The sequence below is a fragment of the Microcoleus vaginatus HSN003 genome (assembly GCF_022701255.1).
Taxonomy (GTDB): Bacteria; Cyanobacteriota; Cyanobacteriia; order Cyanobacteriales; family Microcoleaceae; genus Microcoleus; species Microcoleus vaginatus_B.
Genome location: NZ_CP031705.1, coordinates 346,029 through 403,699 on the forward strand (window position 1 = coordinate 346,029; position 57,671 = coordinate 403,699).

Sequence of the window (57,671 nt, forward strand, 5' to 3'; positions counted from 1 at the left end):
GATTTCCGCCTACCGCGAAGCATTGAAATACCGCACCCGAGAATTAGTACCCGCAGCAGCAGCCGCCACCTACAATAATCTCGGTACCGCTTATTGGCATTTGGCGAACCAGTTTCAGCAGAAACAGGCGCGGACGGAATCATTGCAGCAGGCGATTACCGCCTACGAAACCGCCCTGGATATCGCCGGAGAGCTCGATCGAACCCAACTCACCTTTGACGCCTTGGCCGCCCGCAACAATCTCGGACTAGCCCACTATCAACTAGCCACCGACCCCGATTTCGCCACTAATAAAGTCGCCCAGACAAGCCATCTAGAAGCAGCACTGCACCACCAGTTGCAAGTGTGTGCCGAATGGGGACAATATCTCAATGACAAAGGGTTAACATATGGGGATAAACTCAACTTGCAAGCCGCGGCAAACTCCCAAGCTGCTGATTCCCGGCAAACAGCATTGAGCTATATTGTCAAAACGATTAGAGCTTTCTATAGTGAATGTGGGCTGCCAGGCCAAAATTTAGCCTTATCCAAAGTTCCTGGAGATTTATTGCCTGAAATTTTGCGTAGGTTATAAATAGGGCTATAACTATTAAAAGCTCAATTTTTTCGAGATTTGTATCCAGTTTTCTATTATTATGGCTGAATATTCTTGCCTAATTCTTCAAGCAAACTTGTGGTCATGGCCCCTGTAAAAATCCTTGTGGTTGATGACGACCCGGCAATCCGAAATTTAATTCACCGTTTTTTGAGCCAGCAAGGTTATCAAGTTGAGTCTGGCGAGGACGGTCAGACTGGTCTGGAATTATTTGAGCAACTCAATCCTGACTTAGTAGTTCTAGATGTAAATTTACCTGATACAACTGGCTACAAACTGTGTCAAGAAATGCAAAGACGCACCGGCGTGTTTGTGTTGATGCTGACTGCCCGAACCGATGAAGCTGACAAAATGAAAGGGTTTGCCGAAGGTGCTGACGACTACATTACTAAACCTTTTAGTCTTGTAGAGATTGGAGCTCGCGTTGCAGCAATTTTGAAGCGCAAACGCATTGTTACTCCCGCCGAACAACAAACTCTTACTTTTGGAGAGCTACTAATAGATCCGGTTCGCCGCGAGGTAATTCTCGGCACTCAGATAGTTGCTTTGACTGCTTTAGAATTCGACCTGCTGTACTGTTTGGCAAGCAAACCCGGTCGCGTGTGGAGGCGATCAGAATTGCTGCATGAAGTGTGGGACTACGAGTATGTAGGAGCCGATCGCGTGGTGGATGTCCATATCGGTCAAATTCGCCGCAAAATTGAACCAGATGCCACTCAAATTTCGATGATTCAAACCGTCAGGGGGGTGGGTTACAAGTTTGAACCCACAACCTAGTAACATTCGGCATTGGGCAGCGGATATGAAGGCAGAAGGCTGTAGGTGCGGGTTCACCAATATCTCGGATTAACATACTCGATATTTGTAAACCCGCCCTCCCCACACAATAATTCAGATCGATCGAGTATCTGATTGTTTGTTCTGCAAATACTCGCCCACTTCTCGTGCACGCTCAAAACCCCTTCGCACGCAATCTCCCAAAGCCACTCCGCCAACGTAGTTGCTGCACAAATACACCCCAGGCAAAGATTTTAAGCCCTCATCGATTTGTTGCAGGCGATCGAAATGCCCCAAATTGTACTGAGGAATCGCCCGCTTCCACACATTCACCGCTAAAACTTTTGGCTGTGGCACATCTGGTTTCAGCAAAATCCGAGACAAATCTCGGTGCACCTCGCGAACGATTTGTTCTGAGTCGAGATTGCCAATTTCCGAATCAGTAGCCCCGCCGATGTAACTGCTGAGAGTTTGCCACCCCGCAGGCGCGCGATCGGCAAATAAACTCGATGTCCAAATCGTCCCCAGAGTGCGAATTCCCTGCCCCCTCGGAATTAAATTTCCAAAACCTACTAATTTATCCTTGACATCAGACTGCGGATATGCTAATACAACGCAGGCAACCGTAGGATAAGTAAAAGCTTGTAAAGCACTGCTAACTTCCGGTTGCAGAGGCTGCAACAACTCGGCTGTAATGTAAGCCGGCGTTGTCAAAACCACGGTGCGCGCCTCAACTTCCTGCTGTCCGTCGGGCGTCGAGAATACAGCAATGTAAGTTTCGCGTTCTGTACGCTGAAGGCGAGTCAAGTGCCAGTTGACTTTCACTCGATCGCCCAATTGAGCAGCGATCGCCTCCGGCAGAGCGTTCAACCCCTGTTTGAACGAACCCAACTCCCCCGGTCTAGTAGACGGAACATTCGGGTCTGCGGGCAATTTCTTCGGTCTTTTCCTAGCAGAAAGCAGCGCCCCCGCCACCAGGCCGCCACCCACATCAGCCATCTTTGTTACCCGCCCAAAAGCCGCCGCCGCGCTAAGTTGTTGCGGATCGCCGGCATAAACCCCAGAAACAAAAGGTTCCACCAACCGCTGCATCACTTCCGTACCGAGATGACGGCGGAAAAATTGAGAAACAGTTTCCTCGTCACCCTGCTGCGAAAGTCCAGAACCGATTGCCGGCGCGACAAACCCCAAAGCCCCGAACAACGCCCGCAGTTTCCCCGGAAAACTCAGCAACTGAGACTGAATCATCGCCGGTGGACTCATCGGCACCGGTTGCAGCTTATTTTGCCAATAAACAAAACGAGGCAATTTGCGATCGGCAAAAATCAACTCCTGCTTCAATCCCACATCCACAGCCAACTTCATCAATTCTGGCGTAGGCGAAAAACTGTTCGGGCCCTCCTCCCAGAGAAACCCTTCCCCTGTCACAGTGGTGATGTTCCCGCCCACACGTCCCTGACTCTCAGCGACTAAAATCTTCAGCGAGGATGGACTCGTTGCTTCCTTGTGAAGTGCGTGCGCCAAACTCAAACCGCTAATACCGGCACCCACAATCAAGGTATCTAATAGTTCCATATTACATAGAAAAATATCGCAATCTTTATGTTACATGGCTTTGCACGGCTTGCGTTCTTTGCTGGGCGTACTGCCAAACCGCTTTCAGATTACCAAATTGGGAATTGGGAATTGGGAATCGGTAAGCTTTCGGGCACTTATTAAGCATTTTTCTCGAATGTTGTGGATTAACCTCTCTCTGCCCACCTCCCCGTCTCCCCGTCTCTCGATTTCGCTTTTGTATCCGATGTGTCTGGTTTAAAAAAAGAGCATCTGCTGTAATTAAGCTCTATTCCCCAAAATACTCTTTCTTTAAAATTTTTGTATTATAGGGAACAGCGCCAAAAATTGCACCGGGAAACGCAACCGTAAAGTGTGCAAAAAAATTTGAGTGGGTTAAACTAACTTTAGGAAAATTTTAGAGCTTAACTTGCAAGTCCGCATACCCCTTTGAACAGATGGGGTTTCATGCCCTAATCAAAAGACATAGTTGACCAGCTATCGTCTTAACTGATTAGGTTATCAAAAATATGGGTGTAGCTCAAGCTGCTATGCGATCGCGGGTGAAATATTTGAAACGGTAATTGTGCCGTTGAAAGTAGATCATAAAATTACCAAGTGTCCAAGTAGCCCCCTGTAGCAATAATCAATATTCAAGGTGGTGAAAACTGCCTGATGAGTGTTTCCTCGATCAGTCTACTCACATCTTGCACCATTCTCAAGAACAGGCAAGATGCCTGTTCCACAAAGAGTTAATTTCTTGTGGGTTGGGCATCCTGCCCGCCCATAAAAGCTTATTGAAAAGGGTGCAACATATGAATCTAAAGACACGAGGTTTCCGTAATCCTAAGCTTTTCTCATGAAAAAATACCCATGCAGGAAGTTATCAACTCGTTTCAGTCTTTTTTCTCTAACTCTGTTGATGCTTTCCTAGAGTGCGATCGACAGCAAAATTATTTATCGATCAATCCTATTGCTGCTGGTTGGATGGGATTGGAGCCTGCTGAAATACTCAACAAAAATAATCAGGAATTATTGAAATTATATCCTAATAATCCTGCGGTAAAAAATATAATTTCGCAGATTGATTCTTGCCTGCAACAAGTATTTATAACCGGGGAAAAACGGCTGGCAATTCATGAGGTGACGGCGCCAGACGGCGGGATTAAAATTTACGAAACTGCTTATACGCCAGCGGTGGATGCTTCTAGCAACCAGATGCGGGTTTTGGGCGTCGGTAGAGATATCACCAGGCACTACCGCTGGCAGCAGCAGAAAGCTCAACAGTTACGCCGATCGAACCATTTACTGTGGTTGAATGCAGCTAACAGTCCGCTGGCAATGGTAGGCTGGGATGAAGATTTTCGGATCATTCAGTGGTCGAAACGTGCTGAGGAAATCTTTGGCTGGACATCCGATGATATGATGGGCAAGCAGTTCGGCGATTTGGCTTTGGTTTGCGAGGAAGATAGAGAGGCTATAAGCGCGATCGAACTGGAACTAGCCACCGGCAATGGCAATACTTCAATTAACCGCAACTATACTAAAAGCGGACAGGTGATTTGGTGTCGCTGGTTCAACTCGATTATTCGCAGTGGCGACACTTTTACCGTGCTTTCTTTGGTGGAAGATATCACCGATCGCAAACGGTTGGAAGCAGAAAAAGCCCAAGCTTCTCGCCTCACAGCAATGGTAGCCGATGTGGGTATTGCCCTCACCAAACACCCTCAAGATATCCTGCTTCCCTGCTGCGAGGCAATGGTGCGAAATCTCGATGTCGCTTCGGCTGAAATTTGGACTTTCAACTCTCAACATAATCTGTGGGAATTGCAAGCAGCCTCGGAAATATACAGTCGCACAGAGGATCGGGCTAGCTTTATTGAAAGTAAGGTTAACTCGATCGCCCAACAGCAAAAACCGGAATTTGACTGCGGATTTGAACTGAATAATTTTGGACTCCCAGAGGAAGAATCCGCGAAAGCAACAGCGGCACAGATTTCCGAAGTAGCAATTATCAACAGCCGTCAAAAGCCGACAAATTGCCCAATCCCCAAGCAAATTCTAACTTTCGCCGGCTACCCTTTGATAGTCGAAGAACGGCTGGTGGGAGTCATGGTAATTATCAGCCGCCAGCCCCTGACAGCACCCTTTCAGGAAACTTTAGCATCGGTTGCCGATGTCATTGCTTTAGGCATCGAACGCAAGCGTGCAGAAGCTGAATTAAAATCAGCTAGAGGTTTCTTCAATTCCGTAGTAGAAAATCTGCCGGTGGGAGTTTTTGCTAAAGATGCTTCTTCGCTGAAATTTGTGCTGTGGAATAAAGCGGGAGAAACGATCGCAGGTGTTACCTCTCAAGAGGCGATCGGCAAAAATGACTACGATATTTACCCCAAAGAACAAGCTGATGTTTTTACTGCTCAAGACAGGGAAATATTGACCGGGGATCATAACCAATCTACTGTTAAAGACATAGCCGAAGAGCCGATCCAAACTCGCCACAAAGGTATGAGAATACTGCACACGCGCAAAGTGCCAATTCTCGACTCGGCAGGCCGTCCTCAGTACGTTTTGGGGATTACTGAAGATATTACCGAACGCAGGCAGGTAGACGAAAGCGTGCGCCTCTACGACCAAATTGTCGAGAATATGCAAATTGGTTTGTATGTCTACCATTTAGAAAATATAGACGATGACAGCACTCTCAGGGCGATCGCCTCAAATCCCGCGGCTACCCTATTTACCGGATTAGAAATGGCTGATGTTTTGGGAATGACAATCGACGAGATTTTTCCCCACCTGCGATCGAAAAACATTCCCCAAGCATTTGCTTCGGTAATTCGCACCCAGAAAGCCGTAGAACTTGAAGATATTGACTGCGATGAAGGCGGCAGAATAACTCGCGCTTTTTCTATTAAAGCTTTTCCATTACCCAACAACTGCATCGGTGTTGCTTTTGAAAATATTACGGCTCGCAAGTGTCTAGAACTAGAACTGCAGGCGTCGTTGGAAAAAACCGAACGTTCCGAACAACTCCTGCGTACGGTGATAGACAAAACCAGCGACTGGATTTTTGCCAAAGACAAAAATTTTCGCTGTATGTTGGCAAACAAGAGTTTCGCTCAGGCGATCGGCAAAACAGTCGAAGAAATAATTGGCAAATCCGATTTAGAGTTAGGATTTTCAGAATATCTCGTGTTTGGGGATTCCGCCCAAAATATCCGAGGCTTCCGCACAGACGACTCTGCTGTACTTGCCGGCGAAATCATCCACAACCCCTGCGCTCCGGCAACTATTGCTGACGGTTCAGTACATATTTTTGATACCCAAAAACTTCCCCTGCGCGACGCTGAAGGTAATGTATTTGCGGTGCTAGCTTTCGCTCACGATATTACCGAACGACATGAATCGGAAGCAGCTTTGCGTAGAAGTGAATCAAGATTTAGGTCTTTGGTTGCTAATATTCCCGGAGTGGTTTATCGCTGGCGGTGCGATTTTTCGACAAGTTTTATTAGCGAGGCCGTTTACTTATTAACCGGCTACCCTGCTGCGGATTTTATTTCGCCTGTGGACAGGAGAGGCCGGACTTTTGCTAGCATTATTTACCCCCAAGATTTGGCAAACGTAGAAGCAACTATTCGGCAAGGCATAGAAAACAAAGAGTCTTATAACTTGGAATACCGCTTGCTAGCAGCAGACGGCACGGTTAAATGGGTGTGGGATAAAGGTTCTCCTGTGTTTGACGCAGAGGGAAACGTTTGCTATTTGGACGGGGTGATTTTTGATATTAGCGATCGCTACTGCGCCCAAGAAGCATTGCGCCAAAAAACTTCTGAGTTGGAAGCTGTTTTTCTGGCATTGCCCGATTTGTATTTCCGAATCAATGCTGACGGCATTATTTTGGATTGCTTGTCAGGAAATTCATCGGATTTGTACCTGAGTCCCGAGTATTTTGTCGGCAAACGAATGACCGATATCTTGCCGACAAACGCCGCCCGCCAATTCGAGATGGCAATACTTGAAGTTTCCGAAAACCGAACTCCAATTAATATCGAGTATTCGCTACCCATGCCGACAGGAGAAGAAACTTATGAAGCGAGATTGCTGCCTTTTAACTCGGATCAAGCGATCGCTATCGCCCGCAATATTACCAAGCGCAAAGAAGCCGAAGCTCAATTAAAACATAAAAATCGCCAGCTAGAGCAAACATTGAAACAATTAGGCAGGACTCAAGCTCAACTAATTCAAGCGGAAAAAATGTCGGGTTTGGGACAGCTAGTGGCGGGAATTGCTCACGAAATCAATAATCCTGTTAGTTTTATTTACGGTAATATCACTTACGCTAGTGAGTATGCAAAAAACTTGCTGGAACTGTGCAGTTTGTACCAAGCACACTACCCGGAACCTGTTGCTGTTATCCAAAATTTGGCAGAAGAAATAGAGCTAGAATTCATGAAAAAGGATTTCCCGCACCTGCTGAATTCCATTGAAACCGGAGCCGAGCGAATTCGCCAAATAGTTCTCTCTTTGCGTAATTTTTCCCGCCTGGAAGAATCCGATCTTAAACGTGTTAATATTCACGAAGGAATAGACAGCGCTCTGTTGATTTTGCAACACAAGATCAAAGAAAATGGCAGAAATCGTCAGATTCAAATAGTTAAAGAATATGGAAAATTACCGCCGATACAGTGCTACGTGGGACAGTTAAATCAAGTGTTTATGAATATTTTAAATAATGCTATTGATGCTTTAGCAGATGTCAGGCATAGGAAGTTGGAAGTGTCTAGTTATTCGGAAGATGAACGGCAAGATGTTGCTAGTTTACCTTTAAGTGGCGACGCATTGCCTTGGATTCGGATTCGCACGGAGGTGTTGGAAAACAATCGGGTGGCGATCGTAATTTCAGATAACGGATATGGCATGGCAGAGTCTGTTAAATGTCGGGTATTTGACCCGTTTTTTACTACTAAACCAGTAGGCAAAGGTACAGGTTTGGGACTGTCTATCTCCTATCAGATTGTGGTGGAAAGACACGGAGGGACGCTGCAGTGCATTTCCGCGCCGGGAGAGGGAACTGAATTTGCGATCGAGATTCCAATTCGGCAGAGGTAATGGGTAATGGGTAGTTGTACGATAAAAATGATAACCTAATTAAAGATACTAAAAGTGAGGAAGATCAACATGGTATACAAAGGCATAAATACTTCTAGCGCAGTTACCAAACCGATTAATGATGATGATGAGGATGATGATGATGATGATTCCTACCTTGACTATTTTTATGATGATCCGGGGGCTCCGCCAGGAACTCTCGACTTAGAACCCGATGCGCTGCCTCCGGAGATTGTATTAATTGACTATTGCGACACAGCAGCTACTCGCTCCAACTTGGCAAATCCTCAAGAAGCTTCTGCCTATTTAGATACAGCATCTGTTTCTTGGGTTGATATGTTGGGATTAGGAAACAAAGAAACTTGGCGCCACCTGGGCAAAGTATTTAATTTGCATCTTATGGCTCAAGAAGATGTGGTTAATGTACCACAGCGCCCTAAAGTGGTAGATTACGAAGATCACATTTTAATCATTGCCTGGATGGTGATACTTAAGCCGAATTCAGATAAGTTTCATAAAGAACAAGTTAGTTTAATTTTGGGTAAACATTACCTGTTAACAGTTCAGGAAGAACCGGACTATGATTGCTTTGGCCCCGTGCGCGATCGCATTCGTAAAGGACAAGGAAATATTCGGAAACACGGAGCCGATTATCTGGCTTATACTCTGTTGGATTCGATTATAGATGGATTCTTCCCAGTATTAGAAGTCTACGGGGAGCGCATAGAAGAACTAGAGGATGAAGTGGTGGAGAACCCCACCCGCAGAACCCTGGAAAAAATTTATAAAATCCGGCGAGAACTGCTGACGCTGCGCCGCGCAATTTGGCCGCAGCGGGATGCAATTAATGTTTTGATTAGAGATAGCAGTGATTTGATTAGTCCAGAGGTGCGAATTTACCTGCGCGACTGTTACGATCACACGGTGCAGGTGATGGATATGGTGGAAACCTATCGAGAGTTGTCTTCGGGTTTGATGGATGTTTACTTGTCTTCAGTTGGTAATAAAATGAATGAAATTATGAAACTGCTGACAGTGATTTCTACTATCTTTATTCCTCTAACTTTTGTGGCGGGAGTATACGGGATGAATTTCGATACAGAGAAATCGCCCTGGAATATGCCGGAACTGAACTGGTATTTTGGCTATCCGCTTTGTTGGGCAGTTATGCTAGCGATCGCCTCGGCTTTAGTTTACTTCTTCTGGCGACGTGGCTGGTTTGATAATTTTTCTACTGTGGTGAAAGATGACTCAGTAAAGTAACCGGATTTAAGACTTGAGGTTTGAGATTTTGGATTTAGAATTGAAGAATTCAAAATCCTGTGAGGTAAAAAGGTTTCCTGACCCTAGTTGAAGCCGTTTCATAAACCCTTGCCTCATAATTACCAAATTTTTCCGCCTCCCGATTCATCCGTGAGTGAATTTAAGGGGATTTGCATGGCAATTTAATTGTTGGGCGGGCTTTCGTGGCCACCGCACAAGAGTTTGAATAAACACAACTTTCCAAATTAAGTGCGCCACAACTTAAAATCGTAAATCTAAAATCCCAAAGTGATTGACGAACGATCGCGTACAATAAATCTGGGGAAAAAGTAGGCGCAGGCGGTTGCGGATTAGCGAAAGCTTGTCTGAGGAAAGTCCGGGCTCCCGAAAAACCAAACTTGCTGGGTAACGCCCAGTGCGAGCGATCGTGAGGATAGTGCCACAGAAAGATACCGCCCCCCAATTTGAGATTTGAGATTTGAGATTTGTGATTGCATCAAAAATCGAACATCAAAAATCGCCAAGCGTGAGGGGGTAAGGGTGCAAAGGTGCGGTAAGAGCGCACCAGCAGCATCGAGAGGTGCTGGCTCGGTAAACCCCAGTTGGGAGCAAGGTCGGAGGGACTATGGTTGGTTTTTTACCAGTTCCGTTTTTTGGTACCGCTTGAGGCGTCTGGTAACAGGCGTCCCAGATAGATAACTGCCCTCGAAAACTGCTTGCAGTGGAGAGAACAGAACCCGGCTTATGTCCGACTTTTTCCCCACCCAAATTTGGGTAAGGTGCTTATGGGCAGACTTGTCAAGGTGTAGTTAAGGTGTTTGCGTTATCGTAAACGTTGAGCTTTATTTTTGATATGTGATTTATTGCTAATAATCTCTCAAAGAAAGAAGATTTATCGATCGCCCGCAGCAGAGATTTCCCGCGTTTGAGGCACTTCTTCACCACCTTGACAGAGCGGACTATAAGCACCAGGAGGAGTATTTAGTTTTTTAAGGAAAAGCTTTTTGGCGAGATGAATCTGATACCATTTTCAAAAAATAATGCAACTTTAGACAAGCTCCAAGCCCGGATAATCATCCGTCATTCGCAATTATAAAATCTAAAATCTAAAATCTAAAATCTAAAATGGTATGATTTATCCGGGTCGCCAAAAGCAACTTGAAACATTAATTCAAAAATTGGGACTGACGAAGGATGCTTCGCTAAAATGGCATCTCCTCGATTTAGCTTTGACTCATGCGAGTGCCTCAGCTAAGGCAAATTACGAGCAGCTAGAGTTTGTCGGCGATGCAGTTGTGCGGCTGGCTGCGTCGGAATTGTTGTTTGAGATTTATCCTGACTGTACAGTGGGGGAATTTGCTGCTATTCGATCGATCTTGGTGAGCGATCGCATTCTTGCTAAAATCGCTGAAAGTTACGGGTTCGATCGCTATTTAATTGTTTCCAGCAGCGCCGCCTCGGACAAAACAGGCGCTGAGCCCCGACTGGCCGATGCTTTGGAAGCGGTACTGGCTGCGCTTTATTTGAGTACCCAGAGCTTAGAATTAATTCGCCCTTGGCTAGATTCTCACTTTCAACGCTTAGCGACAGAAATCCGCAGCGATCCGGCCCGCCAAAACTACAAAGCTGCTCTCCAAGAGTTGACTCAAGGCAAATACAAAACTTTGCCCAAATATAGCGTGCAAGAAACCGGGACAGTGCAGGGCGGAGAGGATCGTTTTACCGCAGAAGTTCTCATTCAGGGAGAGTTGGTAGCAGAGGGAAAAGGTCGATCGATCAAAGCGGCCGAACAAGCCGCGGCTCAGGTAGCTTTCAATAAATTAGTTGGTAGTCAGTAGTTAGTTGACTGTTGACTGTTGACTGTTGACTGTTGGCTGTTGACTGTTGACTGTTGACTGTTGACTGGTGTTATCAGTTATTGGTTATTTGTTAGCTGCTACCAATAAACAATAACCAATAACTACTGCCAAGAGTCAACAGTGATTTTTTTGAGTGAAAACATAGATAATAATAACAAAATATGCTATAATTTATGTGCTATTTTTGTTATTATTATCAATGAAAATCGGAATAGCTGTATTGGGTGCAGGTCGCTGGGGAGTTAACTTAATTCGCAACTTTCTCGAACATCCTAATAGCCAAGTTTTAGCGGTGGTAGACCCGAATCGAGATTCATTGGCGGCCGTTCAAAAACAGTTTAATCTCGATGCCTCGGTGATTCTAGCTACCGATTGGTCTCAAGTCCAAGCCTTGCCGGGATTGGAAGCTGTGGCGATCGCTACTCCAGCTTCCACACACTACACCCTCGCAGCAGCAGCGCTGAAACAAGGCTACCACGTCTTAGCAGAAAAACCCCTCGCCCTCAACCTCACTGAAGCTATAGAACTCTGTCAATTAGCCGAAAAACAGCAGCGGCAACTCTTCGTTGACCACACTTATCTGTTTCATCCAGCAGTCGATCGAGGCCAAAGAATTATTCAACAGCATCAACTGGGAAAATTGCGCTACGGTTACGCCCAGCGTACGCATTTTGAACCGGTGCGCCATGACGTTGATGCCCTTTGGGACTTGGCAGTTCACGATCTCGTTATTTTCAATACTTGGTTAAAACAAACGCCAATTGAAGTAAGGGCGATCGGCACTGTTTTTCCGAAGGAAGAAGGAAGAGGGAAGAAGGAAGAAGGAAGAAGGAAGAAGGAAGAAGGAAGAGGGAAGAAGGAAGAAGGAATAAATAAAGACGCAGCAGAAATTGAAAATCAATTGCCTCCTTCACTGCTGACTACTAATCCGGCCGAAAAACTAGCAGATTTAGTTTGGGTAACGCTTACCTATCCCGACGGATTTCAAGCATTTATTCACCTGTGCTGGCTAAATCCCGACAAACAACGGCGCTTAACAGTTGTTGGCAGTTTGGGAACCTTGATTTTTGACGAAATGTCGCCCGAAACTCCCCTGATTGTGCAGCGCGGCAATCCAGATTGGGGAGGCAAACAGAATAACTCTTTTGAAAGTGCGATAGCGTCGCAGCCAACCAGCATCAGACACCGCGAAGTGTTGAGTTTAGAACAAGTAGAACCGCTGAGGAGAGTGTGCGATCGCTTCCTCACCTGCGTGCAAACAAATACCCCCTGTCTTACCTCTTCGGGCGCGGCCTCCGTCGAATTAATCCGCATTCTCAGCACTTTGAGCAAATCCCTCGAACTCGGCGGACAGCCCCTAATACCATTTTAGATTTTAGATTTTAGATTTTAGATAGGGAAAATCACTCCTCAACTTTTGTAATTTCCCTTTTCCGTTACTAAGTCCGGGCTGGGAAAATAAAAACTTGATTGCTGATTGACAGGCAAAGAAATCATCACCGTAGTACCTTGATTCACGCCCGCGCTGTGCAGAGTAATGCTTCCGATCATAGATTCCATTATCCTTCGCGAGATAGCCAAGCCCAAACCGTTACCGCCAAACCTGCGAGTTGTAGAACCATCAGCCATCACAAAAGGTTGAAACAATTTCTGCTGGTGCTCGGGATCAATACCAATTCCCGTATCTTTAATTTTCACCACCACCCAATCGCTTTGACCGCTGATGCCAGTCGTACTTTCTCCACTGCCGTTAAAACTACCAGAATTAGTCCTCGACTCTAGCCCCACAGATATATTAATGCTGCCGGACTCTGTAAACTTAACGGCATTGCTCAAAACATTTAAAAACACCTGTTTTAGCTTCTCCGGATCGGCATGAACAATAATCGGATCATGAGGAGCTGGCAAACTTAACTTCAAGCCTTTTTCCTCGATTTGAGTCGTTTGCAAATCAATCGCGTCTTCAAGTACCTGAGTAATATCAACTACTTCTAACATCATCGAGAACGTGCCGGATTCTATTTTAGCAATGTCCAAAATATCATTAATAATATTGAGCAATTGCATTGACGAGTCGTGGGCCCGCTGTAAAAATTCCATTTCTTCATCTCGGTCATCGCAGTAGCCGTCCCGCACAATTTGAATAAAACCAATAATCCCGTTAAGCGGCGTTCTCAATTCGTGAGAAATATTGCCCAAAAATTCATTTTTTAATTGATTGGCAACTTGCGCTTCTTTGGTTGCAACTTCCAATTCTCTGGCCCAGGATCTGAGGCGATGCACCATGCTGTTGAGTGCTTCTGATAGTTGATTGAATTCCCTAATTTGGAAATCTTGCGGCACTGTCTGCGACGCTTCCGTATCTACTTTCATCGCGTAGTCTCTCAGTTTTTCCACAGGACGCGCCAAGTCGCGAGACAGATATAAAGTCGCGATGATACTAGCAGCAATCAAACCTACAATTAAATTAAATAAAACTTGCTGAATTTCTTCCAAACCTGACAGAGCGTAATCTAAACGAGAGACAGCTAAAATAATCCACTTGCTGTTCTCCTGTGTAGTTGAAGGACTCGGGATAGCGGCGTATCCTGCTAGCAACTCTACACCATTTCTTTCAAAGGAAAATAGGTGGAGAAAAGCTGTTCCGCCGGCGATCGCCCTTCTGACAATACTTTTTAGTCGATCGGCATCTGCCTCTTGGGCTATATTGCCACCCACGCGGTTGATATTCGGGTGCGCCAAAATCGTCCCATCTTGGTCGATCGCCACCGTATAGCCGGCTAAAGAACCCTTGGGAGCGCTGGTTTGCACAGGCAAGGCCGACTGCAGACTCAAAGCATAACTCAACTGCAGGGTATTGCCCCGACGAATGTAAACAGGGGCGCTCAACACCAAACTCGCTTGGCTATCGGAGCCTTGTTTACCCGCATCGGGAAAATCCTCAGCCCCCAAAGTCAGTTTCTGGTCGTTTGCGGTTCCCTGTCGCTGCTTAGGTAAGGACAGACTGATGTAAACGCTCTTGTCGTCCAGCAGCGTTTGCTGCTGCTGTACGGGCGGCCAAAATTTTGCCGGCAACGACTGAATCGGCTGCTGCCCGCAAGTGCTTGCAATTACTTGATTTGTCTTTAAATTAGTCAATTGCAAGCAATCAACCTGCGTTGGCAACCGCTGCCCTAATTGGGCGATAAACTTTTGATAATCCTTCGGGTTTACCGACTGCAACATCGAGCTTTCCGAAGCGCCGATCAGATTGGACTTCAGCGATTTCGCCCACTGTTCAATAGTTTCTGCTTTTCTGACTGCACTTTCTGTCAAGTTTTGACGAGCAGTTTCCAGAAGAGTCGAGCGTGCCTTGCGATAGGTAACATACTCCCCCACCAGTAGAACAGGTACGCTGAGCAACAAAATCCGCGACAGTAAAATACGGCGAAAGGAGGATTGACCTAACTTAACCATAGGAAATATCTACATTAAGGTGCAACACCCAACAGCGACCATTAAAGCGAAATAAACCAGACCGAAAGCGTGAATCTGTCTAGGGGGCTCTGCTGACTGGACAACACAGCTTCAGAACAACATTTAAACACAATTATAGAAGCCACTGTAGTAATCTCGATTCTAAGTGTGTTGACCCAAAGATGCTCAGCAATTTGTTGGCAAATGCCTGTGATTTCGGTCACACTTCCCTTCTCAATTCTCGGCTCGACTGGCACCCGATCGCCCCAGGGCACATTTTTCAGGCTGGAAAAAGCGTCGGGTGGACATACCCCCAGTTGCTTGAAGCTAAAATCCCGTGGATGCACTCGCCCCAAATTAACAGGCAAAAAGTTCGGTTTCCGGCTAGTGTACAGAGAAAATTCTTGCTTGATCGGAATTTTTCTTTCCGAATGCCTTCGAGATCAGCCAGAGATGGGCGATGCAAGATTTTGCACCCTGTGAAAGATTTCTTTTGCCATCGGGTTGATTCGGTGACAATAATTCACCGGTCAAACAAAAAGAATGAGATGATCGAGCTGCCGATCGACTCTGACAACCCTAATGTGGGGAACCTTGGTCCAAACAGTGCACCCACACTCCCTCAATTCGCGGTCTCGGCAATAATCTCCATAGCTTAATCGAGGAAAAAAACTTTAGCCTTTATACGTATTATTACACAAACAACCGTCCGAGGTATCATCACGCTTATTTGATATCTCCCCTTTGAGAAAGGCTAGCGACACTTTAGGAGATCAGCAAGACACAACTCCGAGTTTTGGAGCTCGGCTGCGGCCATAGCAGCCTCAGTCACGTCATCGCAGAGCACGGCTGCGAACTTATCGGCGTTGACACTTCTGCACCAGGAATAGCCCTCTCCCGTCAAACTTTCCCCGATTGTCAGTTAATCCAAGCAGATACTTACGACCTGCCAGATATCGATATGCTGCACTCATTTTATCTTGTCTTAGCTCTTGAAGTAATCGAACAATTGCTTGCTCTTCAAAAACTAGCAAAAACTGCACAAAAAAGCCTCAATTCTGGAGAAATACTAATAAAACTCTTGCAAAAATCCTTTTCATCAATTGAGTGGACGGGCAAGATGCCCATCTCACAAGAGTTATTTTTTCTTGTGGGATGGGCATCTTGCCCGTCCTAATTATTTTTGCAAGAGGTCTAATTATTTACACACCCTCTCACGGTTATTTGAAAACACTGGTTTTAGCTATTGATTGCAACCTAGATAAACATTTCACCGTACTTTGGGATAAGGGTAATATTATTTTTTCAGTAGAGACGCTGACCATTTTATTAACACCTGAAGGATACACCGACATTAAATTTAAGTTTGCTGGTAGTCGTTCCTATCTTTGGAAATCCATGTTACGCTCTAATCTTTTCTCGGTATAAGTGGAAAAAATATGAGTTTTGACTTGTAATATTTCAGCCAATTAAGTTTTCGGAATATACCACCAGCCCTCATTAAAAGTAAAAGATAAGTTTTATGGTGAAATAGTGAAACAAGTAAAATGACTGTTGGCGTTTGGATATTAGGCGATCAACTTTGGCAGAACCAAGCTGCTATCAACCGCACAGATGATAAATCTTCGCTACTGAGATTTCCTAGCGCGCCACCGCGACAAACTTCAGTCGATCGCTCCCATGAGCTTTCTCTTAGCCAATCTCGACAAAATGCCGCCGGCAGAATTGGCAACCATCCGGCAAAAAGCGGCAGAGTGGCACTTAGGAAGTCATTAGTCATTAGTCAGTAGTCAGCAGTCAGTAGTCATTAGTCATTTGTTATTTGCTACCCATGCCCCATGCCCCATGCCCCATGCCCCATGCCCTTTGCAATTCTTATTTTTTCCCTGACTTTTCCCTACACATTCCACAGCGTTTCCACAGGCAAGTCTGAGGTTTTCCACAGATGCGACACAGTTTTCCACAGAAATTAACGGCACGGTAGCATCTTGCTGCGGAATTGGGGATTTCCTTAACTTGCTGCCTAATTCCTCATAAACTCCCCAAAACATAAAGATATGTAACAAAAAATGCCCTGAAAAGCTGATTTTTTGGTAAACCTTTTTTTTATATAAAGCACTTTGTAATATTTCGCAACATTGACAAACCCACCCCCTCATAGCGCACAATGATGCGACCGACCTAAAAAAAAGCGCTCTGATTTCGGCTGTGCCTGTACCTGTATCCGGCCGAAGGGGGGGTTCTGTTTTGAATTTATTAGCGAGACTAAAAAAAATGATCAACCCAACAGTCAGTATTTTTGCTGAAATTCCGGAAACGCTGCACGATTCTCTCAAAACTTACCTAGAAACCCATCCCGAATGGGATCTAGACCGAGTATTTTGCGCGGCCCTGTCGCTGTTTTTGTTGCAGAATGCCGATAGCGGTACGCCTGAAGCTTCGCGCAGTTATCGCCAAGCTGCGAGAGTTTATCTCGAAACTCTGTTTCAATCTCCTCAAGACTTGCACAGCAACAATGTAACTCCCTCGTCTTAAAGGATAAGGGGAGAGGGGGAGACGCGGTTTCTGGGAAGGATTTTAGTTGACCGAGAGGGCGTGCACTGCATAGGTGTCAACTTAAGCTTAAAATCCCTGAAAACTATGGCTCATAGCTTAATGCCGAGCCCCATCGCATCTCCCTTAAGAATGGGGACTTTGATAGCTTCAATTCCCCCCGGACTATCAGGGGACGCCGGGGAGAGAAGCTGCCTTAATCGTCAAACAGTAGACGGGTAGTGCATAAGATGCGGTTGTTTACATCTATGGTGCTTATGGCGCACTCTACAGAGTACAAACTAATGGCTGAAGACTACATCATGCCCATGCCGCCCATGCCGCCCATGCCGCCCATGCCGCCCATGCCACCCATGCCGCCCATGCCGCCCATGCCGCCCATGCCGCCCATGTCGCCCATGTCGCCGCCGGCTTTTTTCTTCTCGGGTTTTTCGACAATCACAGCTTCAGTGGTCAAAACCATACCAGCGATGGAACCGGCATTTTGCAAAGCCGATCGCACCACCTTAGCCGGGTCAATAATCCCGGCGGCAATCATATCTTCGTACACGTCGGTGAGTGCGTTGTAGCCAATGTTGAACTCGCTCGCCCGCACTCGCTCGATGACGATCGAACCTTCAACACCGGCATTATCAGCGATTTGACGCAATGGTGCTTCCAAAGCTTTCTTCACCAAGTCAGCGCCTACTTGTTCTTCGGCGTCTAAAGTATGTGCGATCGCATCTATTTTTGTAATCAGGTGAATTAGCGTCGTGCCACCTCCGGCAACGATACCTTCTTCCACAGCAGCTTTCGTAGCGTTCAAAGCGTCTTCAATACGCAGTTTACGGTCTTTGAGCTCGGTTTCGGTAGCTGCGCCGACTTTAATTACAGCGATGCCGCCGGCGAGTTTGGCGATGCGTTCGGTTAGCTTTTCCGTGTCGTAGTCGGAATCCGTCGCTTCTAGCTGCTTGCGGATTTGCTCGATCCGTTTTAGCACGTCAGCTTTGTGTTCTTCGCCAGCAACAATGATCGTGTTTTCTTTGTCGATCGTAATTTTGCGGGCGGTACCGAGCATTTCTAGGGTTGCGGTATCGATGCTGAGTCCGACTTCTTCGGAGATCAGTTGACCGCCGGTGAGCACGGCGATATCTTGAAGCATAGCTTTGCGCCGCTCCCCAAAACCAGGAGATTTCGTTGCTGCGATGTTCAATACGCCGCGGGCTTTGTTGACTACTAGAGTTGCCAAAGCTTCGCCTTCAATATCTTCGGCGATAATTAGCAGCGGTTGACCGGTGCGGGCGATTTTTTCGAGAACTGGAATTAGTTCTTGAATCGAGCTAATTTTTTTGTCGGTAATCAGGATGCGAGCGTTTTCGTACTCAACTTCCATGCGATCGCCGTTAGTGACGAAATACGGAGAAAGATATCCGCGATCGTACTGCATCCCTTCGACAACTTCCAATTCTGTTGTCAGAGATTTCGACTCTTCAACAGTAATTACGCCGTCTTTGGTGACTTTTTCCATTGCTTGGGCAATCATGGCGCCGACTTCTTCGTCGTTACCGGCGGAGACAGTAGCGACTTGAGCAATTGCAGCCCCTTCGACGGGTTTCGCCAATTTCTCGATTTCCAGCACCAAGTGGGCGATCGTTTTTTCAATACCCCGGCGCAGCGCGACTGGGTTCGCGCCTGCGGCTACATTCTTCAAACCTTCGCGAATCAGGGATTGAGCTAGAACCGTTGCGGTTGTTGTGCCGTCGCCTGCGATATCTTTAGTTTTGGAGGCGACTTCTTGAATTAAGCGAGCGCCGGCATTTTCCAGGGGGTCTTCGAGTTCGATCTCCCTAGCAACGGTGATACCGTCGTTAACGATTTGGGGAGCGCCGTATTTCTTTTCCAATAGGACGTTCCGGCCTTTCGGGCCCAAGGTGATGCGGACAGCATCGGCGAGTTGATTGACGCCGCGTTCTAGTGCCCGCCGAGATTTGTCGCTAAATGCAACTATTTTGGTCATGTTTGTCTCCAATCGCTTACATTAGCAAATTTAGCACTCTCTGAGGCTGAGTGCTAAGTTGATCGATTTTTGATTGTAGCGCGCCTCAACACTGGGGGGATTGCGGGGGCGGATTGGGATTTGGGCGAGCTCGTTCCGGGTGGCTAAGGACAGGGCATTGCCGTGTCCCCACAGATCTCGTGTTCCCACAGATATAATGTGGTTTGTTACATATCGATATAATCAGGTTTTAGTTAATACCAAAACCTAATTTTGATGGCACGTTATCCCAAAGCAGAATTTTTATTAAAAATTCCTTAACCTGTGTTTTCGGTCATCTACCTTTCGATAGAGCTTCTCTTATTTTTTCAAACTTCTACCTTCTATCGCAACCGCCAAGACTATTAAGACGTTCTTAATTGCTGAAACATGAGCTGAAGATTGCGCCTTCCTTCTTCCTTCTTCCTTCTTCCTTCTTCCTTCTTCCTTCTTCCTTCTTCCTTTCCTCAATCAATCTCAAATTACGCACTAACAAATGGCTCGTTATTCTCGACTGCAAAAACTCGGCTCTTATATGCGCCCGCACTGGAAGCCAACATTCTGGGGCATTTTTTCGCTGTTAATTGTCAATGCTGTGGGCGTTTACATTCCCCTGCTGATTCGGAATTCAGTGGACACTCTCCAAGTTGCGACTAAATTTGACGAAGTTTTCAACTTCGTGGCACTAATTCTGATCCTCGCCTCAATTATGTGGGTAATTCGGATGGTGTCGCGGATTCTGCTGTTTGGCGTGGGGCGTCAAGTAGAATTTGACCTCAAACAGCAAATATTTAATCATTTATTAACATTAGAACCGTCTTATTTTGCCGCCAATACGGTAGGAGATTTAATTAACCGCGCTACTTCCGATTTGGACAATATTCGGCGCTTGGTGGGGTTTGCAGTGCTGAGTTTGGCGAATACGGCATTTGCCTATGCTTTGACTTTGCCGGTGATGTTGGGGATTAATGTAAGGCTGACGTTGTGTGCGATCGCAGTTTATCCTTTAATGCTGGTTTTGGTGCAGTTATTTAGCGACAAACTTCGCATCCAACAGTTAGCGGTGCAAGAGGAATTGTCGGCGATGAGCGATTTGATTCAGGAAGATATGAGCGGGATGTCGGTAATTAAAATCTACGCTCAAGAAGAAAACGAACGCCGAGCTTTTCGCAATTCCAATGCGAAGTTGCTATCAGCAAATTTGGAATTAGCAAAAACTAGAAACTTTATTTTCCCCCTGCTGGGCGGTTTGGCAAGCATCAGTTTGTTGGTGCTACTTTCTGCTGGTGGCGGGGCAATTGCTAATGGTCAAATTAGCATTGGCGATTTTGTGGCGTTGCTGATTTATGTCGAGCGTTTGGTATTTCCGACGGCGCTGTTGGGTTTCACAATTACTGCTTACCAGCGAGGAGAAGTGAGTGTCGATCGCATCGAATCAATTCTGACTGTGGAACCGCAAATTAAGGATGCTGCCGATGCAGTTGAACTGCCAACTCCCGTCAAAGGCGAAATTGTGGCTCGCGATCTAAATTTTACTTATCCGGGTGCTAAGACACCCGCGCTTAAAAATGTTTATTTTACTATAAAACCGGGCGAAACTGTCGCAATTGTCGGGGCGATCGGCTCAGGAAAATCAACTTTAGCTAATGCGCTGCCACGCTTGCTAGATATCGATCCGGGTCAGTTATTTGTAGACGGACAGGATATTACTGAGGTAAAATTGACGGAATTGCGCGGGGCGATCGCCTACGTTCCGCAAGAAAGTTTTCTGTTCGGCACTACCATCAAGAATAACATCCGCTACGGAAACCCTTTAGCGGAACAGCCGGAGATTGAAGCCGCGGCAAAACAAGCGCAAATTCACGCCGAAATCCTCAACTTTCCGCAGCAGTACAAAACAGTTGTCGGCGAGCGCGGCATTACTTTATCCGGCGGACAGCGGCAGCGGACTGCACTTGCTCGCGCTTTGTTAGTTGACGCCCCGGTGTTAATTTTGGATGACGCTCTTTCCAGCGTTGACAATCAAACTGCTACCGACATTTTGCGAAACTTGGCCACGGGAACCGATCGCAAAACAGTAATTTTTATCTCGCATCAAATGTCAGCGGCGGCTAGTGCCGATCGCATTTTTGTGATGGAGAGAGGAGAAATAGTTCAGAGTGGCACTCACCTTGAATTGGTAGGGGAAAAAGGGCTTTATAAGTATTTATGGAACCAGCAAAAATTAGAGGAATTGCTGCATTGAAAAGTGACAAATACTTGGAGTCATCTATAGTTAGACCCTAGATAAGTAGGTTGGTGCAAATAAACTGGTCACGAGGAGGGCGGGTTTTGTCAGAATAAACTGGCTGCTAGCATAGGCCCCGGCTAAACCCGCCCAATCCATGTAATTTTTATTTGTAACCAGCTACTTAACTCGGAAAGTTACGGTTAAAATTTATCTCACTAGCTGCATCCCTAATCATAGGATTTGGGTTATAAAAAAGCAACCAAATTTTTTGCAAACCGATTTTAATTAGCTACATTACTGAAGGGAATTTCTTCTTGTTCTTGAAATAATTTAATCGATTGCAGACTATCTGAAGCAGCATCCCAAAGAATGAATTGGAAGCAGTCAGGAATATCGCGAATTGTTAGGGATTTTGAATTAGCCAGCAGGTGAATATTAGCATTGTGACAAGCCCGAAGATTATAGTTAGGTATACGCTCAGAGAGATGATGAATATTGTGGTAAGCAATATCAGCCGAAAACCAATTGAGAATAGTTGGTAATTTTAGGTAACTACTGCCTTCAATTGCGCCAAGAATATAGTCCCAACCCTCAGCTTTATGAGCGTAGGAACCGTCAAAATTATGCTGAACAAAGAAAATACAGATAAATATCGCTGCAGAACAGGTCATGACAATTGAGTAAACACTCCAGAAAAAGCCAAATCCCAGTAAGTTGCTCAGATAAATCCAGCTACCAACCACACAAATATTGTTGAAGAGTAAATCCCAAAACTCAGCCGTCGTATACCAATGTTTGGATTTATAAGAACCAATGATTGCAGATAAACCCATGCCAAAATCTTGAGTGAGACAAGCAAAAATATGTCGGATAAAACCAGTAATTCCCAATAGCAGCGCGAGTCTTGGCTTAATAATTAGATAGAAAAAACCACCGGGAAAAAGCATCAATGGGTGTCTGAGTAACTGATAGATTTTTTGACTAAATGGACTTAGGGCCGCAAATTGTTCGGTGGATATCAACGCCGAAGGGCCTCGGTACATATCCCAATTACCATTATGTTTGTGGTGATAAGCGTGTCCCCTCGACCAGGGGTACTGAGGAATCGCATTGATGATACCTAGCAGAAAACCCATAATGCGATTGACTTTTTTGGAACTAAAAAGAGAATAGTGCCCGCAATCGTGCATCAAAGAGAAACAACGTCCTGAAAAAAGTGTCATCAACACCATTATCGGCGGGAGCAGGAATACAGAAATGGCAGCCGCTTTAAATGCTAAAAACCATAAGAATATATAAGGAACCACTGTATTGAGTATTTGGCAAGTAGCTGTCAAATTGTTGCTCTTCATATAAGGAGCTAGCACAAAATCTGACTTTTTGATCACGTTTTTCATTCAGTATATCTATGGTGTGCGGATAAGTGCTTAGCTTACCATCAGGAGAGGTCGGCTATTTTTGGCATTGTTTTATTGCAGGTAATTGGGTAACTGGCGGTTGAAAATTGACCCATACTTTACAAAAGTGCGGATAATATTTAGTTCAGTAGCTCCTCCTTTTGGTGGTTGCGCCAAGCTGAAATTTATCCCAGATTTGACGTACTTAATCATAACAAACTGCCGTACTAATTGCTAATCATTGTAGCAAATTAATTTCTAATTTATCCTTACGTGTTAGGAGAAGAATAATTTATTTGGTGGGATTTTCTGTTGCCATGATTTGAAGAAAATTTGAGATAGCGGATGGCTCTCTTGACTGTCGTTGCCGATCATCTTTGGTAGACAATTAATTCAGTTAGGAATGGTAAGTGATGCAGAACAGTATCAACCTGCCACTTCACAGGTGTATTGATAGGCACATTGACAGGACAAATCACCAGGCATCAACCAGGCGTGAAAAATCCATTTCAAGGAGTGTATCCAATGGTCAGCATATTTTGGTGAATGAACAGATTCTGTCAATACCCAAAGCTACCTGGCCGCTTGTTATCTTCAACTCGCATTGGTTTATTGCTGCCCCCCTGTAGCAGACTTTACCATATTTTTCAGCGCGGGAACAGTCTGCAATAAAGCATCTGTCTCTAATTTCCCACTCAAAAATGCTTTCAAGGCTTTCTTTATTTCCCGGTTGTTACCAATCCGAGGATATTCCCATGCCTCAGCGAGAATCGTCATAACTCAACTTTGTTTGCAGAAAAAACTGTGAAGCGTGTCAGCAGCCGAGCAAATTGCTGCACCCGAAGGCATTAATATGATTGTTGGTTGCACACGATCGACCTTCGGTGATGTATGCCGCTATTTTTGCTTGCATCGTCTGTGGCACACTTTACTGTACCGGGTTCTACCCCAACTCGATCGCAGGTTCAAAATTTTGGCGACTGGCGAAAACTTTTTATTGGCGGGCTATAGGGGCGAGGGACAAACGGCCCATCTCGGAAACCAAAGCTGACACAACATCCAGAACCGCAGAGGATTTTGGCTCAACTCCTTGAGAAGAGAATTTGAGGAGCGATCGCAATTGGCTGCGTTTTTTGTGCTCGGAGATAGCTCGGATTTGCTACAATCTAATCGCACACGCGACTAGAAATGGGTTATGACCGAACTATTAGATGAGACGCTTTCTATTGAAATGGCCGCTCGCATCAAAAGCAACCGTAAAAACTGCTTTGACAACGCCTGTAAAGCAGCGTTAGCCACCGAGGGCGCGATTTATGTTCAAGGCTTTTTAGCCGTGCCGGGAGTGCCATATAAACCCCTCGAATATAGCTGGATTGAACTCGACGAGCGAATTGTTGACCCAACCTTTCCCCATCTCGGTTTCATCGCTCAAGACATTCATTACTTCCCAGTCCAGCGCTTCAGCGTCAAGAAACTCAAAGCAATCCTAGAAGAATCAAAAGAAGATTATCCTGAAGACGACCCGCTGCCGATTTATGGCAATCAACCTTATGAATATTACGGCGATTTGATGTTAGGCGGTAGCGATTACCAAGATGCTTACGATTTGGCTGCCGCTAAATGCAGGGAATTAAACCAACCCAAAAAACAGGATGCGAACTAATTCAAGACTTACCAAAAAATGGTTTGGCGCGCCTATTATAGCAGTAAGGTACGCTGCACCTCACGTATAGAGGTTTAAGTAAGTGCTGAAGCTCCAAACCTCGAATAATGAAAAGCAGCCAATAACGGATCAGAGTTCTGATTCCCAATCAAATCAGCCAACAATTTAGCCGTCACCGGAGCCAACAAAATGCCATTGCGGTAATGCCCCGTCGCCCATGTCAAATTCTCCCAAGCACTAGCACCTAAAATCGGCAACTCATCAGGAGTAGCCGGCCGAAATCCCCACCAAAACTCCAGAATTGGATAGTTTTTTAATTCGGGATATAACTTAATGGCTCCTGCTAGCAAACTTTGGATTCCCGCAGGCGTATTTCCCGGTCTAAAATCCACATTTTCGCTAGTTGCGCCAATAATAATTCTGCCATCTTGACGTGGCACAATATAAATGCCAGTCCCGAATAGAACGGTTTGTAGGGGCTGGATAACTCCACAATCTTCTGGTACACATACTGACAGCATTTGTCCCTTTCTTGGAAAAACAGGAATATCCAATAATTTCTCAGACCAAGGGCCCGCAGCCAAAACATAACGGTCAGCTTGTAATTTTCCTGCCGTTGTTTCCACTCCAAAAACTCGGTTTTTAGGCCGAATAATTTCTTCTGCCCTGCCTTGAATAATATCAATTTTTAATTCTTTGCTTGCCAATTGAAGCGTCCGAAATAAAGCGCGGTTGTCTACTTGAGCGTCGTCAGGATACCACCAACCGCCAATTACTTCTTGACCTAATCCAAACTGGTGCTGGCGAACAGTATCTCTGTCCAACCATTGATAATTAAGGGTTGACAAAAGTGGCTTTTCTTGAGGCTCATTTTGACAAACTGGTGCGAGAATTCCCGATCGCCAATATCCCGTTTTTAATCCGGTAATATCTTCTAGCCGTTCCACCCAGGCAGGATACAGTGCGCGGCTTTGCAAGCACAAATCCAGCATCGGACTGGGGGGAATTCGTTCGGCTTGCGGGGCAAGCATTCCAGCGGCAGCCCGGGCGGTCGGTTGTTTAGAATCGGCGGTGAGAACTGCGACAGATGCCCCTCGCAGTTTCAGTTCTACTGCTAGCGAAAGGCCAATTATTCCGCCGCCAATAATCAGAATATCTTTAGATGAATTCATTAACTTTTATATGGACTTTCTGGCTTTTTTGACCTCTCGGCTTTCTTTAGGGTAAGGTGCGCTAAGCACACCTTACAGTTAGAATTATTATGCAAGTCTTACAGATTATCTGGCAAGGCGATCGTCCTATCTGCCTTTTTTAACAAAAAATCTATGCTTGGGGGTTCCAGACAGTTTCAGAACCTTGACCCCAGAAACCGTCATATTTTGTCACCTTAATATCGCCTAAAACCTTGGTTTGGCAGGACAAACGGCGATTGGAGGCGGAAGAATGGGGAGGAACCGAAAGTCTGGCTTTTTCGCGCCACTGGGACTCGGAAACTTCGCCCTCGACGGTAACGGCGCAAGTGCCGCAAGTGCCGAGACCGTGGCAGTTGATGACTTTGGCGTTGCCGTTGTAGACATCGATGCCGTTTTTGAGCAAAACTTCACGGAGATTCGCTCCGCGATCGCACTCAAATGTTTTTCCTTGCGCTTGTACCTTGACCACAGCAATTTACCCCAGTTAGATTTATGTTAATTTTCCTATATATTATCGCATTAAATTCAAATAAATTCATCTAATATGGTAAGTGATATATTACCAATTTCTCGATCGCAATTTCCCATGACAAATCGGCTCTGGATCTACGATACCACGCTGCGAGACGGTGCTCAGTGTGAGGGACTCTCCTTATCTCTCGAAGACAAACTGCGAATTGCTCGACAGTTAGACAGTTTAGGAATTCCCTTTATTGAAGGCGGCTGGCCGGGGGCGAATCCTAAAGACGTACAATTTTTTTGGCGTCTCAAAGAACAGCCCCTAACTCAAGCAGAAGTTGTAGCTTTTTGTTCGACTAGGCGACCGGGAACTACGGCAGCTAATGATGAAATGTTGCAGGCTATTTTGTCCGCCGGTACTCGCTGGGTAACACTGTTTGGCAAGTCGTGGGATTTGCACGTTATTGAAAGTTTGAAGACGACGCTAGAAGAAAATCTAGCGATGATTCGAGATACAATTGAATATTTGCGGAGTCAGGGAAGGCGCGTTATTTACGATGCAGAACACTGGTTTGACGGCTACAAACACAATCCAGATTATGCTATTAAAACTTTAGAAGTTGCCGCCGATGCCGGTGCAGAATGGCTAGTGCTTTGCGATACTAACGGGGGTACTTTACCTCACGAAGTCACTCAGGTTGTTTGCGATGTTTTAAAAGCTTTAGGAACCAATCGCGAAAAATCTATACAATTAGGAATTCACACTCACAACGACTCGGGAGTGGCGGTTGCTAATGCTTTGGCTGCTGTGCGGGAAGGGGTGACGATGGTACAGGGAACTATTAACGGTTACGGCGAACGCTGCGGCAATGCCAATTTATGTTCATTGATTCCTAATTTTCAGCTAAAGTTGGGTCATAATTGCATTGAAGACGAGCAATTAGTTAGATTAACTCAAGTAAGTCGCTCGATTAGTGAAATTGTCAATCTTGCTCCCGACGATCATGCTCCTTTTGTCGGTCTTTCGGCTTTTGCTCACAAAGGCGGAATCCACGTATCGGCTGTTGAGAAAAATCCGTTAACTTACGAACATTTGGAACCGGAAAAAATTGGCAACAGGCGGCGAATTGTGATTTCGGATCAAGCTGGTTTGAGCAATGTTTTGGCGAAGGCTCGCACTTTTGGCATGGATCTCGATCGCAAAAATCCTGCTTGTCGCCAAATTTTGGAAAAATTGAAAGATTTGGAAAGTCAGGGATATCAATTTGAGGGTGCTGAGGCGTCTTTTGAATTGTTAATGCGGGAAGCCTTGGAACAACGGCCGCCGTGGTTTGAAATTAAGGGATTTCAAGTCCACTGCGATAAGGTTGGCGAAGATTGTACGGCTTTGGCCACGGTCAAATTGTCAGTAAACGGTACAAATATTTTGGAAGCTGCCGAAGGAAACGGCCCGGTTTCGGCTTTGGATGCGGCTTTGCGGAAAGCTTTGGTGAATTTTTATCCGGCGATCGCCCATTTTTACCTGACAGATTACAAGGTGCGGATTCTGGACTCCGGCTCGGGAACTTCTGCTAAAACTCGCGTGTTGGTTGAGTTTAGTAACGGTCAAGACCGCTGGACGACTGTGGGGGTTTCTGGTAATATTTTGGATGCTTCTTATCAGGCGGTTGTTGAAGGTTTGGAGTATGGTTTGGTGTTGGGAGATAGGGAGGCGATCGTTTTAACTGTGTCGAGTTATTAGGTTGAGGGCAAAGAGAAGTTGCCTGAATAAGCTGTCGCGCATTTAAATTGCATATTCGAGGCGGGCGGGACACCCCACAAGAGTTTTATTGTTTTTTGACATACAATTTAAATGCCGCAACAGCTTATCGATGTTTAAATAGATACCAGGCGATTTCATATCGTTTCCGGTTGGACGAGCGACATGATATAGAGGACACGCAGTAGTGAAGATAAAACGATTAAATTCTGGCAGTTCGACGGAACGCTGCTGAAAACTATAACAGGGCATGGGGCGGGAGTTTGGGATATCTCCGCAAGTCCAGACGGTCAGCTACTCGCTTCTGCCAGCGACGATAAAACTGTGAAGCTGTGGAAGCCAGACGGCACTTTGCTGAAAACGTTCAAAGGACATCGCGCTAGGGTTTACGATGTGGACTTTACCCCCGACGGCAAGAGGCGCGTTTCCGTCAGTGGAGATGGTACAGCTCGGTTGTGGAGCTTGGACGGTAAATTTTCCAAGACTTTGAAAGGTCATGGCAGTGGGGTTTGGGAAGTGGCTATCAGTCCAGACGATCGCACTTTGGCAACTGCCAGCAGGGATGACACGATTAAACTCTGGACGATCGATGGCACTTTGCTCAAAACCCTCAAGGGAAACACTAGAGGCTTGATGGCAGTTGATTTTTTCAGTCGTGACGGTCAAATACTGGTGGCGGGAGGCTCAACTGGCGCACTCAAACTTTGGAAAACCGACGGGACAGAAATAACGACGCTAACCGGACATGAAGGAAACGTTTGGGGGGCGGTGTTTAGTCCCGATGGTAAACAGATTGCCTCTGTTGGAGACGATCGCACAATCATTTTATGGGATCTAGAGCGTATTCTCAAACTTGATGAACTGGCTTATGCGTGCGATCGCCTCCGAGATTACCTGCGAACAAATGCCGATGTGAAGGAGGAAGATAGACATTTGTGCGATCGTCTTAAAACGGATTAATATCAAGTCCGCTTTATTAGGAATAATAGATTAATATGTGTGGGCTAGAGCATCTGAGGATTAGAAGATATTTATCATTCTTGGCTACTTTTTATTAAAAAATGCTATAATAAATCCGGCTTAACTACTCCCTTTATCTCTCAGTCTGCAGAGGCGCACTTCGTTTGTTTAGTAGCGGTTTCAACCGCCGAAGGATACGCAGAATGATCGAGGGTATAGCCAAACCGGATTTAATTATAATAACTACAGAGTAATGAAATCGCTAGCGGTGAGAATACCGGGGGTAATACCGTTAAGCTTAGCTAACAATTGATTGGTGTCCGTCACAGTAATCAAAGTCTGATTGTTGCTGGAAGTAATACTGAGTTGATTAAAACTCAAACCAGAATTCAACCCAATTAAATCCTCTCCCTTACGGAAATCATTAATGATCTCGCTACCCGAACTTTGATTTAGGAAAAACAGATCATTTCCCGAACCACCAGTCAAAGTATCCTCCCCAACATCGCCGGAAAGGAAATCGTCCCCAGCACCGCCGCTGAGAATATCATTACCTTTGCCGCCGTAGAGGGTATCGTTACCGATGTCGCCACAGAGCACATCGTTTTCATTGCCTCCCAACAGCAAGTCGTTGCCATCACCGCCATCGAGACTGTCGTTTTCTTTGCCGCCGTACAGGGTGTCATTTCCCAAGTCACCAAAAATTAGGTCGGCACCTTCATTGCCAAAGGCAATATCGTTGCCGTTTCCAGCATTAATGGTGTCATTTCCTAAGTTGCCTAAAATGTAGTCGTCGCCATCTTCACCCAGCAAGATATCGTCATCTTTACCGCCGAAAATGCTGTCGTTGCCAACGCCGCCGGCAACTGTATCATTGCCGAGATCTCCCCTCAACAAGTCGTCGCCCTCACCACCAACAACAGTGTCATTATCCTTGCCAGCGTAGATGGTATCGTTGCCAGCGTCGCCAGAGATGAAATCGCTGCCTTCATTGCCGAAGATTGAGTCGTTATCTGCGCCGCCGTCAATGTTGTCATTGTCGGCCATGCCGTAGAGAGTATCGTTGCCGGCGAGTCCGTTAATTGACTCGTTGATGCCGCCACCCATGATGAAGTCGGTAGTGTCGCCGCCGTTGATAGTTTGTTGGACGGGGTTGGGGGTGATGGCGCCAGGGTCGAGTTGCGGGGCGTTGAGGCTATCGAGTAGGCAATCATCTGCAGGCGGAGTTGGCGTGGGCGTGGGTGTCGGTTCGGGTGTGGGCGTGGGAGTTGGTTCCGGTGTCGGAGTCGGAGTCGGTTCCGGTGTGGGAGTCGGAGTTGGTTCCGGTGTGGGAGTCGGAGTTGGTTCCGGTGTCGGAGTAGGAGTCGGCGCGGGCGTCGGAGTAGGAGTCGGCGTCGGAGTCGGTGTCGGAGTCTCAGTAGGAATCGGCGTCGGAGTTGGAGTCGGCGTGACTGTAGCGTTCAATTCATAAGCGCCAATATCAACGATCGCACTTCCGTTATTATCGCCATCTTGAGGGCGACTCACACCGCGCTGATCAGCAGCCGGCGCGCCCGCACCAGTACCAGTATCAATTGCCGGACTTCCTGTTAGCAGCGGCAGCACGAAAGCGCCGTTAATATTTTCCAAAGGGCCGAGTAAGGGGTCTGCGATCGTCACATTTGCCGTAACATTACTATCATTAGGATCTCCGGTCGTCAGTTTAGCGGGAAATTGAATATTGTTTCCCCCATCGATTAGCTCCCGTCCCGTGTGCTGCCTAGTTTTAAAAGAGTTACTTGCGGTATTCCTATCAAAAATCGAATTCTTGACAGTAATTGGCGATTTCACCGGATCGTTAAAAGTAGCAATACCTCCCGAAAATTCAGCGGTATTCTTAGCAAAAGTCGAATTGACGATGTTAGTCGAAAAGGAATCTCTGTTAGCGACAAGCATTCCTCCGCCCTGCTTAGCAGCGCTGTTGCCGGAAAATGTACTGTTGACAACGCTGATATTTCCATTCCCTCCTGACCACAAACCGCCCCCATTATCTTCAGCTTGGTTATTAGCAAAAGTGGAGTTTGTTACCGTAAGATCCACATTTCCGTGACGAATTGCGCCTCCTGAACCTCCAACTCCTGCTAAATCCTTAACAGCTTTATTGTTAATAAAAGTGCTATTTTCCAAAACTATCTTATCTTCAAGATAGCCAAATAAAAACCCTGCTCCTCCTTCTCTGGCTCCGATATTGCCATCAAAAACGCTGTTGCGAATAGCAATAGTTCCGGCAACGGGGCCGGGGGTTGCATTGGGCCCAGAAGCATTAGCACCATCGACGTAAACTGCCCCGCCAACGCCTTTATCTGTCACGTTGCCGGTGAATTTAGAGTTTTCGATTGTCATGCTGCCCAACAGGTTATTAACAGCTCCGCCGTAGCTGCCTTTGTTGTTGGTAAATTCGCTATCTCTGATAGTCAGAACACCGCCGCTTTTAGTGGCGATCGCGCCGCCACCACGTTCGGTATTATCCGCTAGCGAACCGTCATTGCCGCTAAACTTGCTGTTAATTACAGTCGTCGTGCTGCGAAAACCCGTGTAAATGCCGCCACCAAAACCGGCCACATTATTATTGACTTGGCTATTTTCTAAAGTTAAAGTGCTGCTACCTCCTGTTTGAATGCCACCACCGGCGCTAATTGCCTCATTATTCGGATCGGTTCCAGAAACTTTGCCGTTGGCAATAATCAGGTTTTTTAGAGTAACATTTGTTGCACCTTCTGTGCGGATTACCCGCGAAGTATTGTTGCCACTGATGGTTAAATTTGCTGCACCAACGGCATCAATTGTCAAGTTTTTGTTGATGACAAGTTGACCGGAAGTGAGAGTAATTGTTTGGCTGGCAAGAGTCGAGGCAAATTGAATGGTATCGCCGGCTGCTGCGGAGGCGATCGCATCTCTCAATGAACCCGGCCCGCTATCATTACTGTTAGTAACGGTAATAGTTGCTAAAGCCCCTTGATAATCCGCCATTGCGTCTGGAGTCAAGGCTAGCGGTGCTTCAATATCACCCTTGGCAAACTCCAAATTCCAGTTACCACCGCGGCCAGTGCGATCGCTAGATGCCGCAATATCAGCCCCGGTTAACTCGCCTAGGCGATCGACAAAATCGCTTCCCGAACCCGCAGCCACATCGCAACCATAAAGCACCATATCTGCTTTGTCGCTTAGCGCATTTCGCCAATCTTGCAACTGGCTTTCATATTGCGGCAAATTATCCGAATTCAGCGTTGCAGAACCTAACTGCAAACTGCCAGAATTGCCGTGAGAAAAAATGTGAACTTGGTCTACAGTTTCCCCCGCAGCAGAAATTGTTTGCAGTTTCGCAGTAATTTGCTCGACTCCGTTACCATTTTTATCTAAAATGATGATCTCTGCACCGGGAAGCACGCCACCGGCAAGAGTTTGATAGTCATCTAAGTCGGGATCAATGAAGACAATAGATTTAGAACCAGCATTGCGGAGAACAGATTGTGAATCCATGTTGGTGGCAAAAGTTGAACTCATTTGGCATACCCATGAGAATGTTTACTATTTGCTGGTAGATTCACCTTGAAAGCAGAAGGCTAGAGATGCAGAAGGCAGCAGGCAGAATTAAAACCTCGGTGAGCCATCGGGGAATTTAAAATTTATTTAGGTAAAAAATTAATTTTATCCCTAAGTTCAATCCCCGAAGTGTCTCCATAATCAGCTTTAGCTGTGTGAGAATTGCGAGCTTTTTAGCAATTAACGGCAGAGGATGTAATGTAAATAGTCCGTGACTGGGAACCTACCTCTATGTTTAGGTTGGCAATGCCCACCATTAGCGATAGAAATAGTGCATCAAACCATTTGGCCGCCTGGGTCAGATCAAATTCATAAAAGATTTTCTGGGCTGCCAAAATTATGACAATTGCTCTAGCTAGTACCTGATACATTCACCTTAGATAAAACCAGGAAAATCGCCTAAAGATTTGATTAATTTAACTTTTTTTGTGGCTCGAAAAAAGTTCCCCAAAATCAGAAATTTAGTGACTAAAAAAGCTGGCTTTCTTCCAGCGGTGCTTATGGCTAGCCAGCTCAGGAGTGCACTAGACGGATGTGCCTCATTCTAGGTGTGGGCGATCGGCAATAAACAAGATTTATTACCGATCGCGCTTGAAAACAATCAGATCGAGCGATCCTCTTCGTTAGCGTAGCCCCCGTAGGTGCGGGCTGCGCTAACGTCATCCACAAATTTCAGGAGTTTGAGAGCTTTCTTCACCACTTCTAAGCAGGCTGGCTGCTTAGAGTGCACCCTACCCCAGGCAGTTAGATTGTTACCTGAGTGAAATCGCTAGCGGTGAGAATACCGGGGGTAATACCGTTAAGCTTAGCTAACAATTGATTGGTGTCCGTCACAGTAATCAAAGTTTGATTGTTGCTGGAAGTAATACTGAGTTGATTAAAATTCAAACCAGAATTCAACCCAATTAAATCCTCTCCCTTACGGAAATCATTAATGATCTCGCTACCCACACTTTGATTTAGGAAAAACAAATCATTTCCCGAACCACCAGTCAAAGTATCCTCCCCAACATCCCCGGAAAGGAAATCGTCCCCAGCACCGCCGCTGAGAATATCATTACCTTTGCCACCGTAGAGGGTATCATTACCGATGTCGCCACAGAGCACATCGTTTTCATTGCCGCCCAACAGCAAGTCGTTGCCATCACCGCCATCAAGACTGTCGTTTTCTTTGCCGCCGTACAGCGTGTCATTTCCCAAATCGCCAAAAATTAGGTCTGCACCTTCATTGCCAAAGGCAATATCGTTGCCGTTTCCGGCATTAATTGTGTCATTTCCTAAGTTGCCTAAAATGTAGTCGTTGCCATCTTCACCCAGCAAGATATCGTCATCTTTACCGCCGAAAATGCTGTCGTTGCCAACGCCGCCGGCAACTGTATCATTGCCGAGATCTCCTCTCAACAAGTCGTCGCCCTCACCACCAACAACAGTGTCATTATCCTTGCCAGCGTAGATGGTATCGTTGCCAGCGCCGCCAAAGATGAAATCGCTGCCTGCATTGCCGAAGATTGAGTCGTTATCTGCGCCGCCGTCAATGTTGTCATTGCCGCCCATGCCGTAGAGAGTATCGTTGCCGGCTTGTCCGTTAATTGACTCGTTGATGACACCGCCCATCATGAAATCGGTACCTTCGCCGCCGTTGATAGTTTGTTGGGCGGGGTTGGGGGTGATGGCGTCAGGGTCGAGTTGCGGGGCGTTGAGGCTATCGAGTAGGCAATCATCTGCAGGCGGAATTGGAGTCGGAGTCGGTTCCGGTGTAGGCGGAGTCGGTTCCGGTGTAGGCGGAGTCGGTTCCGGTGTGGGAGTTGGAGTCGGTTCCGGTGTCGGAGTTGGAGTCGGCGCGGGCGTCGGAGTCGGAGTTGGTTCCGGTGTCGGAGTTGGAGTGGGTTCCGGTGTGGGTGTCGGAGTCTCAGTAGGAATCGGCGCGGGAGTTGGAGTCGGCGCTGGCGTCGGCGGAGTAGGAGTCGGCGCCGGAGTCGGTTCCGGTGTAGGCGGAGTCGGTTCCGGTATCGGAGTCGGCGCCGGAGTCGGTTCCGGTGTCGGAGTCGGTTCCGGTTCCGGTGTCGGAGTCGGAGTTGGTTCCGGTGTCGGAGTCGGTTCCGGTTCCGGTGTCGGAGTCGGAGTTGGTTCCGGTGTCGGAGTTGGTTCCGGTTCCGGTGTCGGAGTTGGTTCCGGTTCCGGTGTCGGAGTTGGTTCCGGTTCCGGTGTCGGAGTTGGTTCCGGTTCCGGTGTCGGAGTTGGTTCCGGTTCCGGTGTCGGAGTCGGTTCCGGTTCCGGTGTCGGAGTCGGTTCCGGTTCCGGTGTCGGAGTTGGTTCCGGTTCCGGTGTCGGAGTTGGTTCCGGTTCCGGTGTCGGAGTTGGAGTCGGTTCCGGTGTCGGAGTTGGAGTCGGTTCCGGTGTCGGAGTCGGAGTCGGTTCCGGTGTCGGAGTTGGAGTCGGTTCCGGAGTCGGAGTCGGCACCGGGACGACACCCCCTCCAAATTCAAAAGAGCCGCTGTCCACGATCGCACCTGCAATGCTGTCGCCATCTTGAGGGCGAGCCACGCCGCGCTGATCAGTAGCGGGTGCACCGGTGGCAATCCCTGTATCAATTGCCGGACTTCCTGTCAGCAGTGGCCTGACTAAAGCGCCGTTGAGGTTTTGCAAAGGGCCGAGTTTCGGGTCTGCGATCGTCACACTTGTCGTCACCTTGGTATCGGTGTTAATCAGCGGCCACTGAAAATTCCCTCCTTGATCGCTATATTGGGCGGTGGCGTGTTGCTGAATGCCCCAAGGGTTTCCTCCGTTAGCCGCTGTATTGTTGGAAAGAATCGTGTTTTTGAGGGTGACATTATTGGCATCGGCGAAGATACCTCCACCAACCCAGCCTGCAGAATTATCGGCGATCGTCGTGTTGAGAATGGTTGTGGGTGCACCAAGAGTCATTGCACCGCCGAGTTTGTTGAAATCACCAGCAGCAAACGCCGTGGAGTTGCCAGAAAACGTACTGTTAGTAATCGTAGTAGGGGCATTTCGCATCCACAGCCCGCCACCTTGATTGCCGGCTTTGTTGCCCGCAAAGGTGGTGTTGGTAATGGTCAATCCCTGGTTGGTGCTGTCGCTCAAAATCGTTACCCCACCACCGTTTCCAGGATTTCCACCGTTGGGTAGCGCCAGAATTTCGTTATTTTGGAAGGTGCTCTTTTCCAAAATAACCTTGTCTTGGCTGCCGGTGAACAGATAAGCTGCGCCTCCTTCACCTCGACCTTTATTGTCTTGAAATACGCTATTGGTAATCTTAATTGTGCCGGAAGCTTCGCTCGGATTGCTGGCTCTGTCTGTGTAAACTGCGCCGCCAAAACCCCTTAAAAACGGATTATCTTGGCCTGTTGCGTAAACGGCTGCAGTGGTATCGTTGCCGATGAATCGGGAGTTGTCAATTGTCAGCTTACCTTGAAGGCTGTTAATTGCCCCGCCGTTAATTCCTTTGTTGTTGGTGAAGTCGCTGTTGGTGACTGTAAAAGTTTTGAAACTCAAAAAGCCGATCGCACCTGCACCGCGTTCATCGTTAGCGGAGGTGGCCACGTTGCCGTTGAATTTACTGTTGGTAACAGTCAGGGTATTGTTGAAATTACCAAAAATTGCGCCACCACCTTTATCGGCGACGTTGTTGTTGAACTGAACGTTTTCTACTGTGAGGTTTACTTCGTCGGTTGTGCCGATTGCGCCACCTCGATCGGTAGTTTTGCCGTTAGTAATAATCAGGTTTTTGACAACCAAATCGGTAGCAGTTGCAACGTTGGCATTGACAAAAAAGGCGCGGGATGCGTTGTTACCACTGATAGTTAAACCCGCTGCGGCGGCGCCGTCAATCGTGATGTTTTTGCCAACGGGAATATCGAGTTGACCGCTGGTGAGAGTAATGGTTTGGTTGGCTAAACCTGGAGCGAAGGTAATGATATCGCCGGCAACAGCGCTGGCGATCGCAGCCCTTAATGAACCCGGCCCGCTATCGCTATTGTTGGCTACTACGATCGTAGCTAAATCACCTTGGTAACTTGCCATAGCCTCTGGCTGCAAGGCTAAGGGAGAATCAATTTTGCCCTTAGCAAATTCCAAATTCCAGTCGCCGCCACGGCCAGTTGTGTTGGTGGATGCCGCAACGTCAGCCCCGGTTAATTGACTGAATCGATCAACGAAATTAGCACCTGTACCGCCTGCTACATCGCAGCCGTACAGCATGATGTCTGCTTGTGGAGCTAGTGAAGTTTGCCACTTTTGCAACTGGCTTTTGTATTGCTCTATGTTATCTGAACCCAGAGCAGTATTGCCAAGCTGTAGGCTGCCAGAACTGCCGTGAGAAATAATGTGAACCGAGTCTAGCGCCCCCTTAGTAGAGGCGTATTTTTCCATCTCGGAGGTGATTTGTTCGATGCCGTTTTTGGTGCGATCGAGTATTACTACCTGCTGTCCCGGCAGCACTCCCGCTGTAATTGACTCGTAATCTTCCACGCGGGAGTCAATGAAGACTAAGCCGCGCATTGGCCGTTTTTCAAAAGAAGATTTTGAGTTAATTTGAGCGAACGTAGAACTCATATTGAAGACTCCATTAAGGGCATTATTAGTAGATACACCCCGGATTAATCTCATCAGGCTTATTTGATTACATCTTAACACCAAACTCAAAAAATGTACACTTTTATAAAAATTTTTGTTTGATTTATTTTGATCCCAATTTACGTTGTGGGGACCTTCTATAAGGGATTTTTTGGCTAATACCGCTGGGAAGCAATAGCAAAATTTATCGGAATGTTCAAATAAATTCCGGTGTTACATCCAAATTTTTTTAACCTTATGTGGCTAACGATAGCCTCCTTTTAGGTCTTAGAAAATCGGGCAGTAATTTTCCAGTCAATCAATTTTATTAATTATATTTATGAGTTTTTATATGAGTGTAATATTTCACTTATATGCACAAGGTAGTAGGGATTATCTACCTTTATTTCATCCCCTCTCAAACTGAATTATGTACATTTGGAATAATTATATATGCTTTGAAATTGCTAGATATTCGCTCCACCCAAATACTGCTGCTAAGGGGTTTTGGTCGCCTTTACTAACAGTAAAAAGTCTGATATTAAATAGAGGTTAATGGCTGGGGAGCAATTTGTTTGTAGGCGGGGGCGGACACGGTGAGGGCTGCTCTCGTCCCTAAAAACGGGATTAAAATTATTCAGGGGGATTGGATAGGATTGCAGATTGAGTCCGATCAAATCGTTGATTGCGATCGCGCCTGCGTCCCTAATTACAATGGCATTGGGCCCAGTCGCCTTCGGTACGTTCTACACCCTCCATTAAATAACTCTCCTTAATTAGCAAACAGTCGATCGCGCCCAGCGCCGTTGCTGAGTGTATCACTATCTCGATCGGCATAACACCACCGAAGCCCGCGTTTTTTACTCAGGCAACTGTACCCTTTTTGCAATTGACTTTTGTATGGTTCCAGATAATCTGAAGTGAGGATAACAGAGCCTAATTGCAGTTGGCGAGAGCTTTCGCCACAACTTGTGAAAACTTTGTCAATCTCTCTAAGGATAGAGGCATATTTTTGAAGTGCCGAGGTAATTTTCTCGATGCAGTCAGATTCCCCAGCCAAAATTTCGGAAACACAATATTCACCGTCATTAATGCTGGAGTCATTGAATACAAATCTTTTGGATGGGGGATTTGCGTATTCTGGGGCGGGAGTCGTTTCCCTTAAAGAAGTGAACATATTCCGTCCTCCAAAAGTGAGTTGAGCGCTAGATAAACCCCTGGACTCAGACCGCCAAAAGCTGCTAGCTACCTTGTTTATTCCGCTGATTCTTATTTAACCTATCTATCAGTTTCTCCTATTTTTGCCACGCTGCCATCCGCGATCGCACGGAATTTATATTCTGCGTGTTTTCCCTTACTTCCGGCAAACGCGAAATTACCGAGCGATCCGCTATCCTCTCCGTGATACCACTTTCACGAAAGAATCCAACCGTAAGCCCGTGCTTGAAACCTCGATAGTCTTGAGTCATTCCCCCATCTAAAATCTAAAATCTAAAAGGGTATGACACTTTGTAAATTGGCCTCCCAACTGCACCCCTCAAGATTCTGTGGAAGATGGGGGTTTTTTCCCTGCATTGCGAATATTAATAATCTTGTTGAGCGCCTCAAACCAAAAAGCAGCCCCCATAGAAATAGCTACGCCGCTCAATATCCAACCAAACAATTTTGTAATCAAAGCCGGCCACAATAAATTCCCCTGCTTATCTCGTTCTAAGCTGTTCTGTTCGCTCCATCCAAAAGGCAGAGCTACCTGATCCAAAGCTCGATCGACATCCTGTTGAACTTTTGACAAACTGGTTAAATTATTTGATTTAGTCTTAGCATTGTTTGTCACCAACTGCTGAGCGTACAAATTAACAGTCGATCGCAACATCGAATCCTTCGACAACCGATTAATAATATGAATGCTATCAGCATTAGCAGCCACAGCGATCGCAGTTCCGATCAAAATCGCTACCCCTCTGGCATTCCGCTTGTAAACGCCAGAAGCACGCTCCATCGATTGGTCAAACCAAATTTCAATTTCTTTCTGAAACCGCTGCAACTGCTCTTGAGTATCTCCGCCGCCTTTTTCAGCGCGCTGCGCTAAAATATAAAGGCTACGTTTCAAAGATTCTGGCATACTGTCCAAGGTTTCTTGAATTTGTTGATAAATCGGACTCTCCTCTTTTATATCCATAATTTCTGCTACCGTATATTGACTTTTTTTAACAGTATTTAACAGATTGCTGAAACTCGGTTGCAGTTGCCCTAGCAGCGCCACCCGCTCAATTTTGCTGTCAAGACGAGCCTTGACAAATGCCATATGCCTCTGAAATTCTCTCCCTGCTAGCTCGGCTTCTGGTAGATAAACCTGAGAATCCTTAATATAAAATCCTAGCTTTTCCGACATCCGATCCAAGCTGTTGTTCAAACTTGCTAAATTGTTTTGATAATCTTCAACAACTCGATTGAACTCCGCAGTCAGCCATCTAAATTCTTGCTCAATAATCGGTTTAGTAGCCTCCGGCAAATTCAAATTAGCTCCAATTTGTTTAATTTGTGCTAATTGTAAATCTTTAAATCTTTCCAATCGGGTTTTAGAGATAGAGCTGATCAAAGTAGAAACCTTTAAAGTATCCAAAAGGCTAGCCGAAAAACTCTCTGCTGGAATATAAGAAGGCCCACTGGATTTATTGCCGAAAACATTTTTAGTACCGGTAACTCCGTGGTACAAATCCCCCATGCGGTGCGTAACAGAGCGGAATCCCTCTGATAAAAGCCCTTTGGCTCCCTGATTCAAATCCTTGATCATGGGATTGGCGTAAATCGAATGAGCCAAATGTGCAACTCGCCTAAATTGCAGGGGATCTTTCGCGCCTTCGCTGCCTCCAGAAATTAGCACTTCGATCGACTTCTTTAAATGTTCCGCCCGCCACTGCCAAACAGTAGCAATCAGTTCCTGAATTTCCGAAGCTAGCAAGCTTAAAGTCAGGTAGATAAAGACTAAGCCAATGATAATATCTATAATTACAGGCAAGTTCATGGTATTTTCCTAGTCGCAAATAACTGTTGTCTAAGTTTACCTTCTGTTTGGGACGCTCAAAACTCTCTTAACTTATGTCAGAAATCTTTCCATTCCTAAGCCGCAAACCGAAAAATCGCTGGAATGACAGCTTTACAGACAAAGTGTGGATGCTGGCTTTTCTGTTGGCTGCAGTGCTGATTTTCGGGCTGAATCTGGGCGGCGTGGCTTTGCGGGATTGGGATGAAGGCATTGCAGCGCAGGTAAGCCGCGAAATTTGGCGAGGCAACTTAAATTGGCTGTATCCGACGATCGACTCAATGCCTTATTTCAACAAACCGCCGCTGCTACACTGGCTAATCGGGCTGTGTTTTGCAGCAGGCGGTGTCAGCGAATTGACGGCGAGGTTGGTACCGGCGATGCTGACAGCCACTTCAGTGCCCTTGCTTTACCTCATTGGCAGGGAGTTGTTTCCGCAGCGTTTGACATCCATTTTTTCTGCCCTCGTTTATCTGACGCTGTTACCGGTGGTGCGGCATGGACGTTTGGCGATGTTGGATGGGGCAGTTTTGTGTTTTTTGCTGGGGGCGATGTGGTGTTTGCTACGATCGCGCCGCGACTTGCGCTACGCTTTGGGGGCGGGGATTGGGTTCGGACTCATTTGCCTCACTAAAGGCGTGATGTTGGGGCTGCTGCTGGCTGCTGTTGGCTGTATTTTTTTGGCTTGGGATACCCCGCGACTCCTTACTTCTGCGTATCTTTGGGGCGGATTCGCGATCGGAACATTGCCAGTAGCGGCTTGGTATTTTGCCCAATGGCTGCACTACGGCCAATATTTCATCCACGCTAATTTAGTTAACGAATCTTTCCGACGCATTTCGGAACCTGTGAGCAGTCACAAAGGCCCGCCCTGGTATTATATTTTAGAAATTTTAAAATTAGCTTGGCCGTGGCAGTTATTTTGGCTACAAGGGCTGCGTTTGAGTTGGGAAAATCGCAATTTTCCAGGGCCAAAATTAGTATTGGTTTGGACGGGAGTATATCTGCTGGCTATTTCTGTGATGAAGACTAAATTGCCGTGGTATGTTTTGCCAATTTATCCAGCTTTTGCTCTTGCCGTTGGCAGTTATCTCGCTGAAGTTTGGGAGCAACTGTGGCTGCCGCCAGAACCGATCAAAGAGGAAGCAGAAGAACATTTTGATGCTATTTCTTTGTTGCCTCATCCCGCGATTTTGGCAGTGCTGGCTGTAGTTGCTGTCGTCGGTTGCGTGTACTTCAGTGGCTTAGTGCAAATTGGGAAATACATTGTGCCGATCGAGCGAGATTTGCAGTTAATGCTCATGGTTGTAGGTTTGACAATGACAATGGCGGCCGTGTTGCTGCACCGCAAAGACCGGCAGTTTATATTAGTTTTAATTTGGGGAACTTACCTGACGCTGTTGGTATTGGTGGCTTCTGATAACTGGGTTTGGGAATTGGCCGAGGATTATCCGGTTAAGCCGATCGCCGAAATTGTCCGCACAGGAACTCCGGCCGGTCAACAAGTGTTTACTTCTCACCGCTTGGGTCGTCCATCGCTGAATTTTTATAGTCAACGCCAAGTTATTGTCGCCGACGCGCCGACGCTCAAACAGAAATGGCAAACTCTTCCTCAACCTTATTTTCTGTTAGAAAAACCCGTTTTAAAACATTTAGGTTTGCAGAATGCTGAGGTTGTCAAAACAGCCGACGATTGGGTTGTGGTAACTAAAAAGTAAGTTAATAGTTAACAGTCCCCTCCTTGGGGTGGGTGAGATAAATGCGTGAAATGAAATTCGTCTGAAAGCGCTAACCCAAGCGTATTGCTGTCTTTTCTGCCTTGGAGGTGATTCCCCTCACCTTGATTGGCTTTGAGGTGTTGCAAACGCTGAAGCTTTCAAGGGAGGCGGAAGGTTTCTATCGCTGGCCCCTACGGTTCTTTATTGCTACCTGCGTTTGGAATTTGGTGGGGGCAGGGGTGTTTGGTTTCCTGATACAACCCGCCCAGTATTCTCTATTACTCCCAAGGCTTGAATACAACCGCTATTCACGCGCATGGAGCGTTGTTTGGGGTGTATGGGTCACTGGCGTTAGCATTAATGTTGTTTGCCCTGCGCGAATTTACGCCGGAATCGGTATGGAATGAGAAGATGCTGAAGTTCTCGTTCTGGTTGTTGAATATTGGCTTGGTGGTGATGCTGCTATTTGGGCCGATTCCGAATGGTTTTTACCAGCTTACCCAGTCGATCGATTACGGAACTTGGTATGCACGGGGTGAAACGGTGATGGGTTCGCAATGGATGCACTGGACGGTTTGGACAAGGGTTCCTAGGGATGTGATCTTTTCTATTGGAGCGTTGGCAATGTTTATCTTGGTGGTGCGAGCGATTATTGCGATTTTCCGCACTCCCAGTCTACCAAGTCAGGAGAAACCTTATCCCATTGAAGGCTAAAGCGGGTTTTTTAGCTTCAGGATTGTGGTCAAATTTTTGATTTTCTTGAGAATCCTCGAAATTCTATTTCGGGGATTCTTCTTTCACGGAGCCGACTTTAATGTGTAGGTTTTCTCGCCCCACATTCGATTCATAGGGAAATTGAATGCGATCGCAGAGCCATCAAACAAACAATTTTGTGGGATTAAAAGATTTCTGTCAATGGGTAAATCCTAGCTTTGTTGATAGCCTGAACTAATAAGTCTTATAAGAAATTCTGTATCTAAATATACAGTTTTTGTATAAATCATGACATTTATCAAGTTATCCTGACATTTAAGAGCTAGATTCCACACCTTACCTACAAAATTTGTAAGCTCCAGAGTTGAGAAGGTACTCCAAGCTTTTACCAGGCTAGGGACTTTGGTTGTTGGCGTTGGGACTCCAGCTAAGTTCTCAGATTTTAGTCCTCCGTGAAATGTGATATGAGTTGAAATCTCCCAAATCCATGCCGAAACTCAAAGAATCTTTTAATCACCTCCATACCGAACCAGCCGATCCCGCGATTCGCCTAAAGCAGCATAAAGATTTGTTTTCCTGGCTTTCGATCGCTGCGGGGCTAATTTTTCTACAGGGGTACATGATTGCTCCCCTGATTCCACGTTTGGCTGAAGTTTTTAATGTTCCGGTTCAGGAAATCGGCTTTATCGTTCCAGCCTATATGCTGTCCTATGCACTGATGGCATTATTCTTCGGCCTCCTGTCCGATCGCTTTGGTCGATGGTCTATTATTCGCATCTCGCTTGCTCTTTTTGTCATTTTCACGGCTTTAACTGCCACTGCTCAAAATGCTTCGCAGATGGCAACCTGGCGGCTATTAACCGGGATTGGAGCAAGTGGTGTGATTCCCCTTACCTTCGCCTTAATTGGCGATTTATTCCCGTTTGATCAGCGAGGTGCCAAGCTAGGATTGGTGTTTGCAGCAATGGAAGGGGGAATGGCAGCAGGCTCTGCGGGGGGAGCGATTCTTGAGCCATTTGTAGGTTGGCGATCGCTCTTTATAGGTACTGCTGTCCTTGCTGCTGTTGTGCTTTGGCGGCTTCATCCTTACGGCTCTTTATTTGATACACCAAAAGTCACCAAATTACCGCCTATTCGCCAAATCTTTAGGGGATACAGCCAGATATTAGCCACCTTTCGGGGAAAGCGCACATATACTTATGTTCTGTGGAATGGTATCTACCACTCTGGGGTATATACATGGCTAGGGTTGTATTTATCGCAACGGTACAACATGGATGCCTTGAGCATTGGGTTAAACATTCTTGGGTACGGCATTCCCGGTTTATTGCTGAGTTCTTTCATTGGTCAAGCTGTTGATCGGTGGGGACGGCGTTGGCTCGTTCCAGCAGGGTTGGTAATGGCTGCTCTGGCTGGGATTGGAATGATTTTTGAGATTCCGCCAATGGGAACGACGATCGCAGTTCTTTTTTTGTCTTTAGGGTATGACCTGACTCAACCGTTGTTTGTCGGAATTGTGACCGATCTCGGAGATGACAACAATTTGGGGCAAACGATGGGACTGAAGGTATTTACTCTCTTTACTGGATTTGGTGTAGGCAGTATCATATTTGGCGAGCTACTGCGCTTTGGATTTGGACATTCTCTTGCGATCTTTGGTGGTATTCAGTTGATAGCTGGTTTGATCGCAGTCCCCATATTCTGGCAGGAAGTCCCCTCTCGATTACGGGGTTAGCGATTGTTGCCCAACCCAATGTTGCCTACATCAATACTGCTCAAATCATTGCGCTTACTGCTGGTGACAGTTGGGGTGCGGAATGTGGGATCTAACAGCTAACAATCAACAGACTGCATTTCTATTTTCAACGCCGCTTCAACTCTTTGATACTCGGCCTCAACCTGTTCTAAAAGCGCGCAGGCCGGATCAGGTAAAGGCTGGTTAGCATTCGTTCCGATGCGGCCCATGATTTCGAGTTCCTCGCACAGCTCAAACAAGCGAAAAGCACCGAGAGTACCGCTAATCGACTTTAAAGAGTGAGCCGATCGCCGCAAAGCCAGCGGATCAGCGTTGCACAGAGCCATAGAGATGCCTCGCAGCAGTTCGGGAGCTGTTTCGAGGTAAATCTCGATCGCCTCGTCCAAAGCTTCCACTTCTCGCAGTCCCTCTATAATCTTGCCACTCAGGGAATCGTGGCTCTGTGACAAAGCCCGATCGAGATTTGATGCACCCCAATCGACGACTGCCGGCGAATTGGGAATTGTCTGTTGTGGATTTCCTGCAACAGCCACATTCGATCGCCCCTCCCATTCACTCGTTCCTTCGATCTGTTCCGCCGGGGCATCCAAACAAACAATCGGCTGCAGACGATCGAATGCGGAGTTCGATGGAGATTTACACGCGAGCAAAGCTCGCACCAACTGGTCAATGGCGATCGGCTTGCTCAAATAGTCGTCCATCCCCGCAGCCATACACTCTTCGCGATCGCCCTGCATCGCATTTGCCGTCATCGCCACAATCCAAGGTCTCGTCGATTTTCGATTTTCGATTTTCGATTTTCGCTTGTTAGATTCCTCATCACTCAATTTTCGATTTTCGATTTTCGATTTTCGATGATTAGATTGCTCATCAGTTGCGGAAACTTCTGATTCTCCGGTGTGATTTTCTAAAGTTAAATCTGCTGAAAATTGCTCGCGGATGCGGCGGGTAGTTTCTAGTCCGTCCATTTCCGGCATTTGCACATCCATCAGCACCACATCGTAAGGCTGGCGGCGCAAAGCTTCGAGCACTTCGATACCGTTTCCCGCCACATCCGCGCGATACCCCATCCGCTGTAAAATTTGCAAAGCCACCTTCTGATTCACCAAATGATCGTCAGCCAACAGAATCCGCAGGGGTAACTTCTCGGCCAGCGCGGGTATGCTTTGCAAGAAAGGCCCGCTAGTGCGCTGCCCTTTAAATTCAGTTGTCTGTTCTCCAAAAATATTGATTAAAACATTGTAAAGCTGAGATTGTTTGATGGGTTTATTCAAAAAAGCAGCAAAATCCATCTCCATAGCAGGGGGATTAATTTCTTGCCTGCCGATCGAAGTTAGCATCACTAACGGCAACTTTTCGCAATCAGGGTACCGGCGAATTTGCGCCGCTAAAGCTAACCCGTCCATTTCCGGCATTTGCATATCCAAAACTGCCAAGTCAAACATCTCTTTAGCAGCCAGCCAATCTAAAGCCAAACGAGCCGAAGCTGAAGCCGTAGCCACCATTCCCCAAGACTGAGCTTGGAGAGTCAAAATTCTGCGGTTGGTAGCATTGTCATCGACAATTAAGACTCGCTTGCCAGCTAATTCAGGTTGAGAATTGCTCAAGTTAACTGGTAAGGAATTCTTGCAGCCAGAAACGATCGTACTGAAATAAAAAGTAGAGCCAACGGATTTCATATTTTGGCCGATCGGCTTGTTGCTGAGTACAGGTTTGCCATAGCTATATTTTTCGGCAATTTCGCAAGATTCTCCCCATCCCAAATCAAAAATTGCCGATGATCTAAACTCTGCTGGAGGATTGCCCGCCACACTACCCATACTTTCTACCCACATCCGGCCGCCCATCATTTCGGCCAAACGCTTGCTAATTGCCAAACCCAATCCGGTACCGCCGTACTGCCTGCTCGTTGAAGAATCAACCTGGCTGAAAGATTTAAATAGCCGATCCATGCGATCGCTCGGAATGCCGATACCGGTATCTTTGACAGCAAAATGTATTTCGTATGCTGGGTTAATTGCTACCGGTTCGCCAGCAATTAATGGCGGTTCTTTAGCGTTAGCCGCCGGCACTGAAATCTTTTTGGCAGTCACCGAAACCACCACTTCTCCAGCGTCGGTAAATTTAACAGCATTACTGAGCAAGTTGATTAAAATTTGCCTCAAACGGGTACTGTCGCCGATCGCCGTTGCGGGTACTGTACGATCGATCAAGTAACCCACTTCGAGTTGTTTTTCTGCCACCTTGGCGGCTACCAAGTCTAGAGATTCCTCAATACAAGTGCGGATGTCAAACGGATGTTCCTCCAAGTCCAATTTGCCCGACTCTATTTTCGAGAAATCTAGAATATCGTTGATCAGCGTCAGCAAGGCATCGCCACTGCTGCGGATAGTTTCTACAAAATCGCGCTGTTCGCGAGTTAAGGGGGTATCTAGCAGCAAACCAGTCATGCCGATGACTCCATTCATCGGAGTGCGAATTTCGTGGCTCATGGTGGCTAAAAATTCGCTTTTGGCTCTAGTAGCCGCCAGTGCTTGATCGCGAGCTTTTGCCAAATCTACGTCTGTTTGCTGACGTTCGAGTTCGCTTCCCACCCACTGAGCCATCAGTTTCACCAACTCTCTGTCTACAACTCGGAACGGTTCTGTCACAGGAGTCGGAGAAAAGAAGCACAGGGTGCCGTAAACTTCGCCTCCCACCGTGACGGGAATGCCCATGTAAGCTTCGATGGGGAAGGCTCGATCGTCAATGTTGAAGGAAAAACCCGAAAATCTCACCGACTCAAAGTAAATCGGTTCTTTTGCCATTGCCGTAGCGACGCAGAAAGTTTTTTCCAGATCATAGATTTGGTCTTTGACGATCGACCCGTCGGGACACTCAACAGCCATGATTTGATAGTTGTCGCCTTGAATGCAGGACAAAATTCCCACGGACAGGCCTAAATGCCGACATCCCATCGCCAGCAGTTCTTGGAGGCGCAAATCAAAGGTAGAGAGGTGGTTGAGCGGGTCTGTACGGGGAGCCGAAGTCACTTGGTACAAAGCTTTGATTGCAGCTTCGCTTTCTCGCAGTTCTTGTTCTGTTTGCTTCCGCACGCTGATGTCGCGGGAAATGCCGATAATTTCTTGCACTTCGCCGGTTTGGGGATCGGTGATGGTGCGGCCGGTGGTTTCAAACCAAATGTATTTGCCGTCTTTGCGGCGGATGCGGTAGCTGACGGTGTAAGTCACCGGAAGAGCCAGGACTTTCCAGTGAGCTTTGGCAATTGTTTCTAAATCGTCGGGGTGAAAATAATCGTTGGGGACGCCGCCGATGAGTTCCGAAGGTTCGTATCCCAGCAAAGCCCGGCTGGCGGGCGAGACGTAAATAAACACGCCTTTGGGGTCGTGTCTTGTGATCATGTCGGTTGAGTTTTCGGCCATCAACCTATAGCGGTCTTCGCTTTCATTACGTTCGACTTGAGAATTGCCCAATGCTTCTAGCATTCGGTTGATGGCGTCGGCCAAGCTGGCGAGTTCATCTGCTCCGGCCATCTGAACTCTCAAGCTTGGGTCGCCGTTGGCTGCGATGTTGCTGACGCTGGTGCTCAAGGAAGCCAATCTCGCTAAGACTAATTTTTCTAGCAACAGCAGGGTGATGGCGCTAAATATTAAACCTACTGCCAGTATTGATAAGGTAAACAGCTCCAAGGTAGCCTGACCTTGGCCGTAGATGATGCGATCTGTCTCTACTCGCAGCAGCAGCGCTAGGTTGCCGTGGATGTCGCGAATCAGGGCGTATCCTGCGACTAAGCTGTCGCTGAGTGGCTCGACTAAAATTTCTACTGATTTGAGGTTGGAAATTTTGAGTTTGACATTTTCCAACTCCTGCCTCGATCGAGCCAGCGCCTTGGCGCTGTACCCGGAGTAGTTCGCGGCTCCAACTTTAAAATCTAAACTCGGCAATCTAAAATCCACTGACAGGTGAGTCAGTTCTGAAAGCAAACCGATTTCGCTGCTGTCGAGGTAGCGTCCCAAGATCAGCGTCCCACGCGGCGGGCCTTGAGCGTTGCTGTTCAAGATGGGCTTGGAGGCAATCAGCAGCCTGGCTTCTGGCAGGGTGAGGACGCCTGTTTTGTTGGGGCCGGAGCGATCGCCAGGGACTGTCGATGAGTCTATTAGTGCCTCGGTCAAGTGCTGTTTTAAGCTTTCGGGAATCGGGATTTCGGTTTTGGATTTCAGGTCGAAACCTTTACTGAAGATCGTCTTACCGTTGGAGTCAAGCAACACCAATAAGTTTAGTCTCAAGTAAATAAATGTCGAATCGACGAAATTTGACTTGACAAAATTTTCGTTCCGTGTTTCGACGAAAGAGTAAGTATCGTCCCACTCGGCGTAATCTTGGGCGCTGGTGTCTAAATTCGACAAGTCATCATCTAATGCGTCCAAAGCCCGTGCGACATCCTGGCGGACGTACTGTGCCTCCAGGTTGTGAAAATCATGCAGCAAAATAGTTGATGCAGTGGCATAGAGAACCACAATCAGGCTGATCAGCGCTGCACCGATGATTAATAGTGTTTTTTTTCGGAGTTGCATGGCGTCGCCCTCCTCACGGTGCTACTAGGCAACTAGCCAGGAGAGGTTTGAGACGTAGGTTGTTTAGCATTGGCGATCGCAGGGCCTGCGTGTTTGGACTGTTCTGGGGTGACTGGGCAAAGCCCTTGGTATTTCCAAGGTATCCGGTATGTTGCCCCCCACAGTCAGTGTAGTATTTTCACAGCTTTAGTTCCCTATTATGCACAACCTATGACCTACAATTTATAATCTGACGATCGGCATCTTCAAAATAAACCGCCGATCGAACTCAAAAAAGTTTGCGTTTGATACTGACGCAGCCAGGGAAGCGGGCGGTTGGCATAATAGGCGTGCTGGGTTGAGAACTCTCACTATTATTGTACCTAAAAAATATTGAGGAGAGAGCGGACTGGCGCGCCGACTTGCGCCTGCCAAAACGTTCTCATTCCCATAGCTGTTTTTTTAATTTTTGTCGTTACTATAGCAATCGTTGCAGGAGTAGTGGAATAAGCCCAAAAGCCTATCCAGTCTAGAAGCTTGAACCGCGTTCAACAATTGTGATAGCACAGGCAATGAATATCCGGCGACTTTTCATTTACATCCGCAAATAAAATATACAAAAATCAAAAAAAGCAGCTTTTCACTTTTTTATTTTAAATTAATCCAAACTGCTAATTAAAATGTATAAATCCACAGTTTGCACAATCCTCAACAAACGGGTAGGAACGGGTTTACCCATAACATTATTCAACAGTACCAACAAACTAATAAAAACCCGTTCCCACTCCCGGAGCAAATCCTTTACTAACATTATAGCAATCCTAAATCATTATCATGATTGTGATACAATTATATGCAATACTCGATCGTGACCATAAAAAAATGAATAACTTACAACTGCAACAAAAAGATAGGCAAAAAGAAATAGATTGTTTAGAATCTTTCATTAAAAGCGATATAGATGCCAGAGAACTAAAACGAGCAATAGCTGTAAGGATGGCGCTCTCAGGTAATATCTACCATGAGATCAGCAAAATTTTAGGTGTAAGTAATTTTTTTATTGGTTATTGGAAAAAACAATTTAAAACCAAAGGCATCGCCGGAATCAAACTAGGACATAAAGGGTCAAAAGGGTATTTAACAGCTCTACAAAATACTGAAGTAATCGAGTGGTTAAGAAATAAAGAATATTGGAATTTAGATGAGCTAGTTACTTATTTAGAACAAGAATTTGGTGTGATATATAAATCAAAACAGAGTTACTATGAACTTTTTGACCGGGCGAAAATTAGTTGGAAAAAAACTCAAAAAATTAATCCTAAATTTGATAAAGAACTGGTAAAAAAAAAGACGGAAGAAATTAACGATATTTTATTTAAAAACAAGGCTGGTATAGAGTCTGGGGAAATAATAGTATTGTTTTTAGATGAATGTCATCTACTTCATGGTGATCTGACTGGTTATGTTTGGGGTCAATCCCAAATCCGAATTGAAGTCCCAATTACCAATGAAAAAGATAGACAAACTTATTTTGGCGCACTCAATTATCAAAGCAAAGAATTCCATGTTCAGAGCCATCCATCTGGTGATGGAAAATCAACAGTTAAATTCATAAAATACTTACAAGATAAATATAAAAATCGCAAGATTATCTTGATTTGGGATGGAGCTAGTTATCATAAATATGGAGAATTTAGAGACTTTTTATTAGAACTCAATGCTGCCAAAGAACCTGCTAATTGGTCAATTACTTGTATTTTATTTGCTCCCAATGCTCCCCAACAGAACCCCGTTGAAGATATTTGGTTACAAGCTAAAAACTTTTTAAGAAAGTATTGGTATTTATGTAGGTCTTTTAAGATTGTCAAGTTTCTGTTTGAGTTTTTTACTAACGAACATAAATTTGATTTCCCCAAAATACGTCAATATACTTACACACAGAAAATCATTTAGGATTGCTCTAGATATAGAAAATCATTTAGGATTGCTATAGTGCCTGATATTAGTAGAAACTCACATCAGGCACTATCTGCAATCCGATCGCAACAGAAGTCTTGTTTATCGGATGACGGCTAAAGCACCGGCGCCTGCTGCTGCTGCTGCCGAAGTAAGAGCGGTGAAAAACAGCCACCAAGAAGCAACTTCTGCTGCTTTCCGAGTTTCTTCGGCTTGTTTTTCAGCTTGCACTTTGATGCTTTCGAGGCGAAGCTGCGCTTCTTGCTGCAAGCGTTCTGCTCTTTGCAAGACGCTGTTGCGGCTTCTTTCAATTTGGTCGATCAAGCGGTTGGCATCTGCTTCGGAAATGTCATCGCGCGAACTCATTAGTGCTACTAAAGTATCGCGGTTGAAATGACCAAGCCGATCGCGCAAAGCATCAAATCCGGCTTGCGGATCGTCAAATAACTTCCGCACGTCCCGCGTAATTCCTTCGTAGTTAAGTTCAGGGCGATCGAGCGAATTGAGGTAATCCCGAATTTTTCCGAGAATCCCGTCAATTACCGACTGAATACCCTCTTGTATTTTCTGAATTTGCATTGCGAACTCGTCGCGCACCGACAAAATTCCATCGACAATGCGATTGGCTTCTGCTTCAGAAATATCCGGCCGCTGAGACAGCAGAGAAACAACTGTAGCTCGATCGATGTGTGACAAGCGCTCGCCCAAACTGTAAGCGCCGACTTTCGGGTCATGCAGCAGCAGTTGCAAGTCGCGCTTGATGGCGTCGGGATTTAATTCATCCTTGCCGGTATTACGCAAATAATCTTGTAAAACACTCTGAAAATCCTGCACTTGGCTTTGCATCCGCTTTGCCAAACGGCGCGGCGCTTTCACAATCGAGCCCAGGGTTTCCTGCACTTGGTCAATAATTTGATTGACTTGTTGCTCGCTCAAATCTTGTCTCTGAGAAAGCAGTTTTACCAAAGTATCGCGATCGACTTGAGACAGGCGGCCCCGCAGCGCTAAAGCTCCTTCTTTGGGATTTTCCAGCAGTTTTGTCAAATCCCGCTTAATCCCTTCTGGATTGAGTTCTGATTTGCCCGTATTGCGGAGGTAATCTGCAAGGGCGGTTGTTGTATTGTCGTACTGATCCTTAGCTTTTTCCGCCAACTTTTGCGGCGTATGCAGCGCGCTGTGCCAAGTTTCTTCAGTGCTGTCGAGAAGCTGATTTACTTGGTCTTCGCTGAGGTCTTTCCGCTGAGATAGCAATTTTACCAAACTTTGGCGATCGAACCTAGAAGCTCTAGCTCTCAACGCCCACATTCCCGCTTCCGGGTTGTCCAGCAGCGTTTTGAAATCGCGCTTGATGCCTTCGGGATTGAGTTCTTCTTTGCCCGTAGACTTCAAGTATTCTTGTACTCTTTGCCACTGGTTGTCTAGTCGGGCTTGCGCTGCTTCTTGCAGACCTTTAGCATCTGCTAAAACTACCTCTCGCGTCCTTTCCAACTCTTGAACAATCTGTTCTACCTCCTGGAATCCGAAGTTTTCGCGACCTCGGAGAATTTGCACAAAACTGTCGCGGGTGTAAGGAGAAAGCCGATCGCGCAACTGTTCGTAACTAGCGTCGGAATCCTCTAAGATTTTTTTGAAATCCCTCCCGATACCTGCTGCTGTCAGTTCTTCTTTCGGCGTCAGCTTCAAATAAGTTTCCAGTCGCCACTGCAAATCGCGAGCTTTTTCTTGCTCCTCAGCAAAGATTACGGTTTGTAAAACGCGCTGTCTAATTGCTTCTAATTCCTGGGAAATTTGTTTAATTTTGTCTTGGGTAAAAACGCCTCGACTGGCCAGAGTTTCCTCAAAATTTGCCTGTTTGAGTTTTTCTAATTCGCGGCGCACAGTTCCTGGATTGGCCGTAGGATCGTAGAGCACGTCACGAAATTCGCGCTCGATCGCTTGCGGGTTCATCTGCCACGAATAAGTGTTGAGTAGGTAGTTTTCTACGTCGGCACGAATTGGGCTGTAAGTTACGGGTTCGCCTTTGACTTGAGCGGTAACTTTATCAGTTTGCTGGCTAACTTTGTCTTTAGCTGCTTTAAGCTGACCGACTACTTTTTCAACATCGAAGTCGGACATATCCGTGCGACCCAATACTATTCCCATTAAAGCATTGACTGCCATTGTCGTTGCTTGGTTCATCATGGTCGGGCTTTGTCCCGAATTTTGACCACCGCCCAGATTGCTGAGGGCTTTTTCTACCCTACTTGCCAATGTATCTGAGACCAAATCTCCCGATTTTGCAGATTTGAGGTAGTCTACTAATTGGGCGATGCCGTCTGATTGCTGCCCTTGTTTTCCTACTTGTTTCCAAGCATCTTGAAGTTGGTCTACAATCCGGTTTACGTCGCGTTTTGATAAGTCCGATCGCGAACTTACTAAATCTACGAGAGTTTGCCGATCGAGATTCGGCAAATTTTCGGCCGCAATGGTTTTTAGTTGCGGATCATTAAGCAATTTTTCAAACTCGCTACGCATCCCTTTGATGTCTAATTCTGGCGGTTTGAGGCTTTGGATGTAGTCTTCGACGTTTTCGCGCAAGCTTGTGGGGTCGATCGCGCTACCCAGTTCATGGCCCACTGCTGCTGCTGCTGCTTTCGCTGTGGCGACGACTTGGTTGCTGGCTGCTTTGGCGCCGATGGCCGAGGCTGCGGTGCCGAGAATGGCTTGAAAGCCTGATGTGGCAGTGTTGACGACGGAACCGATCAGGGAACCGACGGTGGTGGAACTCACCCAGACAAGCATTGAGAAATAGGTGGCCCACACGACTAAACCGACGATCGCACCTAAACCGGGACTGCTAATCAAGCTAAGCTTAACTGCTAGCAAGCAAGCGAAGAATAAAGCGATGGTGACGGTGATTAGCGTCCAAGTACCTACCTTTCGACCGATGTGGCGGACTGGGGAGCTGCCGCTATCGGACTGGTGGCTGTCATCGTCGTGGGATTGTCCAATGTAGGAAAGGCCCGCTGCTACTGATAAATTTGTTAGCAAGAGTTGGAAAGCGCAGGCTAGTACGACTCCAGCTATCAAGGCGATAAAAAATTGCGGCCCGGAATAGAGGAGTGCTGCGTCTTCTGCTGTGTTTGTAGTAGTCTGCTGTACTGGCACTTGAGCCAGCCAGAAGCCGATGTTATACAGTTGTGGATTTATTGGCAAATTTTGATACATAGTATATTCCTCGTTAAGCAGTGGGTGCGCGCGCTCATTGGCGCAAGTTAACCAATGTATAGCTTTAGACTTATGCCCCCAATGGCAAGCATCGCCTTATTGACGAGCTAAAGCATCCCCCTACAGTTGGAAGTGTAGAAATATGTCTGCGGCCGGCTGTCACTTTAGGAAGATTTATGGTATGTAAGTCTGATTAAAAGAATCGCAAAGGAAAATCTTTGGTCGATCGATATTAAGAGTCGCACAGAAACCGAGACAAATTGTTCACAATTTCTCAACCAATGCCATAGCAAATTAGCTTTCAAGGAATTCGATCGTGCAGCGAGAAAGTCATGCAATTATTATTGGCGGCAGTTTAGCAGGACTGTTGGCCTCTAGAGTATTAGCAAAACACTTCGACCGAGTAAGTATTGTTGAACGAGATTTTTTTCCCGCACAACCCGCACCTCGCCCCGGTATTCCTCAATCTCGTCATCTTCACATCCTTTTAAATGGGGGGAAAATCATCCTACAAGAGTTGTTTCCCGGCTTGGAAAACGAACTGCTAGCTGCTGGTGCTCCTAGGTTAAATCCGAAGTCGATCGGGTGGTTTAGTCCGGCGGGTTGGGCCCCGCAATCTACCCCGGATCTAAATGATTTAATTATGTTCAGTCGGGATTTACTGGATTGGCAAATTCGCCGCCGGTTGGCTGAAAATACGAACGTGCATTTCCTCGAAGGAGGCACCGTAACGGGGTTGCTGGCGAATGCCTCGCGCGCCGAGGTTGCTGGTGTGTCGGTGCGTTTTCGCGCTCGCCACAACCCGGGTAACATCCATGCAGAGAATTTGTATGCAGATTTAGTAGTCGATGCTGGCGGCAAAGTTTCCAAAACACCTCAATGGTTGAAAAGTTTGGGCTATGAACCTCCGCAAGAAACCGCTATCAATGCTTTTGTCGGCTATGCCAGCCGCATCTATGAAGGCAGCGGTAAATTGTCAGACACTGCCCCAGTATTTGTGTCAACCGCACCGCCATTTCGCACCCGTGGCGGTGCAATTTTTCCGATCGAAGGCAATCGCTGGCTGGTGCTTCTCATCGGGGGCGATCGCGATTATCCCCCCGCAGACGAAGCAGGTTTTCTAGAATTTGCCCGCACTTTGCCAACCCCGACAATTTATGATGCAATTAAAGAGGCAGAAGCAATAACATCTGTTTATAGTTATCGAGGTACAGAAAACCGTTTGCGCCACTACGAACGCCTCCCTCGTTACCCTGAAAACTTAATAATTATCGGTCATGCACTTTGCGCTTTCAACCCGATATACGGACAGGGAATGACGGTTGCTGCACTGGATGCTCAGATGCTAGATAAATGTTTGCAAAAGCAAAGAAAGCGGTATCCAGAAGGCGAATTAACAGGCTTTGCACGACAATTTCAACAAAAACTAGCAAAATTACATACTATTCCGTGGATATTTGCCATCAGTCAGGATTCTCGCTATCCGGGAAGTGAAGGTGCAAAACTAAACCTCGCTACAAGGCTGACAATTGATTACATGGAGTTGGTGCTAAAAGCGCTTGTAGATGATGCTAAAGTTTGTCAAGCATTTTTGGAAGTTATGCACATGATTGAGTCGCCGGCTATACTTTTTCATCCCAGTATTGCGCTGAAGGCGATCGGGAAATTAGTCACGGTTCCGCAGAAAGGAGAATTAAGAGCAAAAGTTTATACAGAATCCGGTTAGTTTTGCCAATTCTATTTTTTCACCGCCGAGTAAGGAAGATAAAGGCAGATGAAATCCTATTCATCTGCCTTTATTTAAGCTGATATTATGTTCCCTGGAACCTGGATGATAAAAACCGTGACTTTTGCGACTGCGGTTTTCCGGTATTTTACGTAATTAAGATGGGGAAAATCCGATTGCATACCACAATTGTCGGTTTTTGAAATCAATCATTAGATTTATTGCAAAAAATGTTTTTAGTCACGACCTACCCACAGGACTCAAAAAACCTGTTTTTTTTACCCATATCCCTCGCGCTTCACGCTATAGAGTCGTAAAAAAAATCGGTTTTTGCATCGTAATATAGACTTGTGCAATTGTCACTTGCCAGCCAAACAATCTAATTGTTGTTGCATTTGGGTGGTAACTCGATTGAAACAAGCATCAACATAATCGCGATCGCGCGCCGCCTCCGAACCGTACTTCTCAAATACAATCGGTTCGCACACGCGAGTCCGAATTTGCACGGGTAGAGGCAGGTTTGGCAAAGGCCCAATACTCAATCCCCAAGGCAATCCCAAATACACCGGCAATACCACTGGATCGATGCCAAATAGCCACGGCATCCCCCATTCATGCAATTGCTTTGCTTCTTCGTATAAATCTGCCAAAACTATCAAAGTATCGTGGGCACCGTGCGATATAATTGGTACAATTGGCACTTCTTCTCGCAATGCTAATTTGATAAATCCCTTGCGTCCGGCAAAGTATATTTGATGCCGCAAATGATGGGGGCGAAAAACATCTTGGGCGCCGCCCGGATAGACGAGAACTGCGGCATTTTGGCGCAAAGCTGCGATCGCCATTTTCGGATGCGCCTTGAGTGCTCCACACTGAACCCCCATGCTAGCAATATCAGGAGAAACTTCCCAAACCCTGGGGTGCATCAATCCGTAGGCCAAGCGTTCGGTTCCGTACCTGCGGAACCATTCGTAGAGGAACATAAACATATCTGGAGCGGCGATTCCCCCGTTGTGAGAACCGACAACGAGCATTTTTCCGCTCGCGGGTACGTGGTGCCAGCCGTCGCTTTGTACGCGAAAATAGTAGCGATACAGCCACTCCCAGATTGGCAACAGAAGCTTAATGAAGTCGGGATTGCGATCGTCTAAAGATAGACCGTCAAAGGGATATTTAGAGGATTTGCCGTCTTTTTTGTTAGTAGTTTTTGTCACTGCAAAAATATTTAACACTTTGGTCATTGTATAGCAGAAAGAAAAAAGCTTTAGCTCTCGAAGAGAGAAGACTTTAGTTATTTCGGAAAGCAGGAAGCAGGGAGGAGATGAGTTTGGCTTTTACTCTCCTTGTGCGTGCAATGATCCCGATCGCCCTCCCACAAAAAGATTTTTTTTATCATTAATAGCCTCCCATTCCGCAGGAATTTACCGAATTAGTTTCAGCAATTGGAAACCTCATAAATATCGAGCGCGGTTGCTATAGCAATATAATTAAATCAGAATTGGCGCAAATATTGGGTTTCTGATTTAAGCGGGCTGGTTTTGTTCGGAGGTTTTGTGCTGGTTGTCTATTTTGTTGGCTAAACCCCCCCTTGTATCTTTAAACTGAGATGTTGCACCATTCTAAATAAGACTTTTATATGGAAAGGTCTCAGGAACAAAATCGTTTGGAAACAGCTAAAGTAACTGTCGCTGATCGCGCGGCGGCTTTAGCCACAAAAACACAACCCTACCTAAAGCCGATGGGTTTCCGTTTTGGAAGATTTTATCAAATTGAGGCCACCTATCGGGTCAATGCTAGCGATTTGCGCTGTTTGGCGCAATTTTAAGTAAGGTACGATCGGCAGTGGAGTTATGTGAGCGAGATCGAAGAACGGTATCCGGCTGGCGCACCCCACTACGACGAAGGGGTCGATCGTGCCAATCGCCTGTAACTCAGAATCTTGGAGTATCTCAAGCACCATCTCGGTCTGGAATCTGCCAAGAATTCACCTGAAATGTAGC

The 57,671-nt window shown here is 46.4% G+C and carries 38 protein-coding genes and 1 other RNA gene (1 of these 39 only partly in view); 19 read left to right on the forward strand and 20 right to left on the reverse strand.

Annotated elements, in window-relative coordinates; all coding sequences use genetic code 11:
• Both D0A37_RS01515 and D0A37_RS01520 read left to right on the forward strand, forming a co-directional pair.
• Positions 1-574, forward strand: partial view of a tetratricopeptide repeat protein gene (locus D0A37_RS01515; RefSeq protein ID WP_242720323.1) — the final stretch only. 1,721 nt of this gene lie to the left of the window's left edge; the window shows 574 of its 2,295 coding nt (coding positions 1,722-2,295); its start codon lies beyond the left edge, outside the window; its stop codon occupies positions 572-574.
• A 105-nt stretch (positions 575-679) separates the two neighbouring features.
• The gene (locus tag D0A37_RS01520) at positions 680-1,372 is read left to right on the forward strand and encodes a response regulator transcription factor (RefSeq protein ID WP_242720324.1); all 693 of its coding nucleotides are present in this window, start codon (positions 680-682) and stop codon (positions 1,370-1,372) included.
• Positions 1,373-1,486: 114 nt separating this feature from the next.
• Here the strand turns inward: D0A37_RS01520 and hemG are convergent, their stop codons facing one another.
• Positions 1,487-2,947, reverse strand: a complete 1,461-nt coding sequence (hemG, locus tag D0A37_RS01525) for a protoporphyrinogen oxidase (protein ID WP_242720325.1) — start codon at positions 2,945-2,947, stop codon at positions 1,487-1,489.
• Positions 2,948-3,799: 852 nt separating this feature from the next.
• Between hemG and D0A37_RS01530 the strand changes: the two genes are divergently transcribed.
• The 5 genes from D0A37_RS01530 to D0A37_RS01550 all read left to right on the forward strand — a co-directional run bounded on the left by D0A37_RS01530 (position 3,800) and on the right by D0A37_RS01550 (position 12,529).
• Complete coding sequence (locus D0A37_RS01530) at positions 3,800-8,035, forward strand: PAS domain-containing protein (protein WP_242720326.1); 4,236 nt, start codon at positions 3,800-3,802, stop codon at positions 8,033-8,035.
• Between the two features lie 69 nt (positions 8,036-8,104).
• Positions 8,105-9,298, forward strand: a complete 1,194-nt coding sequence (gene corA, locus D0A37_RS01535; RefSeq protein ID WP_242720327.1) for a magnesium/cobalt transporter CorA — start codon at positions 8,105-8,107, stop codon at positions 9,296-9,298.
• A 326-nt stretch (positions 9,299-9,624) separates the two neighbouring features.
• Positions 9,625-10,058, forward strand: an RNA gene (gene rnpB / locus D0A37_RS01540) — RNase P RNA component class A.
• 370 nt (positions 10,059-10,428) lie between these two features.
• The gene (rnc, locus tag D0A37_RS01545; RefSeq protein ID WP_242720328.1) at positions 10,429-11,136 is read left to right on the forward strand and encodes a ribonuclease III; all 708 of its coding nucleotides are present in this window, start codon (positions 10,429-10,431) and stop codon (positions 11,134-11,136) included.
• A 220-nt stretch (positions 11,137-11,356) separates the two neighbouring features.
• A complete protein-coding gene (locus tag D0A37_RS01550) occupies positions 11,357-12,529 on the forward strand; it encodes a Gfo/Idh/MocA family protein (RefSeq protein ID WP_242720329.1) in 1,173 nt (390 codons plus the stop codon).
• Positions 12,530-12,567: 38 nt separating this feature from the next.
• Here the strand turns inward: D0A37_RS01550 and D0A37_RS01555 are convergent, their stop codons facing one another.
• Positions 12,568-14,613 (reverse strand): sensor histidine kinase, encoded by a 2,046-nt coding sequence (locus D0A37_RS01555; protein ID WP_242720330.1) that lies wholly within the window; start codon positions 14,611-14,613, stop codon positions 12,568-12,570.
• A gap of 796 nt (positions 14,614-15,409) precedes the next feature.
• Here D0A37_RS01555 and D0A37_RS01560 point away from each other — a divergent pair.
• Positions 15,410-15,790 carry a class I SAM-dependent methyltransferase gene (locus D0A37_RS01560; protein ID WP_242720331.1) on the forward strand — a complete coding sequence of 127 codons (381 nt, stop codon included), beginning with the start codon at positions 15,410-15,412 and terminating at the stop codon, positions 15,788-15,790.
• Between the two features lie 399 nt (positions 15,791-16,189).
• On the opposite strand, the gene D0A37_RS01565 is transcribed toward D0A37_RS01560, so the two are convergent.
• Positions 16,190-16,393: a hypothetical protein gene (locus D0A37_RS01565; protein ID WP_242720333.1), complete on the reverse strand. Its 204-nt coding sequence runs from the start codon at positions 16,391-16,393 to the stop codon at positions 16,190-16,192.
• A gap of 31 nt (positions 16,394-16,424) precedes the next feature.
• The gene (locus D0A37_RS01570) at positions 16,425-16,664 is read right to left on the reverse strand and encodes a hypothetical protein (RefSeq protein WP_242720335.1); all 240 of its coding nucleotides are present in this window, start codon (positions 16,662-16,664) and stop codon (positions 16,425-16,427) included.
• Between the two features lie 226 nt (positions 16,665-16,890).
• Between D0A37_RS01570 and D0A37_RS01575 the strand changes: the two genes are divergently transcribed.
• Positions 16,891-17,148 (forward strand): DUF2811 domain-containing protein, encoded by a 258-nt coding sequence (locus D0A37_RS01575; RefSeq protein ID WP_050813024.1) that lies wholly within the window; start codon positions 16,891-16,893, stop codon positions 17,146-17,148.
• Between the two features lie 313 nt (positions 17,149-17,461).
• Here the strand turns inward: D0A37_RS01575 and groL are convergent, their stop codons facing one another.
• Positions 17,462-19,162: a chaperonin GroEL gene (gene groL, locus D0A37_RS01580; RefSeq protein ID WP_242720337.1), complete on the reverse strand. Its 1,701-nt coding sequence runs from the start codon at positions 19,160-19,162 to the stop codon at positions 17,462-17,464.
• Positions 19,163-19,676: 514 nt separating this feature from the next.
• On the opposite strand from groL, the gene D0A37_RS01585 reads away from it, so the two are divergent.
• Positions 19,677-21,425 carry an ABC transporter ATP-binding protein gene (locus D0A37_RS01585; protein WP_242720339.1) on the forward strand — a complete coding sequence of 583 codons (1,749 nt, stop codon included), beginning with the start codon at positions 19,677-19,679 and terminating at the stop codon, positions 21,423-21,425.
• Between the two features lie 266 nt (positions 21,426-21,691).
• Here D0A37_RS01585 and D0A37_RS01590 read toward each other — a convergent pair whose 3' ends face one another.
• Together D0A37_RS01590 and D0A37_RS01595 are read right to left on the reverse strand one after the other, a co-directional pair.
• Positions 21,692-22,807 (reverse strand): fatty acid desaturase, encoded by a 1,116-nt coding sequence (locus D0A37_RS01590; protein ID WP_242720341.1) that lies wholly within the window; start codon positions 22,805-22,807, stop codon positions 21,692-21,694.
• A 609-nt stretch (positions 22,808-23,416) separates the two neighbouring features.
• Complete coding sequence (locus D0A37_RS01595; protein ID WP_242720343.1) at positions 23,417-23,584, reverse strand: hypothetical protein; 168 nt, start codon at positions 23,582-23,584, stop codon at positions 23,417-23,419.
• Between the two features lie 80 nt (positions 23,585-23,664).
• On the opposite strand from D0A37_RS01595, the gene D0A37_RS01600 reads away from it, so the two are divergent.
• Both D0A37_RS01600 and D0A37_RS01605 read left to right on the forward strand, forming a co-directional pair.
• Entirely contained in the window at positions 23,665-23,901 is a 237-nt protein-coding gene (locus D0A37_RS01600; protein WP_242720345.1) for a hypothetical protein, read from the forward strand.
• 101 nt (positions 23,902-24,002) lie between these two features.
• Entirely contained in the window at positions 24,003-24,470 is a 468-nt protein-coding gene (locus D0A37_RS01605) for a hypothetical protein (protein ID WP_242720347.1), read from the forward strand.
• Between the two features lie 74 nt (positions 24,471-24,544).
• Here D0A37_RS01605 and thiO read toward each other — a convergent pair whose 3' ends face one another.
• On the reverse strand, positions 24,545-25,642 hold the full coding sequence (thiO, locus tag D0A37_RS01610; RefSeq protein WP_242720349.1) for a glycine oxidase ThiO: 1,098 nt from the start codon (positions 25,640-25,642) through the stop codon (positions 24,545-24,547).
• A 151-nt stretch (positions 25,643-25,793) separates the two neighbouring features.
• On the reverse strand, positions 25,794-26,132 hold the full coding sequence (locus tag D0A37_RS01615) for a 2Fe-2S iron-sulfur cluster-binding protein (RefSeq protein ID WP_242720351.1): 339 nt from the start codon (positions 26,130-26,132) through the stop codon (positions 25,794-25,796).
• A gap of 75 nt (positions 26,133-26,207) precedes the next feature.
• Here D0A37_RS01615 and cimA point away from each other — a divergent pair, with 75 nt between their 5' ends.
• Both cimA and D0A37_RS01630 read left to right on the forward strand, forming a co-directional pair.
• Positions 26,208-27,863, forward strand: a complete 1,656-nt coding sequence (cimA, locus tag D0A37_RS01620) for a citramalate synthase (RefSeq protein ID WP_242720353.1) — start codon at positions 26,208-26,210, stop codon at positions 27,861-27,863.
• 342 nt (positions 27,864-28,205) lie between these two features.
• Complete coding sequence (locus D0A37_RS01630; protein WP_242720355.1) at positions 28,206-28,841, forward strand: WD40 repeat domain-containing protein; 636 nt, start codon at positions 28,206-28,208, stop codon at positions 28,839-28,841.
• A gap of 243 nt (positions 28,842-29,084) precedes the next feature.
• Here D0A37_RS01630 and D0A37_RS01635 read toward each other — a convergent pair whose 3' ends face one another.
• From D0A37_RS01635 to D0A37_RS01655, 6 genes are all read right to left on the reverse strand, one after another.
• On the reverse strand, positions 29,085-32,384 hold the full coding sequence (locus tag D0A37_RS01635) for a DUF4347 domain-containing protein (protein WP_242720357.1): 3,300 nt from the start codon (positions 32,382-32,384) through the stop codon (positions 29,085-29,087).
• 640 nt (positions 32,385-33,024) lie between these two features.
• Entirely contained in the window at positions 33,025-33,153 is a 129-nt protein-coding gene (locus D0A37_RS28825; protein ID WP_278187132.1) for a hypothetical protein, read from the reverse strand.
• A gap of 14 nt (positions 33,154-33,167) precedes the next feature.
• Complete coding sequence (locus tag D0A37_RS01640) at positions 33,168-36,998, reverse strand: DUF4347 domain-containing protein (protein WP_242720359.1); 3,831 nt, start codon at positions 36,996-36,998, stop codon at positions 33,168-33,170.
• Between the two features lie 772 nt (positions 36,999-37,770).
• Complete coding sequence (locus tag D0A37_RS01645) at positions 37,771-38,175, reverse strand: DUF4347 domain-containing protein (protein WP_242720361.1); 405 nt, start codon at positions 38,173-38,175, stop codon at positions 37,771-37,773.
• A 118-nt stretch (positions 38,176-38,293) separates the two neighbouring features.
• A complete protein-coding gene (locus D0A37_RS01650; RefSeq protein WP_242720363.1) occupies positions 38,294-38,467 on the reverse strand; it encodes a hypothetical protein in 174 nt (57 codons plus the stop codon).
• Positions 38,468-38,535: 68 nt separating this feature from the next.
• Positions 38,536-40,023 (reverse strand): hypothetical protein, encoded by a 1,488-nt coding sequence (locus tag D0A37_RS01655; protein ID WP_242720365.1) that lies wholly within the window; start codon positions 40,021-40,023, stop codon positions 38,536-38,538.
• 74 nt (positions 40,024-40,097) lie between these two features.
• Here D0A37_RS01655 and D0A37_RS01660 point away from each other — a divergent pair, with 74 nt between their 5' ends.
• From D0A37_RS01660 to D0A37_RS01670, 3 genes are all read left to right on the forward strand, one after another.
• The gene (locus D0A37_RS01660; protein WP_242720367.1) at positions 40,098-41,759 is read left to right on the forward strand and encodes an ArnT family glycosyltransferase; all 1,662 of its coding nucleotides are present in this window, start codon (positions 40,098-40,100) and stop codon (positions 41,757-41,759) included.
• A gap of 291 nt (positions 41,760-42,050) precedes the next feature.
• Positions 42,051-42,473, forward strand: coding sequence for a cbb3-type cytochrome c oxidase subunit I (locus tag D0A37_RS01665; protein ID WP_242720369.1), 423 nt, complete (start codon positions 42,051-42,053; stop codon positions 42,471-42,473).
• Positions 42,474-42,960: 487 nt separating this feature from the next.
• Entirely contained in the window at positions 42,961-44,208 is a 1,248-nt protein-coding gene (locus D0A37_RS01670) for an MFS transporter (protein WP_242720371.1), read from the forward strand.
• 98 nt (positions 44,209-44,306) lie between these two features.
• On the opposite strand, the gene D0A37_RS01675 is transcribed toward D0A37_RS01670, so the two are convergent.
• Both D0A37_RS01675 and D0A37_RS01680 read right to left on the reverse strand, forming a co-directional pair.
• Complete coding sequence (locus D0A37_RS01675; protein ID WP_242720374.1) at positions 44,307-48,803, reverse strand: response regulator; 4,497 nt, start codon at positions 48,801-48,803, stop codon at positions 44,307-44,309.
• Positions 48,804-49,440: 637 nt separating this feature from the next.
• On the reverse strand, positions 49,441-49,593 hold the full coding sequence (locus D0A37_RS01680; RefSeq protein ID WP_242720376.1) for a hypothetical protein: 153 nt from the start codon (positions 49,591-49,593) through the stop codon (positions 49,441-49,443).
• A gap of 71 nt (positions 49,594-49,664) precedes the next feature.
• Between D0A37_RS01680 and D0A37_RS01685 the strand changes: the two genes are divergently transcribed.
• Positions 49,665-50,735, forward strand: coding sequence for an IS630 family transposase (locus D0A37_RS01685; protein WP_242717882.1), 1,071 nt, complete (start codon positions 49,665-49,667; stop codon positions 50,733-50,735).
• Positions 50,736-50,840: 105 nt separating this feature from the next.
• Here the strand turns inward: D0A37_RS01685 and D0A37_RS01690 are convergent, their stop codons facing one another.
• On the reverse strand, positions 50,841-53,945 hold the full coding sequence (locus D0A37_RS01690) for an MFS transporter (RefSeq protein WP_242720378.1): 3,105 nt from the start codon (positions 53,943-53,945) through the stop codon (positions 50,841-50,843).
• Between the two features lie 316 nt (positions 53,946-54,261).
• Between D0A37_RS01690 and D0A37_RS01695 the strand changes: the two genes are divergently transcribed.
• A complete protein-coding gene (locus D0A37_RS01695; protein WP_242720380.1) occupies positions 54,262-55,671 on the forward strand; it encodes an NAD(P)/FAD-dependent oxidoreductase in 1,410 nt (469 codons plus the stop codon).
• 359 nt (positions 55,672-56,030) lie between these two features.
• On the opposite strand, the gene D0A37_RS01700 is transcribed toward D0A37_RS01695, so the two are convergent.
• Positions 56,031-56,912, reverse strand: a complete 882-nt coding sequence (locus D0A37_RS01700) for a lysophospholipid acyltransferase family protein (RefSeq protein ID WP_242720382.1) — start codon at positions 56,910-56,912, stop codon at positions 56,031-56,033.
• Positions 56,913-57,400: 488 nt separating this feature from the next.
• Positions 57,401-57,631 carry a hypothetical protein gene (locus D0A37_RS01705; RefSeq protein WP_242720384.1) on the reverse strand — a complete coding sequence of 77 codons (231 nt, stop codon included), beginning with the start codon at positions 57,629-57,631 and terminating at the stop codon, positions 57,401-57,403.
• Positions 57,632-57,671 lie beyond the last annotated feature (40 nt).

Excerpts from the sequence above, each read along its gene's own strand:
- D0A37_RS01520 (WP_242720324.1), top strand. The coding sequence starts at position 680 with ATGGCCCCTGTAAAAATCCTTGTGGTTGATGACGACCCGGCAATCCGA.
- hemG (WP_242720325.1), bottom strand. The coding sequence starts at position 2,947 with ATGGAACTATTAGATACCTTGATTGTGGGTGCCGGTATTAGCGGTTTG.
- D0A37_RS01530 (WP_242720326.1), top strand. The coding sequence starts at position 3,800 with ATGCAGGAAGTTATCAACTCGTTTCAGTCTTTTTTCTCTAACTCTGTT.
- corA (WP_242720327.1), top strand. The coding sequence starts at position 8,105 with ATGGTATACAAAGGCATAAATACTTCTAGCGCAGTTACCAAACCGATT.
- rnc (WP_242720328.1), top strand. The coding sequence starts at position 10,429 with ATGATTTATCCGGGTCGCCAAAAGCAACTTGAAACATTAATTCAAAAA.
- D0A37_RS01550 (WP_242720329.1), top strand. The coding sequence starts at position 11,357 with ATGAAAATCGGAATAGCTGTATTGGGTGCAGGTCGCTGGGGAGTTAAC.
- D0A37_RS01555 (WP_242720330.1), bottom strand. The coding sequence starts at position 14,613 with ATGGTTAAGTTAGGTCAATCCTCCTTTCGCCGTATTTTACTGTCGCGG.
- D0A37_RS01565 (WP_242720333.1), bottom strand. The coding sequence starts at position 16,393 with ATGACTAATGACTTCCTAAGTGCCACTCTGCCGCTTTTTGCCGGATGG.
- D0A37_RS01570 (WP_242720335.1), bottom strand. The coding sequence starts at position 16,664 with ATGTTTTGGGGAGTTTATGAGGAATTAGGCAGCAAGTTAAGGAAATCC.
- groL (WP_242720337.1), bottom strand. The coding sequence starts at position 19,162 with ATGACCAAAATAGTTGCATTTAGCGACAAATCTCGGCGGGCACTAGAA.
- D0A37_RS01585 (WP_242720339.1), top strand. The coding sequence starts at position 19,677 with ATGGCTCGTTATTCTCGACTGCAAAAACTCGGCTCTTATATGCGCCCG.
- D0A37_RS01590 (WP_242720341.1), bottom strand. The coding sequence starts at position 22,807 with ATGAAAAACGTGATCAAAAAGTCAGATTTTGTGCTAGCTCCTTATATG.
- D0A37_RS01595 (WP_242720343.1), bottom strand. The coding sequence starts at position 23,584 with ATGACGATTCTCGCTGAGGCATGGGAATATCCTCGGATTGGTAACAAC.
- D0A37_RS01605 (WP_242720347.1), top strand. The coding sequence starts at position 24,003 with ATGACCGAACTATTAGATGAGACGCTTTCTATTGAAATGGCCGCTCGC.
- thiO (WP_242720349.1), bottom strand. The coding sequence starts at position 25,642 with ATGAATTCATCTAAAGATATTCTGATTATTGGCGGCGGAATAATTGGC.
- cimA (WP_242720353.1), top strand. The coding sequence starts at position 26,208 with ATGGTAAGTGATATATTACCAATTTCTCGATCGCAATTTCCCATGACA.
- D0A37_RS01635 (WP_242720357.1), bottom strand. The coding sequence starts at position 32,384 with ATGAGTTCAACTTTTGCCACCAACATGGATTCACAATCTGTTCTCCGC.
- D0A37_RS01640 (WP_242720359.1), bottom strand. The coding sequence starts at position 36,998 with ATGAGTTCTACGTTCGCTCAAATTAACTCAAAATCTTCTTTTGAAAAA.
- D0A37_RS01645 (WP_242720361.1), bottom strand. The coding sequence starts at position 38,175 with ATGTTCACTTCTTTAAGGGAAACGACTCCCGCCCCAGAATACGCAAAT.
- D0A37_RS01650 (WP_242720363.1), bottom strand. The coding sequence starts at position 38,467 with ATGACTCAAGACTATCGAGGTTTCAAGCACGGGCTTACGGTTGGATTC.
- D0A37_RS01655 (WP_242720365.1), bottom strand. The coding sequence starts at position 40,023 with ATGAACTTGCCTGTAATTATAGATATTATCATTGGCTTAGTCTTTATC.
- D0A37_RS01660 (WP_242720367.1), top strand. The coding sequence starts at position 40,098 with ATGTCAGAAATCTTTCCATTCCTAAGCCGCAAACCGAAAAATCGCTGG.
- D0A37_RS01670 (WP_242720371.1), top strand. The coding sequence starts at position 42,961 with ATGCCGAAACTCAAAGAATCTTTTAATCACCTCCATACCGAACCAGCC.
- D0A37_RS01675 (WP_242720374.1), bottom strand. The coding sequence starts at position 48,803 with ATGCAACTCCGAAAAAAAACACTATTAATCATCGGTGCAGCGCTGATC.
- D0A37_RS01680 (WP_242720376.1), bottom strand. The coding sequence starts at position 49,593 with ATGTTAGTAAAGGATTTGCTCCGGGAGTGGGAACGGGTTTTTATTAGT.
- D0A37_RS01685 (WP_242717882.1), top strand. The coding sequence starts at position 49,665 with ATGAATAACTTACAACTGCAACAAAAAGATAGGCAAAAAGAAATAGAT.
- D0A37_RS01690 (WP_242720378.1), bottom strand. The coding sequence starts at position 53,945 with ATGTATCAAAATTTGCCAATAAATCCACAACTGTATAACATCGGCTTC.
- D0A37_RS01700 (WP_242720382.1), bottom strand. The coding sequence starts at position 56,912 with ATGACCAAAGTGTTAAATATTTTTGCAGTGACAAAAACTACTAACAAA.
- D0A37_RS01705 (WP_242720384.1), bottom strand. The coding sequence starts at position 57,631 with ATGGTGCTTGAGATACTCCAAGATTCTGAGTTACAGGCGATTGGCACG.